At 73.3% G+C, this 57,671-nt stretch carries 33 protein-coding genes (2 of these 33 running past the window's edge); 20 read left to right on the top strand and 13 right to left on the bottom strand.

What is annotated here, in order from left to right:
• The 6 genes in view from sbnA to KBX06_RS18600 are tightly spaced (at most 46 nt apart) and all read right to left on the bottom strand, a layout consistent with a single transcriptional unit that may run on beyond the window.
• On the bottom strand, positions 1-96 hold the start of the coding sequence (sbnA, locus tag KBX06_RS18625; RefSeq protein ID WP_210836593.1) for a 2,3-diaminopropionate biosynthesis protein SbnA. 921 nt of this gene lie to the left of the window's left edge; only the first 96 of its 1,017 coding nucleotides appear in the window; it begins with the start codon at positions 94-96; the stop codon falls past the left edge of the window.
• Complete coding sequence (gene panD / locus KBX06_RS18620) at positions 83-538, bottom strand: aspartate 1-decarboxylase (RefSeq protein WP_210836591.1); 456 nt, start codon at positions 536-538, stop codon at positions 83-85. The genes sbnA and panD overlap by 14 nt, the downstream gene beginning before the upstream one ends.
• A 2-nt stretch (positions 539-540) precedes the next feature.
• Positions 541-1,818 carry an MFS transporter gene (locus KBX06_RS18615; RefSeq protein WP_210836578.1) on the bottom strand — a complete coding sequence of 426 codons (1,278 nt, stop codon included), beginning with the start codon at positions 1,816-1,818 and terminating at the stop codon, positions 541-543.
• A 46-nt stretch (positions 1,819-1,864) separates the two neighbouring features.
• Complete coding sequence (locus KBX06_RS18610) at positions 1,865-8,359, bottom strand: non-ribosomal peptide synthetase (protein ID WP_210836577.1); 6,495 nt, start codon at positions 8,357-8,359, stop codon at positions 1,865-1,867.
• Between the two features lie 2 nt (positions 8,360-8,361).
• The gene (locus KBX06_RS18605; protein ID WP_210836675.1) at positions 8,362-10,254 is read right to left on the bottom strand and encodes an amino acid adenylation domain-containing protein; all 1,893 of its coding nucleotides are present in this window, start codon (positions 10,252-10,254) and stop codon (positions 8,362-8,364) included.
• An 11-nt stretch (positions 10,255-10,265) separates the two neighbouring features.
• Positions 10,266-10,484, bottom strand: a complete 219-nt coding sequence (locus KBX06_RS18600; RefSeq protein ID WP_091630286.1) for an MbtH family NRPS accessory protein — start codon at positions 10,482-10,484, stop codon at positions 10,266-10,268.
• A gap of 219 nt (positions 10,485-10,703) precedes the next feature.
• Between KBX06_RS18600 and KBX06_RS18595 the strand changes: the two genes are divergently transcribed.
• The 14 genes from KBX06_RS18595 to katG all read left to right on the top strand — a co-directional run bounded on the left by KBX06_RS18595 (position 10,704) and on the right by katG (position 41,133).
• On the top strand, positions 10,704-11,708 hold the full coding sequence (locus KBX06_RS18595; protein WP_210836574.1) for a TauD/TfdA family dioxygenase: 1,005 nt from the start codon (positions 10,704-10,706) through the stop codon (positions 11,706-11,708).
• A gap of 199 nt (positions 11,709-11,907) precedes the next feature.
• Positions 11,908-18,369, top strand: coding sequence for a non-ribosomal peptide synthetase (locus KBX06_RS18590; RefSeq protein WP_210836662.1), 6,462 nt, complete (start codon positions 11,908-11,910; stop codon positions 18,367-18,369).
• Positions 18,366-25,487, top strand: coding sequence for a non-ribosomal peptide synthetase (locus KBX06_RS18585; protein ID WP_210836560.1), 7,122 nt, complete (start codon positions 18,366-18,368; stop codon positions 25,485-25,487). Before KBX06_RS18590 ends, KBX06_RS18585 begins: the two co-directional genes overlap by 4 nt.
• A 60-nt stretch (positions 25,488-25,547) precedes the next feature.
• Positions 25,548-26,438: an acetaldehyde dehydrogenase (acetylating) gene (locus KBX06_RS18580; protein ID WP_210836559.1), complete on the top strand. Its 891-nt coding sequence runs from the start codon at positions 25,548-25,550 to the stop codon at positions 26,436-26,438.
• The gene (gene dmpG / locus KBX06_RS18575) at positions 26,435-27,466 is read left to right on the top strand and encodes a 4-hydroxy-2-oxovalerate aldolase (RefSeq protein ID WP_210836558.1); all 1,032 of its coding nucleotides are present in this window, start codon (positions 26,435-26,437) and stop codon (positions 27,464-27,466) included. Before KBX06_RS18580 ends, dmpG begins: the two co-directional genes overlap by 4 nt.
• 40 nt (positions 27,467-27,506) lie before the next feature.
• A complete protein-coding gene (locus tag KBX06_RS18570; RefSeq protein WP_210836553.1) occupies positions 27,507-28,493 on the top strand; it encodes a class I SAM-dependent methyltransferase in 987 nt (328 codons plus the stop codon).
• A gap of 47 nt (positions 28,494-28,540) precedes the next feature.
• Positions 28,541-29,278, top strand: a complete 738-nt coding sequence (locus KBX06_RS18565) for a 2-keto-4-pentenoate hydratase (protein WP_210836552.1) — start codon at positions 28,541-28,543, stop codon at positions 29,276-29,278.
• 160 nt (positions 29,279-29,438) lie between these two features.
• On the top strand, positions 29,439-30,734 hold the full coding sequence (locus tag KBX06_RS18560) for an aspartate aminotransferase family protein (RefSeq protein ID WP_210836548.1): 1,296 nt from the start codon (positions 29,439-29,441) through the stop codon (positions 30,732-30,734).
• Between the two features lie 37 nt (positions 30,735-30,771).
• Entirely contained in the window at positions 30,772-31,698 is a 927-nt protein-coding gene (locus tag KBX06_RS18555; protein ID WP_210836547.1) for an ornithine carbamoyltransferase, read from the top strand.
• 196 nt (positions 31,699-31,894) lie between these two features.
• On the top strand, positions 31,895-35,026 hold the full coding sequence (locus KBX06_RS18550; protein WP_210836546.1) for a type 2 lanthipeptide synthetase LanM family protein: 3,132 nt from the start codon (positions 31,895-31,897) through the stop codon (positions 35,024-35,026).
• 30 nt (positions 35,027-35,056) lie between these two features.
• Positions 35,057-35,263: a hypothetical protein gene (locus KBX06_RS18545; protein ID WP_210836540.1), complete on the top strand. Its 207-nt coding sequence runs from the start codon at positions 35,057-35,059 to the stop codon at positions 35,261-35,263.
• Between the two features lie 102 nt (positions 35,264-35,365).
• The gene (locus KBX06_RS28385) at positions 35,366-38,305 is read left to right on the top strand and encodes a LuxR family transcriptional regulator (RefSeq protein WP_210836538.1); all 2,940 of its coding nucleotides are present in this window, start codon (positions 35,366-35,368) and stop codon (positions 38,303-38,305) included.
• A gap of 99 nt (positions 38,306-38,404) precedes the next feature.
• Positions 38,405-38,860: a Fur family transcriptional regulator gene (locus tag KBX06_RS18535; RefSeq protein WP_307854676.1), complete on the top strand. Its 456-nt coding sequence runs from the start codon at positions 38,405-38,407 to the stop codon at positions 38,858-38,860.
• The gene (katG, locus tag KBX06_RS18530; RefSeq protein ID WP_210836536.1) at positions 38,857-41,133 is read left to right on the top strand and encodes a catalase/peroxidase HPI; all 2,277 of its coding nucleotides are present in this window, start codon (positions 38,857-38,859) and stop codon (positions 41,131-41,133) included. The genes KBX06_RS18535 and katG overlap by 4 nt, the downstream gene beginning before the upstream one ends.
• Positions 41,134-41,259: 126 nt before the next feature.
• Here katG and KBX06_RS18525 read toward each other — a convergent pair whose 3' ends face one another.
• On the bottom strand, positions 41,260-42,081 hold the full coding sequence (locus KBX06_RS18525; protein ID WP_210836535.1) for a formate/nitrite transporter family protein: 822 nt from the start codon (positions 42,079-42,081) through the stop codon (positions 41,260-41,262).
• A 146-nt stretch (positions 42,082-42,227) separates the two neighbouring features.
• On the opposite strand from KBX06_RS18525, the gene KBX06_RS18520 reads away from it, so the two are divergent.
• The 5 genes from KBX06_RS18520 to KBX06_RS18500 all read left to right on the top strand — a co-directional run bounded on the left by KBX06_RS18520 (position 42,228) and on the right by KBX06_RS18500 (position 48,291).
• On the top strand, positions 42,228-43,433 hold the full coding sequence (locus KBX06_RS18520) for a phosphotransferase family protein (RefSeq protein WP_210836534.1): 1,206 nt from the start codon (positions 42,228-42,230) through the stop codon (positions 43,431-43,433).
• Positions 43,434-43,526: 93 nt separating this feature from the next.
• Positions 43,527-44,114 (top strand): hypothetical protein, encoded by a 588-nt coding sequence (locus KBX06_RS18515; protein ID WP_247686170.1) that lies wholly within the window; start codon positions 43,527-43,529, stop codon positions 44,112-44,114.
• Positions 44,115-44,326: 212 nt separating this feature from the next.
• On the top strand, positions 44,327-44,926 hold the full coding sequence (locus tag KBX06_RS18510) for a TetR/AcrR family transcriptional regulator (RefSeq protein WP_210836533.1): 600 nt from the start codon (positions 44,327-44,329) through the stop codon (positions 44,924-44,926).
• On the top strand, positions 44,923-46,551 hold the full coding sequence (locus KBX06_RS18505) for an isovaleryl-CoA dehydrogenase (RefSeq protein WP_210836532.1): 1,629 nt from the start codon (positions 44,923-44,925) through the stop codon (positions 46,549-46,551). The genes KBX06_RS18510 and KBX06_RS18505 overlap by 4 nt, the downstream gene beginning before the upstream one ends.
• A gap of 156 nt (positions 46,552-46,707) precedes the next feature.
• On the top strand, positions 46,708-48,291 hold the full coding sequence (locus KBX06_RS18500; RefSeq protein ID WP_210836525.1) for a DHA2 family efflux MFS transporter permease subunit: 1,584 nt from the start codon (positions 46,708-46,710) through the stop codon (positions 48,289-48,291).
• 86 nt (positions 48,292-48,377) lie between these two features.
• Here KBX06_RS18500 and KBX06_RS18495 read toward each other — a convergent pair whose 3' ends face one another.
• The 6 genes from KBX06_RS18495 to KBX06_RS18470 all read right to left on the bottom strand — a co-directional run bounded on the left by KBX06_RS18495 (position 48,378) and on the right by KBX06_RS18470 (position 57,278).
• Entirely contained in the window at positions 48,378-50,336 is a 1,959-nt protein-coding gene (locus KBX06_RS18495) for an ATP-binding cassette domain-containing protein (protein WP_210836524.1), read from the bottom strand.
• A 237-nt stretch (positions 50,337-50,573) separates the two neighbouring features.
• The gene (locus KBX06_RS18490) at positions 50,574-51,473 is read right to left on the bottom strand and encodes a bile acid:sodium symporter family protein (protein WP_210836522.1); all 900 of its coding nucleotides are present in this window, start codon (positions 51,471-51,473) and stop codon (positions 50,574-50,576) included.
• 165 nt (positions 51,474-51,638) lie between these two features.
• A complete protein-coding gene (locus KBX06_RS28510; RefSeq protein WP_210836520.1) occupies positions 51,639-53,174 on the bottom strand; it encodes a TROVE domain-containing protein in 1,536 nt (511 codons plus the stop codon).
• Between the two features lie 212 nt (positions 53,175-53,386).
• Positions 53,387-54,646: a glycoside hydrolase family 16 protein gene (locus KBX06_RS18480; protein WP_210836515.1), complete on the bottom strand. Its 1,260-nt coding sequence runs from the start codon at positions 54,644-54,646 to the stop codon at positions 53,387-53,389.
• 85 nt (positions 54,647-54,731) lie between these two features.
• Positions 54,732-56,285, bottom strand: coding sequence for a ricin-type beta-trefoil lectin domain protein (locus KBX06_RS18475; protein WP_374225654.1), 1,554 nt, complete (start codon positions 56,283-56,285; stop codon positions 54,732-54,734).
• Positions 56,286-56,501: 216 nt separating this feature from the next.
• A complete protein-coding gene (locus KBX06_RS18470) occupies positions 56,502-57,278 on the bottom strand; it encodes an IclR family transcriptional regulator (RefSeq protein ID WP_210836514.1) in 777 nt (258 codons plus the stop codon).
• A 54-nt stretch (positions 57,279-57,332) separates the two neighbouring features.
• Here KBX06_RS18470 and eda point away from each other — a divergent pair, with 54 nt between their 5' ends.
• A protein-coding gene (eda, locus tag KBX06_RS18465) for a bifunctional 4-hydroxy-2-oxoglutarate aldolase/2-dehydro-3-deoxy-phosphogluconate aldolase (protein ID WP_210836513.1) crosses the window boundary here: on the top strand, positions 57,333-57,671 show its 5' portion. The gene runs 327 nt beyond the window's last position; only the first 339 of its 666 coding nucleotides appear in the window; its start codon is at positions 57,333-57,335; the stop codon falls past the right edge of the window.

Genomic DNA, 57,671 nt, shown 5'->3' with positions numbered 1-57,671 from the left:
GAACGGGGCGTCCGGCATGAGCTTGTCCAGCCGGACCAGTGGGGAGCCGCCGATCGTGTTCAGCACCCCGCCGACATCGGTCTCATCGGCCCGCATGTTCACTCCCGCTACGGGGATCCGTAGCGGCCCGCAGGGTGCTGCCGGGAACGGTCGCGGTGCCGGGGATCGCCTCGGCCGGGTCGTCGGTGGTGCCGAGCATCCGGTTGGCCTCGTCCACCATCACCACCCGGGGCGAGTACCCCTTGGCGTCCGGGTCGATCATCGCCGCGTAGCTGATGATGATGACCAGGTCGCCGGGGTGGATCAGCCGGGCGGCGGCCCCGTTGATCCCGATGACCCCGCTGCCGCGCCTGCCGGGGATCACGTACGTCTCCAGGCGGGCGCCGTTGTTGACGTCCACCACGTGCACCTGCTCGCCGGCGAGCAGGTCGGCGGCGTCCATCAGGTCCTCGTCGATGGTCAGCGAGCCGACGTAGTGCAGGTCGGCCTGGGTGACCACCGCGCGGTGGATCTTCGATTTGAGTATGGTGCGCAACACCTTCAGCTCCTCCTTGGGGGCTCGATCGGCAGAAAGCTCGCTCGACGTATCGAGCGGCTCAGCGTCGCCAGGGCGGCGAGCAGGACCATCCAGACGGCCATCGACCACGCGGCGTGTGCCGGCCCGAGCGACTCCAGCAGGTAGCCCCCGGCCAGGGAACCGAGCGCGACCGCGCCGTTGGCCAGCAGGCTGACCGCGCTGAGCACCCGGCCCTGGATGTGGTCGGGGGTGAGGGCCATCTGGTATCCGGCGACCGCCACGTTCCAGATCGGCCCCACGAACCACATCAGGGCGTAAGCGGCGCCGATCAGGTAGCGGTCGTCGGTGAGGGCGATGACGCAGGTCATCAGCGCCCACATCCAGTTCGCGGCGATGACGATCGCGCGCATCGGGAAGCGTCCGGCGCACCACGTCGCGACCAGTGAGCCGAGCACCCCGCTGGTGCCGGCCACACCGAGCAGCAGGCCGATGGCGGCCGGGGCCGCCCCGGCGGCCTCGAACGCCACGATGATGATCAAGAACAGGACGCGGAACAGCAGGTTGCTCCCGGCGACCAGCAGGGTGGCCGTGCGCAGGAACGGCTGGCCCCACAACCAGCGCAGCCCGTGGGTGAGTTCGGCGGCCAGCTTCCCGGTGCCGGGTCCGGTGCCGGTCGCGCTGCCCGGTGCGGCCTGGAAGTCGCGGCGGATGAACAGCAGCGTCAGCAGGGAGACCAGGTAGGAGACCGTGTCCAGCACGAACGGCCAGATGCGCCCCAACCCGAACAGCGCCCCGCCGAGCGGGGTACCGGCCATCACCGCGGCCCGCTCACGGGCCTCGTTGCGCGACAGCGCGGTGGTCACCTGGCTCGGGTGCACCACGTTCGGGATCGCGGCGCCGGCTGCCAGCTCGTACCCGACCGACAACGTCCCCTCAACGAAACCGACGGTCAGCACGTGCCACAGGTGCAGCTCGTCGACGGCGATCGCCGCCACGATGCTGCCCACCCCCAACGCCCGCAGCACGTCGCACCAGATCATCACCCGCTTGCGGTCCCACCGGTCCACCAGCGCCCCGGCCGGCAGCTGGAACAGCAGCGTCGGCACCAGCGCCACGAAACCGGCCAGCCCGGCGGCGCCCGGCGAGCCGGTCAGTGCCAGCACCAGCAGCGGGTACGCCACCAGCGATGCGGTCGAGCCGAGCATGGAGACCGCCGACCCGCTCCACAACAGCAGGAAGTCCCGGTTGCGGTGCAGCGGCGGGATCCGCTCCCCGGCGACCGGATCGTCGACCCGGCTCACCGGTCGCGGCCGATCCGGCGGTGACCGGCCGGCCCCCCGCGCGGGCTCACCGGGCACCCCGGCGGGCGGCCACGTCGGCCAGCCGGTTGCGGGCGCTCAGCCTGGGGACTTCCGGCCGGTCCTCCCGCTTCGGGTAGCCGGGCAGCGCCCCGACCAGCCGGGCGACGGTGGGGTGGTCGAACAGGGCCCGGACCGGCACGTCGACGCACAGCAGGGTACGGAGCCGGACCGCGACCCGGGTGGCCAGCAGCGAGTGCCCGCCGAGCTGGAAAAAGTCGTCGTGCACTCCCACCTCGTCGGTGCCGAGCACCTCGCCCCACACCTGCGCGACCGTCCGCTCGTCGCCGGTGCGCGGCGCCACCCGCACGGGTTCCCGCCGCCCGGTGGCACCGGGTTGCGGCACCGGCAGGGCGTTCCGGTCGACCTTGCCGGTCGGGGTGAGTGGAAGGGCGTCCAGCGTCAGGTAGGCGGCCGGGCACATGTAGTCGGGCAGGGTACGGAGCAGGAACTCGCGCAGCCGCTCGCCGGCCGGTACCGGGTGCCGCCCCCCGCCGACCAGGTACGCGACCAGCTCCTGCTCCCCGCCGTACCGCTGCGGGTGCACCACGGCGGCCCGGACGTCGTCGTGGGCCAGCAGCGCCGCCTCGATCTCGGCCGGTTCGATCCGGTGCCCCCGGATCTTCACCTGGTGGTCGACCCGGCCGAGGATCTCCAGGTGCCCGTCGGTGTGCCAGCGGGCCAGGTCACCGGTGCGGTACATGCGTGCACCCGGCACCCCGGCGTGCGGATCGGGCACGAACTTCTCCGCCGTGAGCGCGGGCCGGGCGCGGTAGCCCCAGGCGACCCCGTCCCCGCCGATGTGGATCTCGCCGGGGACGCCCACCGGTACCGGCTCCAGCCGCTCGTCGAGCACGTGGAGCCCGGCGTTCGGGGCCATGCCGAAGTCGACGGGCCGACCGTCCGGAGCCAGCCGGGTGGCGGTGGACCAGACCGTGGTCTCGGTCGGCCCGTAGACGTCCCACACGGTGGCCCCGGTCGAGGCGAGCCGGACCGCCAGGTCGGTCGGCAGCCTCTCGCCGCCGCAGAGGACGGTCGCACCGGGTGGTGCGGACCAGCCGGAGTCCAGCAGCATCCGGTACGTCACCGGGGTGGCCTGGAGCACCGCCGGCCCGGCGGTCCGGATCAGCTCGGCCATCCGCTGCGGGTCCCGGGTCTGCTCCGCGTCGGCCACCACCACCCGGCCGCCGACCAGCAGCGGCAGGTACAGCTCCAGCACCGAGGGGTCGAACGACACGGTGGTCAGGCCGACCACGGTGGCCGCCGCCGGCAGACCCGGCCTCTGCCGCATCGCGGCGAGGAAGTTGCCCAGCCCCCGGTGGCTGATCATCACCCCCTTCGGGGTGCCGGTCGATCCCGAGGTGTAGATGACGTACGCCAGGTCGTCGGTGGAGGGCCGGTCGGCCAGCCGCTGCTCCCGACGGGCGGCGATCGCCGCGCGCTCGGCGTCCAGCAGTACCGTCCGGATTCCGGCGGCGTCCAGCCGCCCGGCCAGCGCGGTCTCCGTCACCAGCACCTGCGCACCGGCGTCGGCCAGCATGAAGGCGGTCCGCTGTGCCGGGTGTTCCGGGTCCAGCGGCAGGTACGCGCCACCGGCGGCCAGCACCGCGAGGAACGCCACGACCAGGTCCGCGCTCCGGTTCAGGTGTACCCCGACCAGCGTCCCCGGCCCGACACCCAGCTCCCGTAGGTGGTGGGCGAGGCGGTTGGTCCGGCGCTCCAGCTCGGCGTAGCTGAGCACGTCGTCGCCGAAGACCACCGCGTCCGCGCCCGGGGTGGCCGCCACCTGCCGGGCGACCAGCTCGGGCAGCGTCCCGTCCGGGACCGGCAGCGCTGCGCCGGCACCGAGACCGAGTAGGACGCGCCGGTCGGCCTCCGGCAGCCCCACCCGGCGCGGGTCACCCGCCGGGTCGGCGACCATCGCCTCCAGCACCCGCCGGTAGGTCCGGGTGAGCAGGTCCAGGTGGGAGTCCGAGATCCGGTCGGTGCCGGCCTCGATGATCAGCTGACCGGGCTCGCTGGACACCGAGAGACCGAACTCGTTCGGGGTGGTGTCGGTGATCGCCGAACGGTCGATGCCGTCCAGGTCGAGCACGTGCATGTCGGTGTAGTTGAAGAAGACGTCCACCAGGGGCCGCTGGTCGCCCCACTCGCGTTGCATCGCCGGCAGCGGGTAGTGCCGGTGCGGCCAGAGCGCGACCTCCCCGGCGAAGACCAGGCGGGCCTGTGCGGCCCAGCTCGACCCGGTCAGCTCCACGGCGAACGGCACGGTGTTGAGGAACATTCCCCGCACCTGGTCGCCGTCGGTCAGCTCGGGTCGCCCGTTGCAGACCAGCCCGCTGTGGAAGCGCCGCTGCCCGGTCACGGTGCCCAGCACGGTCAGGTGCGCGGTGAACAGCAGGCTCTTCAGCGGTACGTCCGCCGTCCGGGCCAGCTCCCGCAGGCCCGGCACCAGGTCGGCGAAGGGCAACCGCACCGCCCGGTACCGGGCCCCCCCACCCGCCCACGCCGCCGGGATGCCGAGCCGCTCGTGGGTCCGTACCCGGGACGCCCAGAACTTCCGGTCCACCCCGGCGGCCACCGCCCGTCGTTCGAGCGCCACCGCGTCGGCGAACCGGACGGCCGGTACGCCGGCGGGCCGCGGATCCCGCCCGTCCCGGATCCGGCGGTAGTACGCCAGCAGCTCCGGGACCAGCGAGTTCTGGCTCCAGCCGTCGAGGATGGCGTGGCTGTAGCTGACCAGCAGCCGCCACCGGTCGTCGGCCAGCCGGTAGGCGTGCAGCCGCAGCAGCGACGGCGTACCCAGGTCGAAGCGGTCCCGCCGCTCCTCGGCGACCAGCCGGGCCACCGTGGTCTCCTGCTCGGCGGCCGGGACGCCCCGCAGGTCGGTGTGGCCGACCCGGATCTCCGCGGTCTGGTGGATCAGCTGCAGCGGCTCGCGGTAACCGGTCAGGTCGATCGAGGCCCGCAGGATCTCGTGCCGGGCGGCGAGCAGCTGGGCGGCGGCGTGCAGGGCGGGCAGCGAGAACGCGTCGCCCTCGACCGGATAGCAGAGGCTGTTCAGGTAGAGGTCGCCGGTCGGGTCGGCGAGCGTCTCGTACGCCATGCCGGCCTGCACCATCGACAGCGGGTACGCGTCGACGACGCCGTCGGGCAGTCGGGCCCGGTCCTCCTCGCCGATCAGCGCGAAACGGTCCACCAGGCGGGTGGCCTCGGCCGGCAGTCCGCACTGCCGGGCGTCGACGGCCTCGGCGAGTTCGGCGACCGTCCGGTAGCGGAAGAGGTCCGTGACGGTGAGGTCGAGCCCCTGGTCGCGGAGGTGTCCGACGACCCGGATGGCGCGGATGCTGTCGCCGCCGATGTCGAAGAAGCGGTCGTGGATGCCGACCGGTCGGTCGTGTCCGCCCGCGTCGGCGGGGTCGGCCCCACGACCGTCGGTGAGGGCGTGGGCGTAGGCGGTGGCGACGAGGTGCTGGGTGGGGGTGCCGGGCGGGGTGTGGTCGGCGGTCCGCGCGGTGGGGTCGTGGGGCGGGGGGAGCGCGTTGCGGTCGATCTTCCCGCTGCTGGTCAGCGGGAGCTCGGTGAGGGTGATCCAGTGGGTGGGGACCATGTACTCGGGCAGCCGCGCGCGCAGGTGGGCGCGCAGGGTGTCGGCGTCGACGGTGTGGCCGTCGGCGGCGACGAGGTAGGCGGCGAGTCGTCGGTCGTCGCCGGGTCCGTGCGGGTGGACGACGGCGGCCCGGACGTTGGGGTGGTCGGCGAGGGTGGTTTCGATCTCGCCGAGTTCGATGCGGTTGCCGCGGATCTTGACCTGGTGGTCGAGCCGGCCGAGGTACTCGATGGTGCCGTCCGGACGCCAGCGCGCCTGGTCGCCGGTGCGGTAGGCGCGTTGCCCGTCGTCGGTGGGGGTGAAGCGGGCGGCGGTGAGCGCGGGCCGGCGGTGGTAGCCGCGGGCCAGCTGGACGCCGGTGAGAAGGAGTTCTCCAGGGACGCCGACGGGTACCGGGTTGCCCCAGGGGTCGTGGATGTGGGCGCCGGTGTTGGCGATGGGGGAGCCGATGGTGACGCTCTGCCGGGGGTGGACACGGGTGGCCGTCACGTCGACGGCGGCCTCGGTGGGCCCGTAGAGGTTGTGCAGCTCGACGTCGAGGTGGGCGTGCACGCTGGCGGCGAGGTCGTCGGTGAGGGCCTCACCGGAGCAGACGATGCGGCGGAGGTGGGGCAGGGCGGTGCGGGTGGTGGCGAGGTGGGCGGTGAAGGCGCGCAGCATCGAGGGGACGAAGTGGACGGTGGTGACGTGCCGCCGGTTGATGGTCTCGGCGAGGTAGGTGGGGTCGCGGTGCCCGTCGGGGCGGGCCATGACGAGGGTGGCACCGGTGGTCAGGGGCCAGAAGAACTCCCAGACGCTGACGTCGAAGGTGTGCGGGGTCTTCTGCAGGATCCGGTCGGTGTGGTCGAGGCGGTAGGTGTCCTGCATCCAGCGGAGCCGGTTGACGATGGCGCGGTGGTCGACGAGGACGCCCTTGGGGCGGCCGGTGGAGCCCGAGGTGTAGATCAGGTAGGCGGGGCCACGGTCGTCGACGATGGCGCCGGGTCGTCCGACGGGTTCGTCGGCGAGCGTCGGGTCGTCGAGGTGGACCCGCGGGCCGGGGTGCCAGTCGTGCTGGTCGGGGGCGTCGACCAGGGTGACGGGGTCGCCGGCGTCGGCGAGCATCCAACGGAGCCGGTCGACGGGGTGGGTGGGGTCGAGCGGGAGGTAGGCCGCGCCGGTCTTGAGCACGGCGACGAGGGCCACGGCGAGGGCGACGCGGCGTCGCGCGCTGACGCCGACGATCCGCTCGGGGCCGGCGCCGAGGGCGATCAGCCGGTGGGCGAGCTGGTTGGCGCGGGCGTCGAGCTGGGCGTACGTCAGCTCGTGCTGGTCGTCGGCCACGGCGACCGCGTCGGGGGTGGCGTCGGCCTGGGCCTCGACCAGCCGGTGCAGCAGCGTGTCGTGGGGGTGGTCGACGGCGGTGTCGTTCCAGGCCGCGAGTTGGGCCGTCTCGGCGTCGGTGAGCATGGGCAGCCGGGTGACCGGGGCGTCCGGATCGGTGACGACGGCGCTCAGCAGCCGCCGGTAGTGCCCGGCCAGCCGCCGCACGGTCGCGTCGTCGAACAGCGCCGTCGCGTACTCGACGACCCCGGAGAAGGAGCCGTCCGCCTCCTCGGTCATCTGCACGGTCAGGTCGAACTTCGCGGTGTGCCAGAGCGTCGGCACCTGCCGCGCGCGCAGCCCCGCCCCGTCGAAGTCGGCCCCCGTGGCGTTCTGCATCACGAACATGGTCTGGAACAGCGGGTTGCGGGACAGGTCCCGCTGCGGGGACAGCGCGTCCACGATCCGTTCGAACGGCACGTCCTGGTGCGACTGCGCGTCCAGCACCGCCTCCCGGACCCGGGCCAGCACCTCGACGAAGCTCGGCTCGCCGGACAGGTCGGTCCGCAGCACCAGCGTGTTGACGAAGTACCCGATCAGGTCCTGGACCTCGGGGCGGGTACGCCCGGCGACCGGGGTGCCCACCGCGACGTCGGTCTGCCCGGTGTAGCGGGTCAGCAGGATCTGGAAGGCGGCCAGCAGCACCATGAACGGGGTCGCCCGGCGCTGCCGCCCGATCGAGGCGAGGGTGCGACCGAGGTCGGCCGGCACGGTGAACGGCAGCGTCGCGCCCCGAGGATCCTGCACCGGCGGGCGGGGCCGGTCGGTCGGCAGCTCCAGCGGCACGAGGCCGGCCAGCCGGTCGCGCCAGTGGTCGAGCTGCCCGGTCAGGCCGGCCGCCCGTTCCCGCTGCCGCACCGAGAAGTCCGCGTACTGCAGACGCAGCGGGGCGAGCGGGGACGGCTCGCCGGCGACCAGCGCCGGATAGAGCGCGCCGAGTTCCCGGGCCAGTACGCCGACGGACCAGCCGTCGAACGCGATGTGGTGGGCGACCAGCACCATGACGTGCTCGTCCTCGGCGAGGCGGACCAGCCGGACCCGCAGCGGCGCGTCCCGACCCAGGTCGAACGGAGTGCCCGCCTCGTGGCGGATCAGCGCGTCCAGCCGCTCCCGCCGCTCCGCCGCGACGCATCCGGTCAGGTCGACGACGGGCAGCTCGACCGGCTCGGCCGGACCGACCACCTGGCTCGGCCGGCCGTCCATGACCTGGTAGCGGGTCCGCAGCACCTCGTGCCGCCGAATGATCTCCCGCCAGGCGTCGCGGAGGGCCACCGGGTCCAGCGGGCCGGTCAACCGCCAGCGGAACGGCACGACGTACTCCGCGCCGCCGGGCCGGATCTGGTCGAGCAGCCACACCCCCTGCTGCGGGTAGGACAGCGGCAGCGGGCCGGTCGGTCGCCGCGGCGAACTCGGGGTGACCGGCGACCGGTCCAGGGCCCGCCCGGCCAGCAGCGCCTCCACCAGCGCCCGACGACGGGCGTCGGTCGTGGTCGGGGACGAATCCTCGGGCATCGTCATTCCTCGCCCACCTGTGCCAACATCGTCTCCAATTCGGACTCGGACATTCCCGCCACCCGTTCCTCGACGGCCCGCTCAAGGACCGTCGCCAGTTCTGCCACGGTCGGCGCCTCGAAGACCGCACTGACCGGCAGGTCGACCGGGAACCGCTCGTGCAGCAACGCGACGACCCGGGTGGCCAGCAGGGAGTGACCGCCGAGGTCGAAGAAGTCGTCGTGGGTACCGCAGCGGTCGACGCCCAGCACCTCGGCCCACACCTCGGCCACGACCCGTTCGGTGGGGGTACGCGGCGCCACCGTCGGTGCGTCGGGCACCGGGCCGGCTGCGGCGGGCTCCGGCAACCGCCCGCGGTCGACCTTTCCGCTGCCGGTCAGCGGCAGGTCGTCGAGCGTCACCCAGCGCTGCGGGACCATGTGCTCCGGCAACCGCTCAGCCAGGTACGCGCGGACCGCCAGGTGGTCGACCGGCTCCGGGCCGGCCGGCAGCAGGTACGCGACGAGCTGCGGGCCGCCGGCCGCGCCGTGGCGCACGTCCACCACGACGGCGCGGACGGCGGGATGCCGGCCCAGTACCGACTCGATCTCGCCCAGTTCGATCCGGAAGCCCCTGATCTTCACCTGGTGGTCCCGCCGGCCCAGGTACTCGATGCTGCCGTCCGGCAGGTAGCGGGCCTGGTCGCCGGTGCGGTACATGCGCTGTCCGGGCCGGTCGGCGAACGGGTCGGGGACGAAGCAGGCTGCGGTCAGACCCGGCCGGCCCAGATAGCCCCGGGCGAGCTGGATCCCGGCGAGCACCAGCTCCCCGGGCTCGCCGACCGGCACCGGCCGCAGCGCGACGTCCACGACGTACGTGCGGGTGTTGGCCACCGGCCGGCCGATGGTCACCGCCTCGCCGGGCAGGCAGCGGGTGCTGGTCACCTCGACCGCCGCCTCGGTCGGTCCGTAGAGGTTGAACACCTCGCAGTCGAGCCGGTCGTGCGCCGCGGCCACCAGGTCCGCGGGGAGCGCCTCGCCGCTGCACAGCACCTGCCGGATGGACGGCAGGCTGGCCCGGCCGGCGGGCAGCACGTCCAGGAAGGCGCGCAGCATCGACGGCACGAACCGGATCGAGGTGACCTGCCGTTCGGCCACCACCCGGGCCAGGTACGCCGGATCGCGGTGCCCGCCGGGACGGGCCATCACCAGCGTCGCGCCGGTGGTCAGCGGGGAGAAGAGCTCACACACCGAGACGTCGAAGCCGAACGGTGTCTTCTGGAGCACCACGCCGCCGTCGGCGCCCCGGGCGTCCGGCCTCCAGCGCACCCGGTTGACGATCGACCGGTGCTCCACGACCACGCCCTTCGGTCGGCCGGTGGAGCCGGAGGTGTAGATGACGTAGGCGGCGTTGGCCGGGCCGACGACCGGTTCCGGGTCGCCGTCCGGTAGCTCTCGGCGGTCGTCGTCGACCCGGACCGGGGCGCCGGTGGCGGCGGCGAGCGGCCCGTGGTCGACACCCGGGCCGGTGACGACGGTCGTCGCCCCCGAGTCGGTCAGCAGGTAGCGGATCCGGTCCGCCGGCTGGTCCGGGTCCACCGGCAGGTAGGCGCCACCCGCCTTGAGTACCCCCAGCAGGGCCACCACCAGGTCGACCCCCCGGTGCAGGCACACGCCCACCACCGACTCCGCGTGCACCCCGGCTGCCCGCAGCCGGCGCGCGAGCCGGTTGGCCTCGCGGTTCAGCTCGACGTAGCGGACGGTCCGCTCGTCGGACACCACGGCGATCGCGTCCGGGGTACGCCGTACCTGCTCCTCGACCAGCTCGTGCAGGCACGGGTCGGTCGGATATCCGACCGCGGTGTCGTTCCACCCTGTCGGGACCCGGTGCCCGTCGGCCGCGGTCAGCTTCGCCATGGCGGTCACGACTACCGGCCCGCCGCCTGCTCCATACGCCGGCGCAGGCTGAGCGGGCGCATGTCGGTCCACACCTCGTCGATCCGCTTCAGGCACTCCTCGCGGGTGCCCTCGGTGCCCTCCGCACGCCATCCGAGCGGCAGCTCCCGGTCGCCCAGCCAGATCGAGTACTGCTCCTCGTCGTTCACCACGACCCGGTACGCGCGCTCATCGGTGTTCTCGTCGGACATGCCGGCTCCTCCTCGGGAAGGGCAGCCGTGTCGTACGACACGACACTGGTCCCACTGCCGGTCACACACCCTGCCGGGACGCCGATCGCCGTACGTAGAGAAGAACTGGCAGAAAAACCCGTACCAGCCTTGCCGGGGATTCTCTTTCTGACCCGTGCCTCAGCGGACAGGCTGAGCCGTGCCGCGTGACCGGCAGCCCAGAGGCCGACAGGAGAAGCGATGAGTACGCCCCGGATGACGGTGCCGCCGCTGCCGCGCGGGCCGGCCGAGAGACCGCTTCCGTTCGTCCTGACCGCCGCTACGCCGGGGGAGCCGATCGGCGGGCGGCTGGCCGCCGACCGGGCCGCGATCCGGGCCCGGCTGCGTGCGCACGGGGCCGTCCTGCTGCGCGGGTTCGACGTCGGCGGGGTGGCCGGCTTCGAGGGGGTGGTCCGGGCGCTCTCCGGTGAGCCGCTGGACTACGCCGAGCGCTCGTCGCCCCGTAGCACCATCCAGGGGCGGGTCTACACCTCGACGGACTTCCCGCCGGCCGAGGAGATCTTCCTGCACAACGAGAACTCCTACCAGGCCGACTGGCCCATGACGCTCTACTTCTACTGCCTGCGTACGCCGGCCACCCTGGGCGCCACCCCGCTCGCCGACACCCGCCTGGTGCGCCAGCGCATCGACCCGGCGGTGTCCGCCGAGTTCATCGCCCGGGGCTGGCTGGTGGTGCGCAACTTCCACGAGGGCTTCGGCGTGCCCTGGCAGCGGGCGTTCAACACCGACGACCGCGACGAGGTGTCCCGCTACTGCGCCCGCAGCGGCATCGAGGTGGAGTGGACCGGCTCGGGGCTGCGTACCCGCGCCCGACGCGATGCCGTGCACCGGCACCCGGGAACCGGTGAGCTGCTCTGGTTCAACCACGTGACCTTCTTCCACGTGACCACGCTGGCCGAGGAGGTCTGCGCCGGGCTGCGGGAACTGTTCGACGAGACCGAGCTGCCCACGAACACCTACTACGGCGACGGCGGGTGCATCCCGGACGACGTGGTGGCCCACCTGCGGGACTGCTACCGGGCGGCCCAGCGGCGCTTCGACTGGCAGCGCGACGACGTCCTGGTGGTGGACAACATGCTCGCCGCGCACGCCCGGGAACCGTTCACCGGCGACCGCAGGATCGCCGTGGCGATGGCCGAGCCGTACCGCGCGGCGCTCGCGGCGGCCGGCGCCGCCCCCGGGTGAGCGTCGTCGGTGTGCCGAGGGCCCCCTCGCACACCGCACCGACGGGCGGCTGTTCCGCACGCGTACCGGCGCGGCGGCGGCGTCGCCCACCCGGCAACGGCAACTCCCGACGGCATCGCAGCGATGCCCGGCCCGGACACGGAGGCGAAGACTGATGGCAGACGGCGACAGCCGGTACGTCGGCACCGGCGGGGCGGTGCTGCCCGATCACGAGGACGGCCACGCCGTGTCGTCGGCGCAGGAGCAGCTCTGGTTCGTCGACCAGTTGCGCTCCGGTGCCAGCGAGTATCTTCTGCACCAGGCGGTACGGGTGCGCGGCCCACTCGACACCACCGCGCTGCGGGCCGCGCTGACCGGAATCAGCGCGCGGCACGAGATCCTGCGGACCCGGTACGACACGGTGGACGGATGTGCCGTGCAGGTGATCGACCCGCCCGGTCCGGTCGACGTCGACCTCGTCGACCTGGGTGACCCGCCGGCCGGCGACCGGGAAAGCCGCCTCGACGAGGTGCTGGAGGCGGCCCTCGACGCCCCGTTCGACCTGCGCGAGGACGCACCGCTGCGGGCCCGGCTGATCCGTTTCGCGGCGGACGACCACGTCCTGCTGTTCGTGGTGCACCACATCGCCTTCGACGGCTGGTCCTGGGGCGTCCTCGCCAGGGAACTGCACGCCCTCTACGGGGCGTCCGTCACCGGCCGGCCCGGCCCGCTGCCGCCGCTGCCCGTGCAGTACGCGGACTTCGCCGCCTGGCAGCGCGAGAACTGGCTGGCGGGGCCGCACGTCGACGCCCAGCTCGGCTACTGGCGGGAGCGGCTGTCCGGGCTCGCCCCGCTGGACCTGCCGACCGACCGGCCCCGGCCCGCGCACTGGCGGGCCGCCGGCGACGGCCTCACCTTCACCGTGCCGGCGGACCTGGCGACCGCACTGACCCGGCTCGGCGCGGACCGGGGCGCCACCCCCTTCATGGTCTTCCTCGCCGCCTTCCAGCTCCTGCTCGGCCGGTACGCCGGTCAGACCGACGTGGCGGTCGGGGTGTCGGTGGCCGGGCGGCACGAGGTCGAGCTGGAGGACCTGATCGGCCTCTTCGTCAACACCGTCGTGCTCCGGGCCGACCTGGCCGCCCCGGCGTGCTTCCTCGACCTGCTCGACCAGGTCCGCGGCACCACCCTGGACGCCTACGACAACCAGCAGGTGCCGTTCGACCGGATCGTCGCGGAGCTGTCCCCGGAGCGGGACCTGTCCCGCAACCCGCTGTTCCAGGTGGGGTTCGGGCTGCACAACGCCGACCGGGCACCCTTCGCCCTGCCCGGCCTGGCCGTCACCGAGCAGCCCACCTCATGGACCTCGGCCGCGTTCGACCTCTCCCTGCAACTGGTGGGGCGGCCGGACGGCTCGTACCACGGGGAGGTGGTCTTCCCCACCGCGCTGTTCGACGGCCCTCGCGTGCACCGCATGGTCGCCAACTACCGGCAACTGCTGAGCGTCGTCGTCGCCGGCCAAGTCCCCCTGGACGAGCTGGACCTGCTGGCCCCCCGGGAGCGCCGGGAGGTGCTGGGCGGGTGGAGCCGGGGCGCCGACCGGGCCGCGGGTCCGGGACTGCCGGAACTCTTCCTCGCCCAGGCGGCGGCGACCCCCGACGCGACCGCGCTGATCGCCGACGACGGCACCGAGGTCGGCTACGCCGAGCTGGCCGGACGCGCCCGGAAGCTCGCCGCGCACCTGCACACCGTGGGGGTCCGGGTCGGCACCCCGGTCGGGGTCGCGGTGCACCGTGGACCGGACCTGGTGACCGCGCTGCTCGGGGTGCTGCTCGCCGGCGGCGTCTACGTGCCCCTGGCCCCCGACCAGCCGGTCGACCGGCTGGAGTTCATGGCGGCCGACGCCGGGGTGTCGGTGCTGGTCACCGAAACGGCCCTGCGGGGCCTGCTGTCGGCCGGTGACGCCCCGGTGGTGCTCGTCGACGCCGGCCAGGACACCGGGGCCGACGCCGGTCGCGGCGCCGACGACGCGGCATGGTCGCCGCCGGCCACCGACCCCGACGCCGCCGCCTACGTCATGTACACCTCCGGATCGACCGGCCGGCCCAAGGGCGTCGTCGTCACCCACGCCGGCATCCGCAACCGGGTGCTCTGGTCGGTCGAGCAGTACCGGCTCACCGCCGCCGACCGGGTGCTCCAGAAGACCGCCCTCGGCTTCGACGCCTCCCTGTGGGAGTTCCTGGCGCCACTGGTCAGCGGCGGCGCGGTCGTGCTGGCCGCCCCGGACGCGCACCGCGACCCGGGCGCGATGCTGCGGGCGGTGCGGGCACACGACGTCACGGTGCTGCAACTGGTGCCGTCCGTGCTGCGGGTGCTGCTGCACGAATCCGACCTGTCCGGGTGTGCCGCGCTGCGGGTGGTCTGCTCCGCGGGGGAGCCGCTGCCGGTGGCACTCTGCGAGCAGCTTCAGGCCCTGCTGGCCGTGGAGATCTGGAACACCTACGGCCCCACCGAGTGCGCGATCGACGCGACCGCCTGGCGCTACCGCGGTGACGAGGGAACCGGGACCGTGCCGATCGGCGGGCCGCTGCCGGGCTGCACCGTGCTGGTCCTCGACGCGGACGACCGGCCGGTGCCGGTCGGGGTGGCCGGTCAGCTCTGCCTCGGCGGGGTCGGCCTGGCGCGGGGCTACCTGGGCCGGCCCGCCCTGACCGGGGAGAGGTTCACGCCCAACCCGTACGGCGCCACCCCGGGCGAGCGCCTGTACCGGACCGGGGACCTGGCCCGGTGGCGCGACGACGGCAGCCTGGAGTACCTGGGCCGCCTCGACCACCAGGTCAAGCTGCACGGGGTACGCATCGAGCCGGGCGAGGTCGAGGCCGCCCTGCGGCGGCACCCGAGCGTCGACACGGCGGTGGTGACCCTGCACCGGCCGCCGTCGGGCGACGCCGAGCTGGTCGCGTACGTGGTTCCCGCCGGCGGTGCCCGGATCGATCCGGACGGCCTGCGCGACACGCTCGCCGACCGGCTGCCCGCCGCGATGGTCCCCTCCACCGTGATCAGCCTGGCGGCCCTTCCGCTGACCGCGAACGGCAAGCTGGACCGGGCGGCCCTGCCGACGCCCGACGGCCCCCGCCCCGGTGCCGACCGGAGGTACCTGCCGCCGGCCACCGACACCGAACGGGTCGTCGCCGGGATCTGGGCCGAGCTGCTCGGCGTCGAGCGGATCGGCCGGAACGACAACTTCTTCACCCTCGGCGGCCATTCCATGCTCGCCATCCGGGGCGTGCTCCGGGTGCGCCGGGCGCTCGAGGTGGAGCTGACCGTCGGGCAGCTCTTCGCCGCCCCCACCGTCGCCGCACTCGCCGCCCTGGTCGACGGGGCCCGCCCCGGCGCCGGCGGGTCCACCGGCGAGCCGGCCGACACCGCGATCCGACCGGTGGCGCGGGACGGGGACCTGCCGCTCTCCCTCGGCCAGCGCCGGATGTGGTTCCTGGACCAGCTCGAACCGGGCAGCCTCGAATACCTGATCCCGATCTCGATGCGGCTGACCGGCCCGTTCGACGTGGCGGTGTTCCGGCGGACGGTGGACGAGGTCGTCAACCGGCACGAGATCCTGCGCACCCGCTACCGCTCGATCGGCGGCGAGCCGGCGCAGGTGGTCGACCCGCCGGGACCGGTCGGGTGGGAGCTGATCGACCTCAGCGGCGCGCCGGACGTCGTCGAGGGTGCCGAGGCGCTGCTGCGGGTCGCGGCCGGGCGGCCCTTCGACCTGGCCACCGAACGCCCGATCCGGGCCCAGGTGATCCGGGTCGCCGCCGACGAGCACCTGGTCGCGCTGACCCTGCACCACATCGCGTTCGACGTCTGGTCGATGGAGATCCTCCTGCGCGAACTCGACACCCTCTACCGCAGGTACGCGCGGGGCGGCGCCGCCACCGTCCTCCCCGACCTGCCCGTGCAGTACGCGGACTTCGCGGCCTGGGAGGCGGCCCGCCAGGACAGCCCGAACCTGGACGCGCAGCTCGCCTACTGGTCCCGGCAACTGGCCGGTTCGACCCCGCTGGAGCTGCCCACCGACCGGCCCCGACCGGCGCTGCGGGACCCGGCCGGCGACAACGTCGTCGTCGACGTACCGACCGACGTCGGGCGGGCGCTGGCCGAGCTGGCGAACCGGGAGGGCGCCACCCTGTTCATGGTGCTGCTGGCGGCCTTCCAGATCATGCTCGGCCGGTACGCCCGGCAGCACGACGTGGCCGTCGGCACCCCGGTCGCCGGCCGGACCCGGCAGGAGACCGAGGACCTGCTCGGCTTCTTCGTCAACAACCTGGTGATGCGCGCCGAGCTGGGCGACGACCAGCCCTTCGCGGTCCTGCTCGACCAGGTGCGCCGCACCGTGACGGACGCGTTCCGCAATCAGGACGTCGCCTTCGAACGGCTGGTCGACGCGCTGCGGCCGGACCGGGACCTGTCCCGCAACCCGCTGTTCCAGGTGATGTTCGAACTGCAACACCTGGAACGGATGACCGGGACCCTCGGCCCGACCACCATCGAGCACGTCGACAGCGCCTTCCCGGTGGCCAAGTTCGACCTCACCCTTTCCGTCGAGCAGCACCCGGACGGTCGGCTGCGCTGCTGGTTCGAGTACGCCACCGCGCTCTGGGACCGCTGCACCGTCGAGCGGATGGCCGGGCACTACCTGCACCTGCTCGCCCAGGTGGCGGCCGCGCCGGGAACCGCCCTGCGCGACCTGACCCTGCCCACCGGCGTCGAGCGGGCGTACCTCGTCGGGCCGTGGGCCGGCGAGCCGGCCGCGCCGCTGGGCGATGCCGGACCGGCCGGCGCCGGCGTGGTGGAGCTGTTCGGCCGGCGGGTCCGGCAGCACCCGGACGTCGTGGCGGTGGAATTCGACGGCCGGCGGCTGACCTTCGCCGAGCTGGACAGCCGGGCCAACCGGCTCGCCCACCACCTGCGCGGACTCGGGGTGCGCCCGGAGGTCCCGGTCGCGGTCTGCCTCGAACGCGGACTGGAGGTGGTGGTCACGCTGCTCGCGGTGCTCAAGGCGGGCGGGGTGTACCTTCCGGTCGACCCGGACCACCCCACCGAGCGGCTGCGTTTCATGCTCGCCGACGCGGGGGCCACGGTGGTGGTCACCGAGGCGCGCTTCGCCGACCGGGTCGCCGCCGACGGCGTGGCCGTGGTCGCCGTGGACGCCGACCGGGCGGTGATCGCCGGTCGGGACGCCACCGCACCGGACCCGTCGACCGGGTCGGACGATCTCGCCTACGTCATCTACACCTCGGGCTCCACCGGGCGACCCAAGGGCGTGATGATCCCGCACGGCGCGTACGCCCACCACTGCGAGGTCATCGCCCGCGCGTACGACATCGGCCCCGGCGACCGGGTGGTACTGCTCTCCGCGCTCACCTTCGACGTGGCGATGGACGGCATGGTGGCAACCCTGCTGGCCGGGGCGACCCTGGTGGTCAGTGACCCGGTCTTCTGGAGCCCGGCCGAGCTGCCGGACCGGCTCGCCCGGCACCGGATCACCCACATGGAGATCACCCCCGCCTACTACCGCGAGGTGATGGACGCCCTGCCGGCCGATGACGACCGGCTGCGGCACCTCAAGCTGATGAACGTCGGCAGCGACGTGGTCACCGTCGCCGACGCCCGGCGCTGGGCGGCCACCGGGCTGCCCGGCCGGTTCCTGGTCAACTACGGCCCGACCGAGGCGACCGTCACCTGCCTGCTGCACCCGGTCACCGGCGACCCGCCTGGCGAGCGGACCGAGGCGCTGCCGATCGGCCGCCCGGTCCCCGGCACCCGCGCCTACGTGGTCGACGAGCACCTGAACCTCGTACCGGTCGGGGTGCCCGGTGAGCTGCTGCTCGGCGGGGCACGGCTGGCCCGGGGCTACCTGGACCGGCCCGCACCGACCGCCGACCGGTTCGTGCCCGACCCGTTCGGCGACGACCCCGGCGGCCGGCTCTACCGCAGCGGCGACCTGGTCCGGTACCGGCCGGACGGGACGATCGAGTTCCTCGGCCGGATCGACCAGCAGGTCAAGATCCGGGGCTTCCGGATGGAGCTCGGCGAGATCGAGTCGGCCCTGACCGAGCACCCGGCGGTCCGCGCGGTCGCGGTGGTGGCCCGCGAGACCCAGCCGGGCGAGAAGGGCCTGGTGGCCTACCTGGTCTGCCGGGACGGCACCCCGCCGGCGGTCGCCGAACTCCGGGCCCACCTGCGGGACCGGCTGCCGGACTACATGGTTCCGGCCCAGTGGATGGTTCTGGACGCACTGCCGTTGACCACCAGCAAGAAGGTCGACCGCCGGGCGCTGCCCGCCCCGACACCCGTCCGCGCCGACCCCGGTCGGGCGTACGAGGCACCCCGTACCCCGTTGGAGGAGGCCGTGGCCGACATCTGGGCCACCGTGCTGGAGGTCGACCGGGTCGGCGTCCACGACGACTTCTTCGACCTCGGCGGTCACTCGCTGCTCGCCACCCGGGTGCTCGCGCACCTGCGGCAGAGCTTCGACCTCGACCTGCCGCTGCGCCTGCTGTTCGAGCAGACGACCGTGGCCGACCTCGCCGACGCGGTGCACACGGCCATCGAAAACGAGATCTCACGGCTTTCCGACGCCGAGGTGGCGGAACTGCTGAAGGAGGGCAACCTGTGACCCCCAGCCACCCCCCGAGCGCGTCCCCGCGACAGGAACTGCTCCAGCGGCGCCTGCGCGGGGCCGGCCAGTCCCGCCGCGCCGACACCATCACCCCGGCGCCCCGCACCGGCCCGCTGCCGCTGTCCTTCGGGCAGCACCGCCTCTGGGTGCTCGACCAGTTACAGCCCGGCGGCACCGGGTACCTGATGTCCGTCGGGTTGCGGCTGCGCGGCCCGCTGCGCGCCGACGCGCTGCGCCGGGCGTTGACCGAACTGGTCGCCCGGCACGAGATCCTGCGGACCCGCTACGTCGTCGTCGACGGTGCGCCGGCACAGGTCGTCGACCCGCCCGCCCCGGTCGAGTTGACGGTCACCGACCTCGGCCACACCGACCGGGAGACGGCCCGGCAGCGCCTCACCGAGCTGCTCGGCACGCCGGGCCCGGTCGACCTGGCCGCCGGTCCGGCGTTGCGGGCCCGGCTGGTCCGGCTCGCCGAGGACGAGCACGCCCTGGTGCTCTCCATGCACCACATCTCCTCCGACGGCTGGTCCGAGGGGATCATCCTCCGCGAACTGGCCGCCCTGTACGGCGCGTTCGTCGCCGGCCGGCCCTCCCCGCTGGCCCCGCTGCCCATCCAGTACGCGGACTTCGCCCTCTGGCAGCGGGCCCGGTTCGCCGGGGACCGGCTGGACCGGCAGGTCGAGCACTGGCGGGACCGGCTGGCCGGGCTGAGGCCGTTGGAGCTGCCGACCGACCGGCCCCGGCCGCCGGTGTGGAACCCGGACGGCGGGCTGGTCACCTTCACGGTGCCGGCCGCCGTCGCCGGCCGGCTGCGGGAACTGGGCCGGGCGTCGAACGCCACCCCGTTCATGGTGCTGCTGGCCGCGTTCCAGCTCCTGCTGACCCGCTACACCGGACAGACCGACGTCGCGGTGGGCACCCCGGCCGCCGGCCGGGACCGCCTGGAGGTGCACGGCCTGGTCGGACTCTTCCTCAACACGCTGGTGCTGCGGACCGACCTGTCCGGCGAGCCGAGCTTCGTCGAGGTGCTGGCCCGGGTCCGGGAGGCGGTGCTGGACGCGCAGTCGCACCAGGACGTGCCGTTCGAACGGATCGTGGACGCGCTGTCCCCGCAGCGGGACCTGTCCCGCAACCCGCTGTTCCAGACCATGTTCCTCTTCGAGGAGGGCGGGTCGGCCCGCTTCGACGCGGGCGGCCTGGTGGGGGAGGAACTGCCCGCCGGCCCCACCACGGCGAAGTTCGACCTGACGCTCGGGCTGGCCGAGGAGGCGGACGGCTCCCTCTCCGGCGGGGTGGACTTCCCGACGGCGTTGTTCGACGACGCGACCGTGCGGCGGCTGGCCGGGCACTACCGGCGGCTGCTGAGCGCCGTCGTCACCGATCCGGACGCCCCGGCCGCGCGGCTGCCCATGCTCACCGACGCCGAGACGGCCCAACTCGCGGCCTGGAACGACACCGCCGTCGCGCACCCCCACCACACCCTGACCGAGCTGCTGGACGCGCAGGCGGCCCGTACGCCCGACGCGGTCGCGCTGCGCTTCGACGGCGAGGAACTGTCGTACCGCCGGTTGCACGCCGAGGCCGACGTCCTCGCGCGGCGTTTGCGCGACGCCGGGGTCGGACCCGAGTCCGTCGTGGCGATCTGCCTGCCCCGCGGCCTGGACCTGATGCGGGCGCTGGTGGCGGTCCTGAAGGCCGGCGCCGCCTACCTGCCGGTGGACCCGGACCTCCCGGCGCAGCGCCGCGCCTTCATGGTGCGCGACTCCGGCGCCCGCCTGGTGATCACCGAGGACTTCCTGGCCGCCGAGGACCAGGCGTCTCCCGCCGGCGGTAGTTCGCCGTCGGAGCGGATCACGCCCGGGCACGCCGCCTACCTCATCTACACGTCCGGGTCGACCGGCCGGCCCAAGGGTGTCCTGATCGAGCACGGCGCGATCGTGAACCGCCTGCTGTGGATGCAGGACGTCTACCGCCTCGACGCCTCGGACCGGGTGTTGCAGAAGACGCCGGTCGGGTTCGACGTGTCGGTGTGGGAGCTGTTCTGGCCGCTGGTCACCGGCGCGACGCTGGTCCTCGCCCGTCCAGGCGGGCACCGCGACCCGGCGTACCTGGCCGAGACGATCCGGACGGAGGGGATCACCACCCTCCACTTCGTGCCGTCGATGCTGCGGGCCTTCCTGGCCGAACCCGTCGGGGCGCTGCCGTCCCTGCGGCGGTTGATCTGCAGCGGCGAGGCGCTGCCGGCCGAGCTGGCCGCCAAGGTGCACGATCGGATCGGCTGCGAGCTGCACAACCTGTACGGCCCGACGGAGACCGCGGTCGACGTCACCGCGACGCGGTGCGAGCCCGGCGAGCCGGTCACCATCGGCCGCCCGATCGCCAACACCACCGCCCACATCGTCGACGCGGCCCTGCGGCCCGCCCCGGTCGGCGTCCCCGGCGAGCTGCTGATCGGTGGCGTGCAGCTCGCCCGGGGCTACCTCGGCCGGGCCGCGCTGACCGCCGAACGGTTCATCCCCGACCCGTTCGCCGCCGCGCCGGGGCGGCGCCTGTACCGCACCGGTGACCTGGCCCGCCACCGTCCCTGCGGCAGCATCGAGTACCTCGGCCGGATCGACGACCAGGTGAAGATCCGGGGTCAGCGCATCGAGCTCGGCGAGGTCGAGGCCGTGCTGCACGAGGCTCCCGGCGTCACCGCGGCGGCGGTGGCCGTCCACGACGGGCAACTCGTCGGCCATCTCGTCGGGCCGGAGACCGTCGACCGGGTGCGCGCGTACCTGCTGGCTCGGCTGCCGGACGCGATGGTTCCGGCGCGCTGGAGGATCCTGCCCGCCCTGCCGCTGACGGCCAGCGGCAAGGTGGACCGCCGCGCCCTGCCGGCACCCGACCCGGTGCCGGGCGCCGGGGGCGACGGCCACGTCGCCCCGCGCGACGAGACCGAGAAGCGGATAGCCGACGCGTTCGGCGTGGCGCTCGGCATCGAGACGGTCGGCGTGACGGACAGCTTCTTCCTGCTCGGCGGCGACTCCATGCGGGCGATCCGGATGGTGGGCCTGCTGCGGGCGGCCGGCCTCGCCGTGTCGGTCCAGGACCTGTTCACGCACCAGAGCGTGGCCGAGCTGGCGGGTGTGGCCGTGCGGACCGGGCCGGCCGAGGAGGCGGAGTCGACCGTCGGCCGGTTCGCGCTGGTGAGCGACGCGGACCGCAGCCGGCTGCCGGACGGGCTCGTCGACGCCTATCCGATCACCCAGAACCAGGCGGGCATGCTCTTCGAGATGCTCTCCGGCGGCGACCGGCCGGTCTACCGCAACGTCTCCTGTTACGGGATCACCGATGAGCTGCCCTTCTCGCTGGACGCGCTGCGGGAGGCCGGCCGGCTGCTCACGGACCGGCACGAGATCCTGCGTACGTCGTTCGACCTGTCCGGCTACTCCGAACTGATGCAGCTCGTCCACGCGTCGGTGGACCTGCCGATCGGCTATGACGACCTGCGCGGGCTGCGGCCCGACGAGCAGGAGGAGGCGGTACGCGCGCACCTGCGGGCCGAGCGCGTCCGGCCGTTCGACATCACCACGGCGCCGCTGCTGCGCTACCACGTGCACCAGCTCGGCGACTCCGAATGGCGGCTGACCCACTCGGAGAGCCACGCCATCCTCGACGGCTGGAGCCACACCTCCACGGTGGGGATGCTGATCTCGTCGTACCGGACGCTGCGCCGCGGCGAGCGGCCCGACCTGCCGCCACCGCCGGCGGTGCGCTTCGCCGACCTCGTCGCCCGCGAGCGCGAGTCCCTCGCCTCGGCGACGGACCGTGGCTTCTGGGCGGCGACCGTCGCCGGGTCGGACCGGCTCGAACTCCCGCCGGCGTGGGGCACCGGGTCGGACGCCCCGGCGACCGTCATCGAGGTGCCGTGGGCCGACCTGCGTCCCGCACTGCGCCGGCTCTCCGCCGCCGCCGGCACCTCCCTGAAGAGCGTGCTGCACGCCGCGCACCTCAAGGTGTTGAGCATCGTCACCGGCCGGCAGCGGTTCTTCAGCGGCCTGCTCTGCAACGGCCGGCCCGAGCGGCTGCGGGGCGACGAGGTGTTCGGCATGTACCTGAACACCGTGCCGTTCGCCGCCGACACATCCGCCCGCACCTGGCGGGCTCTGGTCCAAGCCGTCTTCGCCGGTGAGGCGCGCCTCTGGCCGCACCGCCGCTACCCGCTGCCGGCCATGCAACGCCAGTGGGGCAATGGCACGCCGCTGCTGCGGGTCGGCTTCTCGTACCTGGACTTCCACGTGCTCGACGGCCCCGCCGAGTCGGTCGAGATGGTCGACGACTTCAGCCCGAGCAGCGTCGGGCTGGACGTGTGGACCTTCCCGGGAGTCCTGCGGCTGGGCGCCCGGCCCGCCGACATCGACCGGCCGTACCTCGAACTGCTGGCCCGGACCTACCGGCACGTGCTGGAGGCGATGGCCGCCGACCCCGACGGCGACACGGACGTCGGGCTGAGCGCCGCCGACCGGGCCTGGGCGGTCGAGGCGTACCAGCCCGTCGAGCGGTTCCCGGCGGAACCGTTCGTCCACGACCTCGTCGTCGAGCGCGCGGTCGCCGCGCCCGCCGCGGTGGCGGTGCGGCACGGCGACGCCACGCTCACCTACGGGCAGCTGCACGACCGGTCCGACCGCCTCGCCGCGCGCCTGGCGGAGCTGGGCGCCCGGGCCGACACGGTGGTCGGCATCCACCTGCCCCGCGGGACCGACCTCATCGTCGCGATGCTGGCCGTCCTCAAGGCCGGCGGGGCCTACCTGCCGCTCGATCCGGCCTATCCCGCCGAGCGGGTCGGCGACATGATCCGCGACGCGGCGCCCGTGGTGGTGCTGACCGACGGCGACCTGGCCGCAAAGCTGCCGCGCACGACCGCGACGGTGCTCGTCGCCGACCTCGCGAACGGCCGACCCCGGGCGGCCTACCCGCCGGCGGTACGGCTCAACGGGGACAACCTCGCCTACGTCATCTACACGTCGGGCTCCACCGGACGGCCCAAGGGCGTCGCGGTCACCCACCGCAGTGTGCTCAACTTCTGCCACGCCCAGCGGCGGGTCCTGGCCGCCCACGCCGGGGACGAGGTGCTCCAGTTCGCCTCTCCCAGCTTCGACGCGTCGGTCTGGGAGATCCTGCTGGCCCTCGCCAACGGCGCGACGCTGGTGCTGCCCCCGCCGGACGCCGACCCCGGTGACCTCCGCCGCCACGCGGCCGCGCTGACCCACATGACCCTGCCACCGCCGCTGCTGGACCGCCTCGACCCGGCCGCCTTCCCGCGCCTGCGGGTGCTGGTCACCGGTGGCGAGGCGTGCACGGCCGACCAGGCGGCGCGGTGGGCCGACCGGGTCCGGGTCCTGCACGCGTACGGACCCACCGAGACCACCGTCGTCGCCACCATCGCCGAGCTACCGGCCACGGCCACGGCACCGCCGCCGATCGGGCTCCCGCTGGACAACGTGCGCGCCTACGTCGTCGACGACGAACTGCGCCTGCTGCCTCCGGGCGTACGCGGGGAACTGGTGCTCGGCGGGGCGGGCGTGGTGCGCGGATACCTCAACCGGCCGGCACTCACCGCCGAGCGGTTCGTGCCGGACCCGTACGCGTCCCGGCCGGGCGAGCGCATGTACCGCACCGGCGACGTGGTCTCCCGCGACCCCGACGGCACCCTGCACTTCCACGGGCGCCGGGACCACCAGGTCAAGGTCCGCGGGTTCCGGATCGAGCTGGGCGAGATCGAGCACGCCCTCGCCACCCACCCGGCGGTCGCCGCCGCCGTGGTCGCCGTGCACCGGGCCGGCACCCCGGACGCCTCGCTCGTCGCGTACACCCGCCCCGCGAACGGCACCGCGGCGTCCGTGGCCGCGCTGCGCGACCACCTGCGTGAACGGTTGCCGCAGCACCTCGTCCCGCACCACTACCTGTCCGTGGACGACTTCTCGTACACCCGCAACGGCAAGGTCGACCGGAGCGCCCTCCCGGCGCCGGACGGCTCGCGGCCGGTGACCGACGTCGAGTACGTCGCGCCGCGATCGGACGTCGAGCAGCACATCGCCACCGCCTGGAGCGAGGCGCTCGGCATCGAGCGGATCGGTGTGCACGACGACTTCTTCGCGCTCGGCGGCCACTCGCTGGCGATGATGCGGCTGACCGCGACGCTGCGCAGTCGGCACGGCTACGAGCTGACCTTCGGCTCGTTCGTCGAACACCGCACCGTCGCCGGGCTGGCCGCGACACTTCAGGACCCGGCGGCGACGGCCGGCGCGATGATGTGGCTGCGACGCGACGGCGACGGCCGGCCTCCGCTGTTCTGCGTGCACCCCGGTGGTGGCAGCGCCCACTGGTACCTGCGCCTGGCCCCGCACCTGCCCCCCGGCCAGCCGGTGGCGGCGTTCGAATGGCCGGGCCCGCACCCGGAGGGCACGCCCACCACCGCGCAGATGGCCGAACGCTACGGCGACGAACTCCGCCGGGCCCAACCGCACGGCCCGTACCGGCTGTTCAGCTGGTGCGGCGGCAGCGGCATCGCCAGCGAGATGGCCCACCGGCTGGTCGAGGACGGGCACGAGGTGACGCTGATCCTGCTCGATCCGGGCCTGGACATCCACACCCGCGCCGACGCCTGGAGCGAGCTCGCCCTCATCCGCCGCCTCGAACTGCTGCTGCAGGAGGTGGGCGCCGGCGGCGACGGGGGCGACACGCCGCAACGCCGCCGGGAGATCCTCGACCTGCTCGAGCATCTCGTGGACGACGTCGACGAGGAGACCGGCATCGCGCTGCCCGAGCGCGGTGTGGGGGACTCGTGGCCCCGGCAGGTCCGGATCTGGCGCGAGGTCATGGAGGTCGACGTCGAGTACCGGCACCGTCCCTGGCCGGGGCGGCTGGAACTGATCGTCAGCGACGAGCTCGCCGACGGCCGGCACGAGGTCACCTCCGGCCAGAGCTACCCGGACTACCTGGCGCGCTGGGAGGAGCTCTGCACCGGCGGCGTGCGGGTGCACCGGGTGCCGGGCGACCACTTCAGCGTCATCAAGCCGCCGCACGTCACCAGGCTCGCCCGCGTCATCGCCGACGTGCTGGGTGAGGGCTGACCGTCGTCACGGATGCCGGCCGCGCCCCGACGGGCGCGGCCGGACGAGAGGAAGAACCGGATGAGTACCCACACGAGCCCGCCACCCCTACGGGTAGCCATCGTGGGCACGGGCAACATCGGAACCGACCTGCTGTTGAAGGTCGAGGCGTCCCCCCTGCTGGAGTGCGTCCTGTTCGCCGGGCGCCGCGCCGGATCGCCCGGGATCGAGCTGGCCGAGCGCCACGGGGTGCCCACCAGCGTGGCCGGCATCGACGCCGTCGCCGCCCGCGCCGAGCACATCGACCTGGTCTTCGACGCGACCTCGGCCGACGACGCCACCCGCCACTGGTCCGTCGTCGCGCCCACCGGGCTGCCGTTCGTCGACCTCACGCCGGCGCACCTCGGCAAGTTCTGCGTGCCGGCGCTCAACCTGGACGACTGCCTGGACGAGCAGTATCTCAGCATGGTCACCTGCGGGGGACAGGCGGCGGTCCCGATGGCCCACTGCATGGCGGAGGCCGCGGAGGGCATCGACTACCTGGAGATCGTCTCGGCCAGCGCCTCGGCCACCGTCGGCCCCGCGTCCCGGGCCAACCTCGACGAGTACGTGCACACCACCGAGCAGGCGACCATCGAGTTCTGCGGCGTGCGGCGCACCAAGACCGTGCTGATCATCAACCCCGCCGACCCCGGCATCGTCATGCGCAACTCCATCTCGGTGACGAACGCCGAACGGCTCGACCTGGACGCCCTGCGCGCCTCCGTCGCCATGATGGAGAAGCTGATCAGGTCGTACGTGCCCGGCTACCGCGTCGTCGTCCCGCCGGTGGCGGTCGGTGACCGCACCACCATCGTCGTGGAGGTCGAGGGCCGGGGCGACTGGTTCCCGCGCTACGCCGGCAACCTCGACATCATCACCTGCGCCGCGCTCGCGGTCGCGGAGGCCCGGGCGGAACGGGGCCGGTCATGAGCGGCGCACCGAAACTCAGCATCTGCGACACGACCCTGCGCGACGGCAACCACGCGGTCGGCCACCAACTCGGCCGCGCGGACATCAGCGCCTACGCGCGGGCGGCCGAGGCGGCCGGCGTGGACGTCGTCGAGGTCGGCCACGGCAACGGACTGGGCGCCTCGTCCATCCAGGTCGGCATGGCCGCGCTCAGCGACGCCGAGATGCTGCGGGCCGCCAAGGCCGAGCTGCGTACGGCCCGCCTCGGCGTGCTGTCCATCCCCGGGTTCGCCAGTGTCGAGCGGGACCTCAAGCCGGCGCTGGACTGCGGCGTGGACGAGGTCCGGGTCGGCGCGCACTGCACCGAGGCGGACGTCACCCGGCAGCAGGTCACGATGCTGCGGGCGATGGGCGTCGCCGTCAAGGGAATGCTGCTGATGAGCCACATGGCCGCCGCGGCGAAGCTGGTGGAACAGGCCCGGCTCATGCAGGGCTACGGCGCCGAGGCGGTCATCCTGATGGACTCCGCCGGCGCGTACACGCCGGAGAGGGTCCGCGAGAAGGTCGGCGAGCTCGTCGAGAACCTCGACATCGCGGTCGGCTTCCACGCGCACAACAACCTCGGCATGTCGGTCGTCAACAGCATGGCGGCGATCGAGGCCGGGGCGACCATCGTCGACGTAACGGCGCGCGGCTTCGGCGCGGGCGCGGGCAACGCACCGATCGAACTCGTCGCCGCCAACCTGCACGTCGGGCAGGTCGAGACCGACATCCAGCTCTTCGGTGCGCTGGACGCGGCCGATGTGGCGCAGGAGCGGTTCGTCAAGCACGTGCCCACCAACGACAGCGTCACCATCGCCAGCGGGATCGCCGGCGTGTTCTCCGGGTTCGCCGCGCCGGTGCGGCGCGCGAGCGCCCGCTTCGGCGTCGACCCCCGCCGGATCCTGCTGGAGCTGGGCAACCGCCGGGTGGTGGCCGGCCAGGAGGACACCATCATCGAGGTCGCCATGACGCTGGCCGCCGAGCAGGAGGCATCGAGCCAGGTGTGAGCGGTCTTCAGGGTTCCCATCACAGGACTTAGGAGGAGCAATGCAACGCCATTCCCCGCTCGACGAGGCGGCCGACCTGGCCGCGGTCGCCGCGCTGCTGCAGATCGGCGCGGAGATCGGAGTGGACCGACTGCTGGACTCGGGCGACACGTTCAGCGCCGCCGATCTGGCCAGGACCGCCGAGCTTCCGCAGGCCGGCGTGGACGACTACCTTGCCGCGCTGGTCGCCGCCGGGCTGGTGGTCGGCACGGACGTCCCGAACCGCTTCCAGGCGGCCGAGGACTACCCGGACCGACGGTACGCGGCCGGATACGTGTCCTGGGCCATGAGCGCCAACGGCCCGTTCCTCGCCAACGCGCGGGAGTTCCTCACCGACCGCGAGGCGGCCGCCCGGGTCCACCGGCGCGACGGACGCCGGGTGGCGGTCAGCTCGCGGTGGATCGGCGAGCGGGCGTTCTATCCGCCGATCGTCGACCGGGTCGCCTCGGCCGGTGCCGCGCACGTGGCCGACCTCGGCGCCGGCGCCGGCGGGCTGCTCATCGAGCTCCTCGGGCAGGCTCCGGGGCGTACGGGCGTGGCGCTCGACAGCAGCGGCGCCGCGTGTGCCGCGGCGCGGGAGGCCGCCGCCGCCGCGGGCGTGGACGACCGGCTCAAGGTCGTCGAGCGTACGGTCCAGTCCCTCGCGGACGATCCCGGACCGGTCGAGGGCGCGGACGCCGTGCTGGCGTGCTTCGTCATGCACGACATCGTGGCGGACGAGTCGGTGGCCAAGGCCGTGCTGGGCGCCTGCCGCGACGCGCTGGCTCCGGGCGGGTTCATGGCGGTCGCCGACGCGGTCTCCTACGCGCCCGATCCGACGGAGCGGAGGTTCAGCGCGCTCTTCACCTACCTGCACGCCAGCTTCATGCGGGTGACCCTCCCGACCGAGCGGCAGTGGCTGGACACGTTCCAGGCCGCCGGCTTCTCCGAGACCGGGTGCGTACCGCTCGGCGTGCCCGGTGGCCGGCTCTTCGTGGCGGCCAGGTAGTGGCCGCCACGCCGTCGCTGCACCGCGAACTCGCGGGGGAGCTCCGGATGGCGGCGCTGACTCTTCGTGCCGTGCCGCCGATCTCGGCCCGGCATCCGCAGTTCGACCTGGCGGACGCCTACGCCGTCCAGAGCGAGCTGCGCGAGATGGAGCTGGCGGACGGCGCGGTCCTGGCCGGACTCAAGATCGGTGCGACGAGCGAGGCGATCCAGTCGATGTTCGGCATCGACCATCCCGACTTCGGCTACCTGACCGACCGGATGGTGCTCGACGACGGCGCCGACCTCGACCTGAGCCGGTTCATCGCGCCGAAGGTCGAAGGCGAGATCGCGTTCCGGTTCGCGGCGGATCTCACCGGCCCGACCGTGACCGCGCAGGACGTGCTGGCCGCCACCGCGGAGGTCCTGCCGGCGCTGGAGGTGCTCGACAGCCGGATCCAGGACTGGCGGATCGGCCTCGTGGACACCGTCGCCGACAACGCCTCGTCGGCGTTGGCCGTCCTCGGCGCCGGCGTGCCGCCCGACACGACGGACCTGGCCGACGCGCGCATGCAGCTGCGTAGCCGCCACGGTGTGCAGGCGGGGCGGGGCTGTGCCGTGATGGGTCACCCGGCCGAGTCCGTGGCATGTCTGGTCCGCATCCTGTCCGGGTTCGGCACCGGGATCCGGGCCGGGCAGCTCGTGCTCTCCGGTTCCTGGGCGGCGGCCGTGGACCTCGTACCGGGTGACACCGTGCGGGCCTCCTTCGGTGCCCTGGGACAGGTCGCGCTGACCACCCGCGGCTGACGTGGTCCGGGGCCCCTCGCGGGCCGTGGACCGTTCCGGTCTCGCCCCCGCACACGTCCCGGCCCGGCCGGGACCGAACGACCGCCCGCCGGTCGGGCAGCACGCGCCCGACGACCTGTTTCGACGACGAGACGCCTACCACCGAGGAGACCCAGGACCGATGACCATGCTGGTGGACGAGACCGTACCGCCGCACAAGGCGGCCTACGACTTCTCCCTCTTCGAGGCGATGGAGTCGGAGGTGCGTTACTACTGCCGCAAGTTTCCGGTGGTGTTCGACCGGGCCCGGGGCGCCGAGCTGTACGCCGAGGACGGCCGGATGTTCACCGACTTCTTCTGCGGCGCCGGCACCCTGAACTACGGCCACAACCATCCCTACCTCAAGCGTCGCCTCACCGAGTACCTCGCCAGGGACGGCGTGATGCACGGCCTGGACATGTACACCGTGGCGAAGCGGACCTTCCTGAGCCGGCTGCGGGAACAGGTGCTCACCCCGCGAGGGCTGGACCACAAGGTGCAGTTCTGTGGACCGACCGGCACCGACGCGGTGGAGGCGGCGCTGAAGGTGGCCCGCCGGGCCACGGGACGGCGCGGCATCGTCTCCTTCACCGGGGCCTACCACGGCATGTCCCGCGGGGCGCTGGCGGTCAGCGGTGGCCGCCGGGCCCGCGCCGCCGGGCAGGTGGGCGCGGCGGACGTGACGTTCGTGCCGTACGAGGACGGTCCGGCGGGGCCCTTCGACTCCATCGGCTACCTGGAACGGATGCTGTCCGACCCGTCGTCGGGGATGGACCTTCCGGCCGCGGTGATCGTCGAACCGTTGCAGATGGAGGGCGGGGTGTACCCGGCCTCGGCCGACTGGCTGCGCCGGCTGCGCGAGTTGACCACCCGGTACGGCGTCCTGCTCATCTTCGACGAGATCCAGTCCGGCTGCGGACGGACCGGTACGTTCTTCTGCTTCGAGCACGCCGGCGTGGTGCCGGACATCATCACCGTCTCCAAGGCGATCGGCGGCTACGGGCTGCCGCTGTCGATGGTGCTGTTCCGACCGGTACTCGACGTGTGGTCGCCCGGGGAACACACGGGCACCTTCCGGGGCAACCAACTCGCCTTCGTCGCCGGTGCCGCCGCCTGCGAACTCTGGGGCCAGGACGGCTTCCGTACCACCGCCGCCGTCGGCGGCCGGCGACTGGAGCGCTTCGGCGCCGAACTGCGCGACAGCGAACCGGCGCTCGCCGTTCGGGGCCTGGGCATGGTCCTCGGCATCGACCTGCGGGCGGCCGGTGGCGCCGAGCGGGCCGACCGGGTCCAGCGGCGCTGCTTCGAGACCGGGCTGATCGTCGAACTCTGCGGACGCGACGACGAGGTGATCAAGGTGATGCCGCCGCTCACCATCGACCTCGCCCGGCTGGAGCGGGGCCTCACCGTCCTGCACCGGGCCATCCGGGCCAGCTGACCGACTCCCGCCACCGCGACCGATCCTGGAGGAACCAATGGACCGCCGTCCCCGCCGTCACCTGCTGTCGATCCAGGACCTCAGCGACGCCGACCTGCGACATCTGGTGGCCCGCAGCGCCGACTACGCCGCCGGTCGGGTACGCCCCGCCGACCGGCTGCGCGGCCTGGTCACCGCGGTCTACTTCCGCCGCACCTCGACCCGGACCCGCACCGCCTTCTCCAGCGGAGCCGTGCGGCTCGGCTCGCAGCTGATCAGCTACGGCCCCGGGGACCTGCAACTGAACACCGGCGAGACGGTCGGGGACACCACCCGGGTGCTGTCCGAGATGGTAGACCTGTTCGTCGCCCGGACCGCCGACCCGGTCGCCGAGCTGCGGGCCTTCGCCGAGCAGGACCGGATGGGGGTGATCAACGCGATGAGCGCCGAGGAGCACCCCACGCAGGCGCTGGCCGACCTGAGCACCCTGACCCAGCGGTTCGGCCGGGTCGACGGGCTGCGGGTGCTCTACGTGGGGGAGGGCAACAATACGGCCGCCGCGCTGGCGCTCGCCCTCAGCCGGTTCACCGGAACGCGGCTGCACCTGCGCACGCCGCCCGGGTACGGGCTGGACCCGGACGTCCTCGCCGCCGCCCGGGTGGCCGCCGGGCGGAGCGGCTCGTCGGTGTCCGAGGCGCACCACACGTCGGACCTGCCGGAGGTCGACGTCGTCTACACCACCCGCTGGCAGACCACCGGCACCACCAAGCCGGACCCGGACTGGCGGCGCGTCTTCGCGCCGTTCCGGGTCGACGGGGCGCTCCTGGCGGCGAGCCCGCGGGCGGTGTTCATGCACGACCTGCCGGCGCACCGGGGCGAGGAGGTCACCGCCGGGGTGCTGGACGGTCACCGGAGCATCGCCTTCGAGCAGGCCAGGCACAAGATGTCCAGCGCCCAGGCCGCGTTGGAGTGGTGCGCCGGGTGAGCCCTGCCGCCGGGTCACTGCGGCAGCTGTCCGACCCGCGCCACGGCCCCTGATGACGGGAGCGGGAGCAGCCGCGAGCCGGTCGCCCTCGTCGCGTAGCGGATCGCCACAGGTCGGAGGCGGTGCGCCAGGCGCCGCCGAAATATGGGTACCGGTTACCCATGCGACCCCTCCGGGGCGTCGGCACGATATCGGCGTGAACAGATCGGGGACGCGGGACACGGCGGCGGCGGGCGGTGCGTGGTGGGCACCCGGCCTCACGCTCGCCGAACGGGTACGGGCAGCCGAGCACGGTGGGCCCGTTGCCGCCGACGCCGCCTCCGAGCACGCCGTGCGGCGGCTGCGGGACTGGCGTTCGGCGTACGAGCTGGGGACGACGGGTCAGTTCGCGTACCGCCTGGCGGCCCTGAGGATTACCGAGCGGCAGTTCCTGGCTCTCCTCGACACCCCGCCGGCGACGCTGGCGGACGGGGCGGGCACGCCCGCCTGGGCGCAGTTCACCGAGCGGGCGCTCGGCCTCGCCCCCGACGACGCCTCCCACCCGCCCAGGGGCACCCCGTGGTCCGACGCGTTCGCCGGCGTGCTGGCGCCGTTCGTCACCGCCGCCTGCGCCGACCTGCGGCAGCGGGTACGGGCTCCCGGGACGTCCGCGGTGGTGGACCTCGCCGCGGTGTACGCCGGGTTCGCCGACGCGCTCCGCAAGAAGCTGGTCGCGACGGCGTCGCGTACCTTCGTCCTGGAACTCAACGCCGCCCGCGCCGCCGGCCGGCTGGTCGGTCCCACGCCCGAGCACCGGTTCGCGTCCTTCGTGGCCGACCTCGCCCGGCGCGGGCGGCTGACCCGGGTGATGACGGACTACCCCGTGCTGGCGCGGATCCTGGCGACCGCCTGCCGGCACGCCGTCGAGGCGACGGCCGAGCTGCTCGACCGGTTCGTCGCGGACCGCTCGGAGATCCTCCGGCGGATGTTGCCCGGCCGCGATCCGGGACCGCTGGCCGGAGTCGACGTGGCGGGGGACTCGCACGGGCACGGGCGGGCGGTGGCGCTCCTGCGCTTCGCCTCCGGCGACCGGGTGGTCTACCGGCCGCGGCCGGTCGCCGTCCACGTGCACTTCAACGAGGTCCTGGACTGGCTCAACGGGTTGCTGCCGGAGCTGGAGCTGCGCACCTTGACGGTGCTCGCCCGCGACGGCTACGGGTGGATCGAGGTCGTCGACCGTGCCGCCTGCTCCGATGCCGCCGAGGTCGGCGGGTTCTACCGCCGGCAGGGGGCGCTGCTCGCGCTGCTCTATCTGCTGGGCATGACGGACATCCACCACGAGAACCTGATCGCCTGCGCCGACCAGCCCGTCCTCGTCGACGTCGAGACGCTGCTGCACCCCGACCTGCCCGTGCCGACCGCCGCGCCCGACCCTGCCGCCCGGGCGCTGCGGACGTCGGTGTACCGCACCGCCCTGCTGCCGCAGCCGCTCATCGGCGAACGCGGCCTGCTGGACATCTCCGGCCTCGGTGGCGACCCCGGCGCGCAACAGCTCCGGGAGGCCGTCGAGTGGGCCGCGGCCGGCACCGACACGATGCACCTGGTACGTGGTGCCGCGCCCGTACGGGCGGCCGAGAACCGCCCGACGCTGGACGGCGTCCCGGCCGATGCCGCGGAGTACAAGGTCGAGCTGCTCGCCGGCTTCCGTGCCGGGTACCACGCCATCGCCCGCCGGGCCGGCGACCTGACCGGCCCGGACGGCCAGCTCCGGCGGTTCGCCGCCGACGAGTTGCGGGTCATCGCCCGGTCGACGCGGACCTACACGGTGCTGCTGAGCGAGTCCACCCATCCCGACGTGCTGCGCGACGCGCTCGACCGTGATCAGATCTTCGACCTGCTCTGGGCGGCCTCGGTGGACGACCCGGTGCGGAACCGACTGGTGTCCCGCGAGATCGAACAGCTCTGGGACGGCGACGTCCCCCTGTTCACCTGCCGCCCGGAGGACCGCGACCTGAACGGTGGCGACGGCGTCGGATTCGTCGACGTGCTCGACGAGCCGGTGCTGGCGACCGCGCTACGCAAGATCGCCGCCATGGGCGCGGTCGACCAGCGTGACCAGGAGTGGATCGTCCAGGCCGCGCTCGCCGGCCGGCTCGGCGGGGCACGCCACGAGTGCGCCGAGCCGGTGTCCGTCCGGTGGGAGGCCACGGCACCGGACCCGGGCAGGCTGCTCACGGTCGCCTGCGGCATCGCCGACAAGATCATCGCGGACGCGTACGACGACGGCGTGTTCGCCAACTGGCTCGGCCTCGAACCGGTGGACGGCGGGCACAGCACGATCATGCCGCTGGGCGCGGGGCTGGGTAACGGATACCCGGGCACCGCCCTGTTCCTGGCCGAACTGGCCCGGCTCACGGACGTCGACCGCTACGCCGAGGCCGCCGGCCGGGCGGTACGTCAGCTCCCCGTGCTGCTCACCGCGATGGAGGCCCGGCCGCACCTGGCGAGCACGGTCGGCAGCGGCGGGTTCACCGGCCTCGGCGGCATCGCCTACGCGGCGGCCCGGCTCGCCGACCTGCTTCAGGACGACGCGCTCGGCGACTCCGTCGAGCCAGCGGTACGCCTCGCGGCCATCGCCGTCGCGACGGAACCCCGCCTGGGCGTGCTCGACGGGCTCGCCGGCTGCCTCGCCGCGATGCTCGCCGTCAGCGAGCTGACCGGCCTGCCGCTCGCCGCCGAAACGGCCCGCGACTGCGCCGAGCGGCTGCTGGCGGCGGCCCCGTCGCTGCCCGCGCAGCCCGGCTTCGCGACCGGTGCGGCCGGGATCGGCTGGGCCCTGCTGCGGTTCGGGCAGGCGGAAGGCGACGAGCGGTACGCCGAGGCCGGAAGCGCGATGCTGGCCCGTGCCGCCACCGGCGGGGTGCCGCAGCCGTCGGCGCACTCGTGGTGTCACGGTGTTCCCGGAATCGCGGTCGCCATCGCCGACCAGGGTCGGCTGCTGGCGGACCCCGCGCTGGCCGCCTTCGTGGACCGCGCGGCGACCGCCGTGTCGAGATCCGGGCTGGTCGGCGACCACAGCCTCTGCCACGGGGAGCTGGGCAGGCAGGAGATGCTGTCGGTCGCCGCCGCGCGCGGTCGCCAGGCCGCCGTCAGTGTTCGCTGCGACCAGGCCGGACAACTGGTCGCCGCGCTGGACCAGGCCGGCCCGAGGTGCGGTGCCGCCGGCGGCGTGAGCGTCCCCGGCCTGCTGGACGGCCTGGCCGGGATCGGCCACGGACTGCTCCGCATCGGCTTCGCCGATCATGTGCCCTCGGCACTGCTGCTGCATGCCGAGCCGACGACATCCTGACGCGGTGTCGAGAACCAGATAGGGGAAGATATGCGGAACGACCTGACTGTTCCTCGACCGGCGGGGGCGGTGGAGGAGACCGAGTCGGCCGACACGCACCCGGCGGGCGAGATCAAGCTCAGCTTCCTGTGGCACGTCGGGAGGCGGACGGGCATCCTGACCGGCCTGATGATCGCCGCGCCCGCCATCGCGGCCATCATCGACACCGGTGGTACGGGCGGTCACTCGTCGGAGTGAGCCCCGGCCGAGGAGCGGCACCTGCCCGTGTCGTGTCATCGACAGCGGGGGCCCCCGTGTTCGACGCGGTAATGCGGGTGCCGCTCACGTTAGCCTGCGGGCATGCGTTTCTCCTCGCCGGTGGTGATCGGACGTGATGCCGAAATCCGCACCGTCAACGCTCGACTGACGGACACGCGGTCCTCATCCGGCGGCACGATCTTCCTGATCGGCGAGGCGGGCATCGGCAAGACCCGGCTCGCGGAACACTGCGCGCACGTGGCGGCGGAGGCCGGTATGGAGCTGCTACGGGGCCGTAGCAGCTCCACCGGCCCCATCGTCCCGTTCCGCCCGCTGACCGAGGCGATCTTCTCGCTGTCGCGCACGGGCCGGTTGCCGGACAACACCGAGCTGGCGCCCTACCGCCCGGCCCTCGCCCAGCTCATCCCCGAATGGCGGGACCCGGCGGTGCCGGAACGGGTGGCCTCGCTCGTCGAACTCGCCGAGGCCGTCCTGCGGCTCGTCGCCGCCGTGGCCGGGGGCCGGGGCTGCCTCCTCATCCTTGAGGACATCCACGATGCCGACGCCGAGACCCACGCCGTCGTGGAGTATCTGGTCGACAACCTCGCCGACCTGCCCATCCTGATGGTGGCCACCATGCGGCCGGGCAGCGGCCCCGCGACGGAGCTGGCCTGGGCCGCGGCCGTGCGTCGGTCCGCGACCGTCGTCGAACTCCGCCCCCTGCCCGACCAGGAGGTCCACGAACTCGCCTCCGCCTGCCTGAACACCGACGCCCTGCCCGCCGAACTGACCGATCGGCTGGTGCGCGACAGCGAAGGCAACCCGTTCGTCGCCGAGGAACTCCTCAACAGCATGATCGGCGCGCGCGCACTGGTCTGCGACGGCGACGGCTGGCGGTTCAGCGACGACCCGGCCATCGCGCTGCCGAACACGGTCACGCTCAGCGTGACGCGCCGGCTGGCCGGCCTCGATCCGCAGGCGCGGACGCTGCTGCACACCGCCGCGGTGCTGGGCCGTCGCTTCCCCGTGGCCGCGGTGCGGGCGGCGACCGGCCTCGAGGAGCGGGTCATGCTGAGCCACCTGCGTTCCGGGGTGGACGTCGAGGTCATCATGCCCGACCGGTCGACACCCGACTGGTACTCCTTCCGCCACGCGTTGACCGCCGACGCGATCCTGGCCACGCTCACCCCCGCCGAACGGTCCGCGCTGGCCAAACGGGCCGCCGACGCGCTCGAGTCGGCGTACGCCGGGCTGCCCGGACACTGGTGCCAGCTCGCGGCCGAACTCAGGCAGACCGCCGGCGACAACCACGCCGCCAGCCTGTTGTTCGCGGAGGCGGGCCGGCGGGCACTCGGCGACGGCGCGACCACGACGGCCGTCACCCTGCTCGACCGGGCGTACGAGCTGATGTGCGACCCGCCCGACCCCGAGGCACGCGCCGGCATCCTTGAGTCGCTGCTCAACGCCCTGGCCGAAGCCGGCCACGCGAACCGGGCGTTCGCTCTGGTCGACGACGCGACCTGGGTCAACGCCGTGACCCTCGGCGTCGAGCAGCACGTCAGCATTCGGACCCGGCTCGCCTGGGTCGCCGTGATGACCGGGCGGTGGTCCGACGGCGCGACCCAGGTACGCATCGCCCGGGCGATCCTCGGCAGCAACCCGCCGCCGGGGCCGGCGGCCCGGGTGGACGTGGTCGAGGCGCACCTGATCTTCGGCGACGGCGACGGCTGCGGCCGGACCACGGAGGCCGAGCAACTCGTGCTCCAGGCCCTGGCGGTCGCCGAACGGGTGCCGATGGCGGAGACGGCATGCCAGGCCCTGCAACTCCTGGCCATGATCGCCCGGAGCCGGAGCTTCGACGAGGCGGAGTCCTACCTGACCAGGATGCTGGCGATGGCCGAGGAGCACCGCCTGCCCCTGTGGCGCATCAACGCGCTGTTCCGGCTCGGGGTCAACCAGAGCATGCGGACCGGTGAGCAGACACTGCTGCGCCAGGCGGAGCAGGCCGCGCAACTGTCCGGCGCGATCATGCTCGGGCAGAGCATCGAGGGCGTGTACGCGATCCGTGCCGTGATGCAGGGCGACTACGCGACAGGTGACGAACTCGCCGTCCGGTGCGCCGCGGCGACCGCCCGGCTGCGCAACGTCGACGACCAGCAGTTCGCGCTGGTGACGGCCGCCGCCTCCGCCGCCCACCGGGGACGACGGCGACTGATGGAGCAGCGACTCGAGGAGTTCCGGGCGGTCGGTGGGGGAGAGTCCGGGCACGTGCCCCTCGCCTACGGCTTCTGCGAAGCCGTGTGCGCGCTGCTGGAGGAGGACCGGCCGGCGGCGATCCGGGCCCTCGACCTGGCCCGGGCGTGGGAGGACGACCACCCGAACACCTACTACATGACGGGCCGTTTCGGATTGCGGCCACTGCTCGACGCGCTGGCCGGGTCGCTGGACCGCACCGGCGTGGAGGCGGTGGCGCTGGCGCCGGGCGCAGGCCTGCGCTGGAACCGGCAGTTCCTGCACCTGGCGAAGGCGGTGGTGTACGGGCGCGCCGGGCAGCGCGAGCGGGCCGACACGGAGGTCGCGCTGGCCCTGGAGGCCGCGGCGCCGTACCGCATGTCCTACCAACTGGGGTTGCGTCTGGTCGCCGAGGCCGCGCTCGCCGACGGGTGGGGCGAGCCCGTCGCCTGGCTGCGGGCGGCGGAGGACCACTTCCACAACGTCGACGCGCCGGTGATCGCCGGTGCCTGCCGGGGCCTGCTTCGTCAGGCCGGCGCGCCGCTCGGGCAACGGCGCTCCGGCCACGACCGCATCCCGGCCCGGCTGCGCGCCGTCGGGGTGACCGTCCGCGAGCACGAGGTGCTCGTGCTGCTCGCGAAGGGCCACGACAACCAGGACCTGGCCTCGCTGTTGCACCTGTCGCCCCGCACGGTCGAGAAGCACGTCGCCAGCCTGCTGCTCAAGACCGGGCACGCGAACCGCAGGGCGCTGCGCGACAGCGTGGACGAGCTGCTGCGGTCCGACAGCCGATCCGGGAGCCGTCGGTGATCGTCGGCCTCGAACCCGTGGCCGGGGCCGGGTGGGAGGTGCACGGGTTCAACCCGGGAAAACTTGATCCGTTCCAGAATGCTGGACTATGTTCATCGCGTGACGGCCGACTTCGAGACCCAGCTGCGGGCGGTCTCGTTGCGGGTGACCCGGCCCCGGTTGGCGGTGCTCGCCGCCCTGCGTGACCATCCGCACGTCGACACCGACACGGTGATCGCGCTGGTACGGGTGGCTCAGCCCACGGTCTCCCACCAGGCGGTCTACGACGTGCTGCGCGCGCTCACCGACGCCGGCCTGGTGCGGCGCATCCAACCCGCCGGTGCGACCGCCCGCTACGAGTGCCGGGTGGGGGACAACCACCACCATGTCGTGTGCCGTTCCTGCGGCGCGATCGCCGACGTCGACTGCGCCGTCGGCCGTGCCCCCTGTCTCACCGCCTCCGACGACCACGGCTTCACGGTCGACGAGGCGGAGGTCGTCTACTGGGGCACCTGCCCCGAGTGCGCGACCGAACGCACCTCCCAGTGGTCCGCCAGTTCGGAAGGAAGTAGATGAGCGACATCCAGGACAACGCTCCCTCCAGCGCACAGGGCGTGGACAAGAAGGAGGCGGCCGGCTGCCCGGTCGCGCACGACTCCGTGACCGCGCACGGCAGCGAGAGCGAGAACCCGGCGATCGACTCGCCGACGCCGAAGACCGGCGGCCGTCCGCGTACCAACCGGGACTGGTGGCCCAACCAGCTCGACCTCTCGGTGTTGCACGCCCACTCGTCGAAGAGCAACCCGCTGGGGGAGGGCTTCAGCTACGCCAGGGAGTTCGCCAAGCTCGACGTCGAGGCCCTCAAGCGGGACATCGTCGAGGTCCTCACCACCTCGCAGGACTGGTGGCCGGCCGACTTCGGCCACTACGGCGGCCTGATGATCCGGATGAGCTGGCACGCCGCGGGCACCTACCGCATCGAGGACGGCCGCGGCGGCGCCGGCGACGGCGGTCAGCGGTTCGCCCCGCTCAACAGCTGGCCGGACAACGCCAACCTCGACAAGGCCCGCCGGCTGCTGTGGCCGGTCAAGCAGAAGTACGGCCAGAAGATCTCGTGGGCCGACCTGCTCGTGCTCGCCGGCAACGTCGCTTTGGAGTCGATGGGCTTCAAGACCTTCGGCTTCGCCTTCGGCCGGGAGGACGTCTGGGAGCCCGAGGAGATCTTCTGGGGTCCGGAGGACACCTGGCTCGGCGACGAGCGCTACGCCTCCGAGAAGGAGATGGCGGCCGGCGTCGGGGCGACCGAGATGGGTCTCATCTACGTCAACCCGGAGGGCCCCCGCGGCAACGCGGATCCGGCCGCGGCGGCACACTTCATCCGCGAGACCTTCGCCCGGATGGCGATGAACGACGAGGAGACCGTCGCCCTCATCGCCGGCGGCCACACCTTCGGCAAGGCCCACGGCGCCGGCGTCGCCGACGACCACGTGGGCCCCGAGCCCGAGGCCGCCGGGCTGGAGGCGCAGGGCCTGGGCTGGCTGAGCACCTACGGCAGCGGCAAGGGCGCCGACACGATCACCAGCGGTCTCGAGGTCACCTGGACCGACGTGCCGACGCAGTGGAGCAACCGCTTCTTCGAGATCCTCTTCGGCTACGAGTGGGAACTCACCACGAGCCCCGGCGGCGCCAAGCAGTGGGTCGCCAAGGACGCCGAGGCGATCATCCCCGACGCCCACGATCCGTCGAAGAAGCACAAGCCGACGATGCTCACGACCGACCTGTCGCTGCGCGTCGACCCGGCGTACGAGAAGATCTCGCGGCGTTTTCTGGAGCACCCCGACGAGTTCGCGCTGGCGTTCGCCAAGGCCTGGTTCAAGCTGCTGCACCGCGACATGGGCCCGGTCAGCCGCTTCCTCGGGCCGTGGGTCCCGGAGCCCCAGCTGTGGCAGGACCCGGTGCCGGCCGTCGACCACGAGCTCGTGGGCGACGCCGACGTCGCCGCCCTGAAGGCGAAGGTCCTGGACTCCGGCCTCACGACCGCCCAGCTCGTCTCCACCGCTTGGGCCTCGGCCGCCAGCTTCCGCTCCACGGACAAGCGCGGCGGCGCCAACGGCGCGCGGATCCGCCTCGAGCCGCAGCGCAGCTGGGAGGTCAACCAGCCCGAGCAGCTCGCGACGGTGCTGGAGACCCTGGAGGGCATCCGGCGGGAGTTCGACGCCGCCGGCGGCGCGCAGATCTCGCTGGCGGACCTGATCGTGCTGGCCGGCTCGGCTGCCGTCGAGAAGGCGGCGCGCGACGCCGGCGTCGAGGTGACCGTGCCGTTCCACCCGGGCCGCACCGACGCCACCCAGGAGCAGACCGACGTCGAGTCGTTCCGGGTCCTCGAGCCGCGCGCCGACGGGTTCCGCAACTACCTGCGTCCCGGCGAGAAGACCCAGCCGGAGGTGCTGCTGCTCGACCGCGCCTACCTGCTCTGCCTGACCGCGCCCGAGATGACCGTCCTCGTCGGCGGCCTGCGCTCCCTCGGGGCCAACGTCGGCGGCACGCGGCACGGTGTCCTCACCGACAAGCCCGGCGCGCTCACCAACGACTTCTTCGTCAACCTGCTCTCCCCGGACACCCGGTGGAGGGCGTCGGAGTCCGACGAGCACGTGTACGAGATCCGGGACCTGGCCACCGACGAGGTGAAGTGGACCGCCACCGCGGTCGACCTCGTCTTCGGCTCCAACTCCCAGCTGCGGGCCCTCGCGGAGGTCTACGCCAGCCAGGACGCGCGCGAGAAGTTCGTCGCCGACTTCGTCGCGGCCTGGACCAAGGTCATGGAGCTCGACCGGTTCGACCTCGCCTGACCGCTGTGCACGACGGGCCCCGGCCGATCCGCCAGCGATCGACCGGGGCCCGTCCGTCATCGGGTCCGCTGACCGGCCCGGCCACCGCCGCCCCGCGCCGGTACGCGAGCTCAGGGCCGTGGCCGGTCAGCGGTTGCGGGCGCGCTCCTGGGCGAGTTCGTACGGCACCCGCGCCAGGCGGAGGAAGGCCACCAGGCCGACTCCGCCGACGACGTTGCCCAGCACCGACCAGCCGAGGGCGCCGAGCCAGTCCAGGTAGCCGAACGGCGCAGGGCCGGCGGTCAGCGCGGCGAACATCAGGATCGAGTCGAGCACGCTGTGGAAGAGCTCCCCGCCGGCGAGCAGCGCGCCGAAGAGCAGCGCCGGCACCAGCCGTACGCCGAGGCTCTCGGTGGCGTGCTGCATCCGGGTCATCAGGGTGATCACCAGGCCGGCGAGCACCGCCAGGGTGAACGAGTGCAGGTTCACGCCCAGGGTCGCGAAATGGGTGCCGGTCGAGGTGGCGGTCTCGCGTAGGCCCGGCAGCGCGCGGGTGATCAACCAGGCCACCAGCCACCCGCCCAGCAGGTTGCCGGCCAGCGTGACGGTCCAGAGCCGGCCCAGGGCGGCGAGTGAGTTCCGGCGGGCGGCGACCGCGGTCACCGGCACCAGGAAGTTCTCGGTGAACAGTTCGCTGCGGGCCAGCAGTAGGGCCACGAACCCGATGCCGAAGGCGAGCCCGGCGAGCAGCTTCTGCCCGGTGGCCTCCAGGACCAGCAGGTAGGCCAGGACCCCGGTGCCCACGTCGATCCCGCCGAGCAGGCCGGTGACGATCATCGCCGGCCAGGGCCGCGCGAGCCGGACGTCGCCCTCGTCGACCAGCCGGTCGAACGCCTGCGTCACCTCCGGCTCGGGGTCGGGGCGCGGGTTGCCGAGCCGGTTGCCGGGGGCGTCGCGGTGCTGGCTCACCGCCCCCGTCTGCCCGTTCCCGCACCGGGTACTCCTGTCGGGGCGGTCGCGTCCGGCCGGCCGGGCAGCCCGAGGAGCCCGGACGGCACGGCCGACCGACGCCAAACCTGGTCGCCACCGGGACGTCGCGTTGCCAGACTGTGCCGATGGGCGACGTGCGGGTACGGCCGACCACCGACGAACGGCACATCGACGAAGCAGCCAGGATCTGGGCGGAAGCGACCGCGGCCCGCGACGGTGACACCGAGATCGCGCCGCTACGCCTCGCCCGGCCCCTGATCGAGGCGGTGCTCGACAGCGCACCCGCTCGCGGGGGGCAGACACCAGCGACCGTACGGGTAGGGTTTCGCGACCTGCCCCCACCGAACGGACACTCGGATGAATTCCGCCAGGGCGTCGGCCACACCGCAGCGCGAGCGCCGATGACCGACCTGCGACGGGCCCACGACGTCGCTCGTGCGATCGCCTCGGCGGTCCTGGGCCGCCGCGACCCCGGTCCCATGACCACCGCCGACAGCATCTCGCACCACGTCTACGTCGGCGCGGATGTCGTCGTGAAGATCATCGACGCCGTCGGTCACTCGCGACTGAACCGGGAGATCGCCCTCGCGCCCCACCTGCCCGCCGGCATCACGGCGCCGCTGCTCGGCAGCGGGCGCTGCGAGCTGGAGACCCGCGAGGTCCGGTACGCCTGCTACGCCCGCGTGCCGGGGGCGACCCCCGGCATGGGCATGCCCGGTGTGGACGAGCCGACCGCGCGCCTGCTGGCGGAGGAGGCCGTCCAGCGACTGCGCGGACTGCACGGCTGGACGCCCGCGGCCCACGCCCGACGGACGCTGGGAGAGCCGCTCGACCACGGCGGGTTCGTCAGCCGTGCCGCGCTCTTCGCGGAGGTGGAGGAACTCGCCGCCCTGAACCGGGACGGCCTCGTCCCTCGTCGCGTGCTCGACGGCCTGACGGCCATAGCGGAGCGCGCGCCGTCGCAGGCGCGCGCGGACGTCCCGGTCCACGCGGACTGCCACTGGGGGAACTGGCTCGCCCGCGATCGACGGGTGACGGCGCTGCTCGACTTCGAGTGGGCTCGGTTCGGCGAACCGATGGACGACTGGTTCTTCCTGATCCGGTTCAGCGGCCCGCACCTGGAGGCCGTCCTCGACGTCGTCGCCGGCGCGACGACGACGTCGTCGACGACCCTGCGCCGGGAGTGCGAGGTGCGCGAAGCGAGCTACCTCGCCTCGGACCTCCGCATCGCGCTCCAGCGCCCGGACACCCCCGTGCAGACGGTCGTCGAGAACGTACGCGACCTCGAGGAACTCGTCGTCGAGCGCCCCTGGTGGCGCCACGCCCCGTGATGCCGCAGGGACAGTGGCGGGGCCGGCGGCATGCGACCATGATCCACAATAGGCGAGCGTCGACTGTGGATTGGACCTGGTGATATGAAGAGAGTGTTCTCGACCCTGATGGCGCTGGTGACCGTCGCGTCGGTCATGGTGATCGGCGCGCCCGCCGCGCAGGCGGCCGGCTCCTGCTCGGGCACGATCATCTACAGTCAGGTGCAGTCCTCGGGCCTCGGCGAGCTGGTGATCTACTACAACAGCAGCAACGGGGGCACCAACAGCGCGTGCTTCTACCACCGCGGCGCGGCCTACGGGCGCTCGGCGCCCACCTTCGTGCAGATCTACCGCTGCGCCGAGCGGTCGGGCGAGGGCGCGCACTGCACCCGCTCGGGCAGCGCGGACACCGATTCGGGCGACTTCAGCTACCACGCCGGCCCGGTCGCGTCACCGGCGTGGCGTCCTACTGCGTCGAGGCGGTCGGCTACATCGGGTGGGCGGGTGAGCGTCACCAGATCTACAGCCGACGGCAGGGCTGCTGACCGCAGCTCGTCGCGCCGCGTACCGGCCGCCGCGACAGGGGCACCTCCCGGAGACGGGGGTGCCCCTGTCGCCGATCGTGGCAGCGATGGCGTTCTGGCTGGCGGAGGACGTGGAAGGCGCGTGAGGCTGACGGACCTCTGCCGGCCGGAACGCTGATACCTGCGCGGCATGAAAATGACTGTGTGGTATCGAGGCGAGTGGGCTGCACCGCCGGGCCGTCGGGGTCCGGTGCAGCCAGTCATGGCCTGCGAAACAGACCTCAGCCGCGCTCGTCCCACCGGTCCGTGTGGGGGAGGGCGAGCAGTCCCGGGTCCTCCGCCAGCCGGGCGCCTTGCCGCCAAGGAGTGAACGGTGGTTCAATTCTTGGCGTGGTCTACCGGAGCACCGAGCGCGTGCGGGCCCGACTCAGCGCGTCCCGGCAGCGGATCATCGCCGCCGCGCTGGAGATCATGGCCGAGCACGGGTACGCCGGCTGCTCCGTCGCCGCCGTCGCCGAGCGGGCCGGGCTGGCGACCGGCAGCGTCTACCGGCACTTCCCCACCAAGGCCGACCTGGTCGCCGAGGTGTTCCGCACGGCCTCGCAGCGCGAGGTAGACGCGGTGGCGCGCGCGGCGGCGCGGGAGGACACCGTCGCCGAGCGGGTCACCGCCGTCATCGAGACGTTCTCCGGCCGGGCGCTGCGCTCCCCCCGGTTGGCGTACGCCCTGCTCGCCGAGCCGGCCGACCCGGCGGTCGACGCCGAGCGGCTCGTCTTCCGCCGCGCGTACGCCGAGCTGATCGCCGGCCACGTGGCGCAGGGGGTGGCGAGCGGCCAGCTTCCCCCGCAGGATCCCGAGCTGACCGCCACCGCGCTGGTCGGCGCCCTGGCCGAGGCCATGGTCGGTCCCCTGGCTGCCGGGGTCGCCGGGCCACGCACCATCGAGCACCTGACCACATTCCTCCACCGCGCGCTGGGAGTGTCGCCGTGACGACGCACGAGGTCCTCAACCAGGTTCCGCCGCTGGCCGGTCACGACGCGGCCGACGACCCGGCACTGCTCGACGCGCTCGACCGCGAGGGCGCCGGCTGGGCCGCCGCCGAACTGCACGAGCTGGGCCGGCTCGGCGGCGGCGAGCAGGCGATCGAGCAGGGACGGCTGGCGAACGAGCACCCGCCGGTGCTGCGCACCCACGACCGGCACGGCCACCGCGTCGACGAGGTGGAGTTCCACCCGGCCTGGCACGAGCTGATGCGTACCGCTGTCACCCACGGCCTGCACGCCGCACCCTGGGCGGACGACCGGCCCGGCGCGCACGTGGCGCGGGCGGCCAAGTTCTACGCCTGGCGCCCCGACGCCGGGCACGGCTGCCCGATCTCGATGACCTACGCCGCCGTGCCGGCGCTGCGGCACGCCCCGGAACTGGCCGCGCGCTACGAGCCGCTGCTCACCGCCACGTCGTACGACTTCGGGCTGCGTGCGCCGCTGGCCAAGCGGGGACTGCTGGCCGGCATGTCGATGACGGAGAAGCAGGGCGGCTCGGACGTACGCGCCAACACCACCACCGCCCGCCCCGACCCGGACGGCACCTACCGGCTGCTCGGGCACAAGTGGTTCACGTCCGCGCCCATGTGCGACGTCTTCCTCACCCTCGCCCAGGCACCGGGCGGGCTCACCTGCTTCCTCGTGCCGCGCGTCCTGCCCGACGGCACGCGCAACCCGATGCGGCTCATGCGCCTCAAGGACAAGCTCGGCAACCGGTCCAACGCCTCCGCCGAGGTCGAGTACGAGCACGCGGTCGCCTGGCGGGTCGGCGACGAGGGGCGTGGCGTGCGCACCATCATCGACATGGTCAACCTCACCCGGCTGGACTGCGTCATCGGCGCGGCGGCCGGGATGCGCCAGGGTGTGATCACCGCCGCCCACCACGCCGCCCACCGGCAGGCCTTCGGCCGGTACCTCGTCGAGGCGCCCCTGATGCGCAACGTGCTCGCCGACCTCGCGGTCGAGAGCGAGGCCGCCACCGTCCTGATGATGCGGCTCGCCGGGGCGACCGACCGGTCCGCGCGCGGCGACGCCGGCGAGACCGCGTTCAAGCGGCTCGCCCTCGCCGTCGGCAAGTACTGGGTCTGCAAGCGCTGGCCGGCGCACGCGGCCGAGGCCCTCGAATGCCTGGGCGGCAACGGCTACGTCGAGGAGTCGGGCATGCCGAGGCTGTTCCGCGAGTCCCCGCTGAACTCGATCTGGGAGGGCTCCGGCAACGTCGCCGCGCTGGACGTGCTGCGCGCCCTCACCAGGGAGCCCGAGGTCATGGCGGCGTTCCAGGCCGAGGTCACCGCTGCGGCCGGTGCCGACGCCCGGCTCGACGCCGCCGTGCGCCGGGTGCGCGCCGACCTGTCCGACCCCGACGACGTCGAACTGCGGGCCCGCCGCGTCGTCGAACGGCTCGCCCTGGTCCTGCAGGGCTCGCTGCTGGTGCGGCACGGCCACCCCGCCGTCGCCGACGCCTTCTGCGCCTCCCGTCTCGGCGGCGACCACGGTCAGGCGTACGGCACGCTGCCCCGCGGCGTCGACTTCGCCGCGATCGTCTCCCGCGCGGTGCCCCAGGTGGGCTGACCGGAGAGGGCGGGCCCACCTGGTCGGGCCCGCGGGTGCGGCCGGAAATGGTGGGCCGATCGCCGGTACCGCTCGTTAGTCTGCCTGCGGACATCGGTGCGTGACACGTCGAGGCGCGGCCCGGCACCGACCACAACGGGGACTCCAGGAGAATTCGTGACACAGCAATCCATCGCGACCTCGGACCGGCTCGACGCCTCGGTGCTCAAGGTGGCCGGGGTCGTCGTCCTCGGCGCGATCATGTCGATCCTCGACGTGACCGTCGTCAGCGTCGCGCTGCCGACCTTCCAGCGTGAGTTCGGCGCGTCGTACGCCGAGGTCGCCTGGACCATGACCGCCTACACGCTCGCGCTGGCCACGGTGATCCCGCTCAGTGGCTGGGCCGCCGACCGGTTCGGCACCAAACGGCTCTACATGATCGCCCTGGCGCTGTTCACCATCGGGTCGGGGCTGTGCGCCAACGCCGACACGATCGGGCAGTTGATCGGCTACCGCGTGCTCCAGGGCCTCGGCGGCGGCATGCTCATGCCGCTGGGCATGACGATCATGACCAGGGCGGCCGGGCCGCACCGGATCGGCCGGCTGATGGCCGTCCTCGGCATCCCGATGCTGCTCGGGCCCATCGGGGGGCCGATCCTCGGCGGCTGGCTGATCGACGTCGCGAGCTGGCACTGGATCTTCCTGATCAACCTGCCGATCGGCGTCGGGGCGCTCGTCTACGCCGCCCTGGCACTGCCGAAGGACAACCCCGAGCCCTCCGAGTCGTTCGACTTCCTCGGCATGCTGATGCTCTCGCCGGGGCTCGCCCTCTTCCTCTACGGCGTCTCCTCGCTGCCCGAGACCGGCACGTTCGCCGACACCGAGGTGTGGGTGCCCATGCTGGTCGGCGGCCTGCTCCTCGTCGCCTTCGTGCGCTACTCCTTCCGGCCCCGGCACCCCCTGCTCGACCTGCGGCTGTTCGCCAACCGCAACCTCACGATCGCCGCGGTGACCATGTTCGTGTTCATCATCGCGTTCATGGGCGCCGGGCTGCTGTTCCCGGCCTACTTCCTGCAGGTGCGCGGCGAGTCGACGCTGACCGCCGGGCTGCTGATGGCGCCGCAGGGCATCGGCGCGATGGTGACCATGCCGGTGGCCGGGATGCTGGCCGACCGGGTGCCCGTCGGCCGTACCGTGCCGTTCGCGCTGGCACTCATCGCCCTCGGGTTCTTCAGCTTCACCCAGATCGATCCGCAGACGTCGTACGTGTTGCTCTGCGGGTCGCTGTTCGTCATGGGCCTGGGCATGGGCGGCACCATGATGCCGATCATGACGTCGGCGCTGAAGACCCTGAAGGCCCACGAGGTGGCCCGCGGCTCCACCCTGGTCAACATCCTGCAACAGATCGGCGGCTCCGTCGGCGCCGCGACGATGTCGGTGATCCTCACCAGCGAGCTGAACGGCTCCCGGCCGATCCCCGGGGCGACCGACCCGAACGGCGAGCCGGTGACCGAGGCCGGCCTCGCCATCGCCGTCCAGCAGCAGCCGGAACTCGCCCAGCAGTTCCCGGTCGACGCGTCGCTCATCTCCCGTGGCCTCGACTTCGCCGCCGGTTCCTTCGCCACCACCTTCTGGGTGGCGTTCGCACTGGTGCTGGCCACGTTCGTCCCGGCCGTGTTCCTGCCGCGACGACGTGAGCCGTCGCACCTGCTCGACGACGAGCAGACGGGGCCGGCGAAGGCCCCCGTCGTCATCCACTGACGCGGGGCGCGCGCCCGGGCCTCCGGGCCGACCGTCCGGGGGCCGGGCGCCGCCGTCCATCAGCCCACCACCGGTGGGCCACGCGGTCAGCGCTGCCGTGGCGCGTTCGCGCGGTCGTCGTGGGTGCCGTCGTAGCCGGCGGCCTGGAGGGCGAACAGCTCGGCGTACCGGCCGCCGGCGGCGACGAGTTCGGCGTGACTGCCGGCCTCGGCCAGCGCGCCGTCGTGCAGGACGAAGATCCGGTCGGCGTGCCGGACGTTGGCCAGCCGGTGGGTGATGAGGATGGTGGTGGCCCGCCCCTGCCGGTCCCGGATGGCCTGGAACAGGGCGTCCTCGGCGCGCGGGTCGAGGGCGGAGGACGGCTCGTCCATGACCAGCAGTTCGGCGTCGCGGAGGAAGCCACGGGCGGCGGTGATGCGCTGCCACTGGCCGCCGGAGAGGTCCTGGCCCTTGGCGAACGTCCGGTCGAGCAGCGTCTCGTACCCGTGGGGCAGTTCCCGGATCATGTCGTGCGCGACGGCGCGGGCGGCGGCGGCCTCGATCCGGTCCTGCCGGGCCTCGCTCTCGACGTCGCCGACGGCGATGTTCGTCGCGGCGGTGAACGGCCACTTGTGGTATTCCTGCGTCACCACGGCGATGCGGGCCCGCAGCCCGGGCAGGTCCCACTCCGACAGGGCACGCCCGTTCCAGCAGATGACGCCCTCGGTGGGGGCGCGAAGGGTCGCGATCATCGCGGCGAGGGTCGTCTTGCCCGAGCCGTTCTCGCCCACGAAGGCCACCGTCTGCCCCGCCGCGATCGTCAGCGTCACGCCGTCGACGGCCGGGGCCTCGCGGTCGGGGTAGCGCAGGCTCACCTCCCGCACGGTCAGCTCGCGCAGCGGACCGGGCGCGGCAGCGGCGGAGGCCGGGTCGGGCAGGTAGGCGGCGGCGCGGGTCATGAAGCCGGTGTAGTCGCCGAAGTGCTGGCCCTCGGTGTAGACCCGGTCGATCTGGAAGGTGACGACAGCCAGCGAGCGTTGCGCGGACTGCACCGCGACCACGCAGGTCGCCGCCGCCGCGAGCGGAATCTGCCCGTCGATGAGCAGCAGCCCGAGCAGGAGGTAGACCACGCCGGTGGCGATCCCGCCGATCAGCGCGCCGACCGTGGTGGTCGTGGTGACCCGGCGCGCGAGGGCCAGCTCGATGTCGGTCTCCACCTGCATCACCCGGTCGTACTGGTCCAGCAGGAACCGGCGCAGCCCGTAGGAGCGCAGCTCCGGCGCCGAGTCCCGCTCGGCCATCAGCCGGTGCAGCAGCCACAGCCGCCGGCGCCGCACCGAGCCGGCCGTGTAGGTCCGGTACCGCAGGTGCCCGGCCCGTAGCGACGCCCAGGCCTTGGGCAGCGTCGCGACCAGCAGTGCCAGCAGCAGCAGCGGGTGGATGACCACGACGGCGACCGCCACGGCGAGCAGGCCGGCCAGCCCGGCGAGCAGGTTCATCGACGACTCCACCAGGCCGATCGTCGACTCGGTGCCCCGGGAGGCCCGCTCCATGTCGTCGGCGAACGCGTCGGCGTCGAACGCCTCCAACCGGACGGCCGTGGACACCTCGAACAGGCCGCGCTCCACCTCCCGGCTCACCCGGGGGGTGAGCCCGTTCTGCGCGTACCCGGTGGCGATGCCGGTGCCGGCGCGCAGCGCGGTGACCCCCGCCAGCACGGCGAGCGCGGGCAGCGCGGCGACCACCTTGTCGGCGGTCGGGCCCCCCGCGAACAGCTCCACGAGCACCCGCTGGGTGGCCAGCAGCCCCAGGGCGGCCATCGCCCCGCCGCCGAGGGTGGCGGCGGCCACCACGGAGGTCCGGAGCCGGTCGGCCCGCCAGCTGATCCGGACCGCCGTCCACACGAGCCGGGGCAGTTCGGCGAAGACGGTGAACAGGCCCGCCTCCGACCGCGCCCGCACCCCCGTCTCCCACCAAATCGTCCGCAGCTCCGGCAGGACCGACTCCGCCTGCGCCGGCGGTTGCGCCGTGGTGCCCCGTTCGGTCCTGGTGGCGGCTCCGGTCACGGGTGTGCCTCCTCGCTACGCGGTGACGTGGTCGTCGGTCGCGGGCGGGTGGCGGCAGGGAGTCACCCCGCCGCCACCCTTTCCACCCAGAGCATCCGACCAACTACCAATGGTCACTGGTGGCGACGCGCCGGTCCATCCCCCGGAGGCGGGGAAGATGGTGCGAATCACGGTTGGTCCCGGTCACCCGCAGGAGGTCCAGGCCCCGGAGACGCCGGGCCGTCCCCGGGGCCCGGCTCACACCGTCCTGGTCGACTGTGGCGTCGGCTCGGCCGCCGTACTGCCACGCCGCGCGGCGACGAAGCCGAACGCGGTGGCGGTGAAGAACATCAGGATGCCGTAGATCGCCGGTGGCATACCGATGTCGGTGTTGTTGAGCAGGGCCGGGCTGAGTGCGATCGTGATGGCCAGGGTGGCGTTGTGGACGCCGATCTCGAACGACGACGCGACGGAATCCCGGTGCCCGACGCGCAGCAGGCGCGGCGCCGCGTACCCGATGGCCAGGCTGAGCAGGTTGAACAGCAGGGCGATGAGGCCGACCGCGCCGATGGTGGCGGCGAGTTCGTCCTTGACGCCGAGGACCGCGCCGACGATCACGACCATGAGGACCACGATGGAGAGGATCTTCACCGGTCGCTGCATGCGCTCGGCGAACGCGGGACGCCGCTGCCGGACGACCATGCCGATCGCGATCGGGATGAGCACCAGGGCGAACACCTGGAGCACCTTGTCGAACTGGAGGCCGAGCGAGCTGTCCGAGCCGATGAACGCGGCGACGGAGAGGTTGACGATCACCGGCAGCGTGAACAGGGCGAGCACCGAGTTGATGGCGGTCAGGGTGACGTTCAGCGCGACGTTGCCCTGGAACAGGTGGCTGAAGAGGCTGGCGGTGCTGCCGCCGGGGGAGGCGGCGAGCAGCATCATTCCGACGGCCAGCTCCGGGCGCAGGTCGGCGGCGAGCACCAGGCCCAGGCAGACGGCCGGCAGGACCAGCATCTGGCAGACCAGGGAGATGATCACGGCCCGGGGATAGGCGACGACGCGACGGAAGTCGGCGATGGTCAGGGTGAGGCCGAGGCCGAGCATGACGATGCCCAGCGCGATGGGGAAGAGCACGAGCGACAGACCGGTATTCACAGTGCTGGGCCTCCTGATCGCGGTACGCCAGGGATCACCGGAGCTTCACACCACGACGGGTGCGCCCGCATCTTGCAACGTGCGCAGACGACCGTCAATGGGCATCGTCCACCGGCCGTGCCCCGGCACCGGCCCCGGGCGACGGGGCCGACGCCGCGACGCGGGTCAGAAGGGCCACTGGTCGCGTGACCCCGCCTCGATGAGCGGAATCATCGCGAACGCGGCGTCGGAGAGGCCGCCGAACGTGTGCCGGTTGCCGGCCGCCGGTGCGTGCCCGACCCGGTACCCGGCCAGGTTCCAGGTGTACACCGGTACCCGCGCGGGCACGGCGGCCGTGACGTCCACCGCGCCGTGCCAGTGCGCCTGCTCGTCGGTGAGGACGACCACCCGGTCGTGCCGGTCGTAGTGGTCGCGCACCGCCTTCTCGGTCTGGGTCCCGGCGCCGTGGAAGTAGCCACCCTCCTTGAACCGGCGCACCGCCGCCAGCACCGACTCGCCGGCGACGGCCGGGAACACCGTGCTGGCGTTGGAGAACGACACCACCGTGGCGTCCCGCGCGCGGGCAGCCAGCGCGAGGCCGAACACGGTGGCCGCGTCCCAACAGCGCAGTGTGCCGTCCCTGCTGAACGCGCTGTTCATCGATCCCGACGTGTCGACCAGGATCAGGGTCCGCGCGTCCAGGGCGGGGACGTTCGCCAGCGCGTGCTGCAACGCCTTCTCCAGCGGGTACGCCCAGCGCAGGCTCGGCGCCGCGTTGTACGCCGACAGGTACCGCATCGGCAGCACGCGCGACCGGGCGACCTCGCCCGGATCGGCCAGCCTGGCCGCCACCGTCTCCGCGACGTCGTCGCTGACGCCCGCCCGGTCGAAGTTGCGCAGGTTGCGCAGCAGCGCCAGGTAGCCCATCGTCGGGATGATCGCCTCCCAGGCCGCGGCGTCCGTCGCACTCTGCCGCCAGCCTGCGAGGGACTCCCACGTCATGCCCGCCGCGTGCAGCACCGCCGGGTCGGTGACCTCCCCGCGCCGCTCGACCGGCAACGCCATGAGCTCGGCCCGCGCCGCCAGCACCGTGAGGGACGCGGGCAGCGGGTTGTCGCGCCGGTGCCGGCGGTCCAACGCGTGCCGGAACAGGTCGCCCTGCCGCTCGTCGCGCGCCGTCGGGTGGGTCAGGTCGATGACGTCGCCGAACCGCGCCGCGCCGCCGTCGGAGTCGTACTTGAGCAGGCTCCGCTCGTGGTACAGCCGTACCGCCGCGTCGGCGATGCCCCGCTTGACCGGCTTGGGCATCGTCCGGCCGTGGCGACCCAGCCAGTACGCGAGGGCCTCGCCGGGCTCGTCGGCCCGCTGCAACGCCGAGTCCACCACCGACCGGGAGCCGGGGATGCCGGCCGCGACCTGTGCGCGGGCTCCCTCCAGGGCGGCGACGACGGACGCCGAGCGCAGCATCGCGCCGGTACGCAGCCAGCGTACGAAGCGGGCGAACCAGTCGGGATCGGCGACGGCGACGGCGGCGACCAGTTCGCGGAACCGCGCGTCCCGCTCGGCGGCACCCTCGTAGAAGGTGTCCTCGCCGACCATGTTCGACACGCCCAGCAGGAACAGTTCGGCGCGTGGCTCACGGACGAAACCGGGCGCACCCTCGGCGGTGCGGAACCGCTCGGCCTCCTCCTGCCATGGGTGACCTGGGCTGCTGATCGACACCGCCTTGCGGCGGCGGCGGGATTTGCACCCGCGTCTCCCCGTGGGAAGCGGAAGTAGCCGTTACCTACGCACCGGGAGGTGCCCGATGACGGTAAGCGGCCCTCGCGTACGCCGGCAAGCCACTTTCGTGCGCGCGACGGCGCGATGGCCGAATCCGGCGGTCCGGGCGAGCGGTTGGCCGCCGACGTGCCGGCACCCGCCTGCGGATCCGGTCAGCTGCGCGACCATTTCTGGTTGGCGTCACCGGTGCAGTCCCACAGCTGCAGCTTGCCTCCGTTGCTGGTGTTGCGGTTCCGCACGTCGACGCAGCGGTTCGCGCTGAGGTTGACCAGGTCACCGGCGGCGTTGAGGGTGAAGCGTTGCGCCGGGTTGCCGTTGCAGGTGACGAGGTTGACCTCGGTGCCGTTCGCCGTGCCGGCCCAGGCCGGGTCCATGCACTTGCCCATCGCCCGGATCGTGCCGTCGGAGGCGAACGTCCAGGCCTGTGCGGCGGTGCCGTTGCAGTCCCAGATCTGCAGCTTGGCCCCGTCGACCGGGTTGGCGCTCGGGATGTCGATGCAACGACCGCTGAGCGCGCCCCGGATCGCGGTGGTGCCCGGCGGGTTGCCGCCCGAGGTGTAGCCCGAGACGCGTACGTAGTCGACGAGCATCTGCTGCGGGAACTGCGTGGAGGCGTCGGGGTAGCCGGGCCAGTTCCCGCCCACCGCCACGTTCAGGAGCATGAAGAACGGGTGGTCGAACACCCACCGGTTGCCGCCGAGCCGACCCGGGTCGACCCGGTGGTACTCGACGCCGTCCAGGTACCAGACGATGGAGTTCGGTTCCCAGTCCACCCGGTAGGTGTGGAAGGCGTCGGCGAGCGGCTGGCCGATGGTGCGGCTGCCGGTGATGCCGCCGCCGCCCGAGTAGCCGGGGCCGTGGATGGTGCCGTAAACGGTGTTGGGCTCCCGGCCGATGTTCTCCATGATGTCGATCTCGCCCGCGTTCGGCCAGCCCACGCTGCCCATGTCGTTGCCGAGCATCCAGAACGCCGGCCAGATGCCCTGACCCCGGGGGATCTTGATGCGGGCCTCGAAGCGGCCGTACGCCTGGGTGAACGTGGCCGCCGTGAGCAGCCGGGCCGAGGTGTACTCGCACCGGCCGTAGTGGCACTGGTAGTTGGCCGGGTTCTCCCGGCGGGCGGTGATCACCAGGTTGCCCTGGCCGTCGTGCACGGCGTTGCTCGTGCTGTTGGTGTAGTACTGCCGCTCGTTGTTGCCCCAGCCGCCGCCGCCGATGTCGAAGCGCCACCTGCTCTGGTCGACGGGCGTGCCGGCCGGCGCGTTGAACTCGTCCTGCCAGGTGATCCCCCCGATGGCGGCCTGCGCCGGTTCGGGGTGGACCGGCACGGTGAGGGCGGCGGTGGCACCGATGATCGCGGTCGCGGCGAGGGCGAGCGCCCACGGCCGTCGACGGGTACGGACTCTGAACATGTAGACCTCCTTGGCGACTGCGCCGGCGCGACGTCTCTCGCGGCGACGACGGGACGAGCGGCGGTGACCCGGCGGCGGGACCGGGTCAGCCGCGACGCCACTTCTGGTTGGCGCCGCCGACGCAGTCCCACAGGTGCAGGCGGGCGCCGTCGGAGTTGTTCCACTCCTTGATGTCGACACACTTGTTCGCCTGCGGGTTGACCAGGTCGCCGGCCGCCGACAGGACGAACTGCTGGGCCGGGTTGCCGCTGCAGTTGGCGATCTGGATGGCCGCGCCGTTGGCGGTGGATCCCCAGGCCACGTCCATGCACTTGTTGTTCTGCGTGCGCAGGGCGCCGCCGGTGAAGGTCCACGACTGCGCGGCGGTGCCGTTGCAGGTCCAGGTCTGCAGGGGCACCCCGTCGGAGAAGTTGGAGTTCGGCACGTCGATGCAGCGGTTGTTCCAGTTGCTGATCAGCCGGCTCCCGCCGCCGCCACCGGTCGTCACCAGGGACAGCCCGTAGACGCCGAGGATCTCGTTGACCGGCTGGAACCAGGTCGTGCCGCCCGTGGAGCAGTTGCCGGAGCCGCCGGAGGTGACGCCCTGGGCCTGGTTGCCGGAGACCCAGGCGCCGCCGGAGTCGCCGCCCTCGGCGCAGGCGTTGCTGCGGGTCAGGCCCGACACCGCACCCTGCGGGTAGTTGACGGTCTCGTTGCGGCCGAGGATGGTCCCGCAGCGCCAGCCGGTCGTACGCCCGGAGCGGCAGACCGAGCTGCCGATCGCCGCGTCCTGCGAGCCGGCGACGGTCACGTTTCCCCCGGAGTAGTTGTTCACCCAGGGCTGCGGCGTCCAGGAGCCGTTGGTGCGTACCCAGCCGTAGTCGTTGCCGGGGAACGACGACCCCGCGAACGTGCCCTGCGAGACGTTGTTGAAGCCGAGGGTGGGGCTGCCGACGCCGCCGCAGTGGCCCGCCGTGACGAAGCCGCCGACGACCGCGAAGCCGACCGAGCAGAGGGTGTTGCCGTTGATGACGTACTGGTCACCGCCGCGGATGTCGTAGAGCGGCCGGGGCGCGTCGGTGGCGGTGACCACCCGGATCGCGTCCGCGGGCACGCCGCTGGCCCTGGCGTACGCGATCGCCTTGGCGGCGGCGCCCGGCCGGGCCGTCACGACCACGCTGTTGCGGGCGACGTCGACGTGCCAGCCGTGCACGTCACGGGGGTCGGCGGCGGCGGTGCGCCGGTCGAGGGCGTCCTTGAGCGCGTCGAGGGTGCGTTCGCTGCGGGCGACGACCGCGACGTCGGCGCCCTCGGCGCGGACGGTCGCGGCGAGCGCCGCATCCGTGACGGCGACGGTGAGGCGCTGACCGCCGGACGGGATCCACGCGCCGGCGAACGCGGGGCCGAGCTTCGCGCGCAGGCGTCGCTCGACCACCGGCGCCGCAGCCTCGGTGCGCAGGCGTTCGTCGACCTGGGTGGGGGTGAGGTCGAGGTCGCGGCGCATCGCCTCGACGAGGGCGGGGCTGAGGCCGGCCGTGGCCGTCGCGTCGCGGGCCGGGGCGGCGGGGGGAGTGTCGCTCGCGTGGCCCACCGCCGGGGCGAGGCCGACGAGCAGGAGGGCGGTGGCGACGGGGGCGAGCAGGCGCAGTCTTCGAGGCAAGGAGATCCTCCCGGGTGCGGCGGGGGTGGCAGACGGAGCCGGAGAGCGCTCTCTAAGGGAAGTCTGTCGATATCTCGACACATCTGTCAAGAAGGTTGCCAGTTGTTGGCCCGGAGGTCGCCCTCGGCTACCGCCGATGCGTCGGGGGCCGGGGCACCCGCCGCCGGTGCGCATCCGGACCCGTCGCGGGCGGCGGGAGCGCCGGGCGGCGTCGGATCAGGCGGGCGAGAGCAGCCCGCGCGCCGCCCGGACCTGGTCGACGGCCCGGCGCAGGGCGGCCGCGACGCGCTCCTCGCCAGCGGCGTCCAGCCGGGCCACCGGCACCGACAGGCTGATCGCGTCGGTCGCCGGCGCCGCCAGGGGTACGGCCGCCGCGAAGCAGACGATGCCCTCGGTGTTCTCCTCGCGGTCCACCGCGTATCCGCGCTCCCGGACGGCGGCGAGTTCGGCGCGCAGCGCGTCGCGGTCGGTGACGGTGTGCGGGGTGAGCGCGGGCAGCGGCCAGCTCAGCAGCCCGTCGAGCGCGTCGTCCGGGCGCTCGGCGAGCAGCGCCTTGCCCAGGGCGGTGGCGTGCGCCGGCAGTTGCCGGCCGATCGCGCTGTAGAGCCGCAGCGGGTGCACCGACTCACGCTTGGCGAGGTAGACGATGTGCGCGCCGTCCAGCCGTCCGAGGTGGACGGTCTCGCCGAACTGCCGGGACAGGTCGTCGAGCACCCCGCCGAGCAGGCCCACGGTGTCGTCACTGGTGAGGTACGCGGCGCCGACCTGGAGCGCGCGCACCCCGAGCCCGAACCGGGTGCCGGTCGGGTCGCTCTCCACCCAGCCGCGCTGGGTCATGGTGCGCAGGATGCCGTGCAGGCTGCTCTTCGGGATGTCCAGCGCGCGGGCCAGGTCGACCAGGGAGCGCCGCTGCGGCGAGTCGGCCAGCGCCTCGAGCACCTCCAGAGTCCGGGTGGAGGACTTCACCGGTTGGAACCCGCCGGGCAGCGTCATGACCGCCACTGTAGCGGGGTTGACAGCCCGGCCGACGCCGCTAGGGTCACGTATGTGACTGGCGTACATGATGATGAACAGAAGCGTGCGGTCGTCGCGGCCGTCGTCGCGGCCCGGATCCTGCCGGTCGTCGTGCTGGACGCCGCCCGCGACGCCGCCCCGCTGGCCGACGCGCTCGTCCGGGGCGGGCTGCGCTCGGCCGAGGTGACCTTCCGCACCGACGCCGCCGCCGACGCGATCCGGGTGATGTCCGGGCGGGCCGACCTGCTCGTCGGCGCCGGCACCGTGCTGACCCCGGCCCAGGTCGACCGGGCCGTCGAGGCGGGCGCCCGCTTCGTCGTCACCCCCGGGTTCGCCCCGGCGGTCGTCCGGCGCTGCCAGGAGATGGGCGTG

It is taken from the genome of Micromonospora sp. C31 (genome assembly GCF_018070575.1).
GTDB lineage: Bacteria > Actinomycetota > Actinomycetes > Mycobacteriales > Micromonosporaceae > Micromonospora.
The sequence above is the reverse complement of the archived record's forward strand: the minus strand, read 5'-3'. Positions and strand labels throughout refer to the sequence as shown.

Bases quoted from the DNA above. Each gene is read 5' to 3' on its own strand.
- KBX06_RS18610 (WP_210836577.1), bottom strand. From the start codon at position 8,359: ATGCCCGAGGATTCGTCCCCGACCACGACCGACGCCCGTCGTCGGGCG.
- KBX06_RS18605 (WP_210836675.1), bottom strand. From the start codon at position 10,254: ATGGCGAAGCTGACCGCGGCCGACGGGCACCGGGTCCCGACAGGGTGG.
- KBX06_RS18600 (WP_091630286.1), bottom strand. From the start codon at position 10,484: ATGTCCGACGAGAACACCGATGAGCGCGCGTACCGGGTCGTGGTGAAC.
- KBX06_RS18595 (WP_210836574.1), top strand. From the start codon at position 10,704: ATGAGTACGCCCCGGATGACGGTGCCGCCGCTGCCGCGCGGGCCGGCC.
- KBX06_RS18580 (WP_210836559.1), top strand. From the start codon at position 25,548: ATGAGTACCCACACGAGCCCGCCACCCCTACGGGTAGCCATCGTGGGC.
- dmpG (WP_210836558.1), top strand. From the start codon at position 26,435: ATGAGCGGCGCACCGAAACTCAGCATCTGCGACACGACCCTGCGCGAC.
- KBX06_RS18570 (WP_210836553.1), top strand. From the start codon at position 27,507: ATGCAACGCCATTCCCCGCTCGACGAGGCGGCCGACCTGGCCGCGGTC.
- KBX06_RS18565 (WP_210836552.1), top strand. From the start codon at position 28,541: ATGGCGGCGCTGACTCTTCGTGCCGTGCCGCCGATCTCGGCCCGGCAT.
- KBX06_RS18560 (WP_210836548.1), top strand. From the start codon at position 29,439: ATGACCATGCTGGTGGACGAGACCGTACCGCCGCACAAGGCGGCCTAC.
- KBX06_RS18555 (WP_210836547.1), top strand. From the start codon at position 30,772: ATGGACCGCCGTCCCCGCCGTCACCTGCTGTCGATCCAGGACCTCAGC.
- KBX06_RS18545 (WP_210836540.1), top strand. From the start codon at position 35,057: ATGCGGAACGACCTGACTGTTCCTCGACCGGCGGGGGCGGTGGAGGAG.
- KBX06_RS28385 (WP_210836538.1), top strand. From the start codon at position 35,366: ATGCGTTTCTCCTCGCCGGTGGTGATCGGACGTGATGCCGAAATCCGC.
- katG (WP_210836536.1), top strand. From the start codon at position 38,857: ATGAGCGACATCCAGGACAACGCTCCCTCCAGCGCACAGGGCGTGGAC.
- KBX06_RS18520 (WP_210836534.1), top strand. From the start codon at position 42,228: ATGGGCGACGTGCGGGTACGGCCGACCACCGACGAACGGCACATCGAC.
- KBX06_RS18480 (WP_210836515.1), bottom strand. From the start codon at position 54,646: ATGTTCAGAGTCCGTACCCGTCGACGGCCGTGGGCGCTCGCCCTCGCC.
- KBX06_RS18470 (WP_210836514.1), bottom strand. From the start codon at position 57,278: ATGACGCTGCCCGGCGGGTTCCAACCGGTGAAGTCCTCCACCCGGACT.